This window comes from Variovorax ginsengisoli (assembly GCF_030486595.1).
Taxonomy (GTDB): Bacteria; Pseudomonadota; Gammaproteobacteria; order Burkholderiales; family Burkholderiaceae_C; genus Variovorax; species Variovorax ginsengisoli_B.
This window is the reverse complement of sequence record NZ_JAUJZH010000033.1, coordinates 1-54343: the sequence shown is the minus strand read 5'-3', so window position 1 is coordinate 54343 and position 54343 is coordinate 1. Positions and strand designations below refer to the sequence as shown.

General features: G+C 65.2%; 58 protein-coding genes (1 of these 58 cut by a window edge). 27 read left to right on the top strand and 31 right to left on the bottom strand.

The annotated features are described in order from the left end of the window. From QZH52_RS32110 to QZH52_RS32095, 4 genes are all read right to left on the bottom strand, one after another. A protein-coding gene (locus tag QZH52_RS32110; protein WP_301815140.1) for an ATP-binding protein crosses the window boundary here: on the bottom strand, positions 1-9 show its 5' portion. Its footprint begins 2091 nt before the window's first position; the window shows 9 of its 2100 coding nt (coding positions 1-9); it begins with the start codon at positions 7-9; its stop codon lies off the left edge, out of view. Between the two features lie 4 nt (positions 10-13). After that, positions 14-373, bottom strand: coding sequence for a DNA-binding transcriptional response regulator (locus QZH52_RS32105; protein WP_301815139.1), 360 nt, complete (start codon positions 371-373; stop codon positions 14-16). Positions 374-536: 163 nt separating this feature from the next. Then, positions 537-713 (bottom strand): hypothetical protein, encoded by a 177-nt coding sequence (locus QZH52_RS32100; RefSeq protein WP_301815138.1) that lies wholly within the window; start codon positions 711-713, stop codon positions 537-539. 19 nt (positions 714-732) lie between these two features. Next, positions 733-1254 (bottom strand): Dps family protein, encoded by a 522-nt coding sequence (locus QZH52_RS32095; RefSeq protein ID WP_301815137.1) that lies wholly within the window; start codon positions 1252-1254, stop codon positions 733-735. A gap of 294 nt (positions 1255-1548) precedes the next feature. On the opposite strand from QZH52_RS32095, the gene QZH52_RS32090 reads away from it, so the two are divergent. Continuing rightward, on the top strand, positions 1549-2001 hold the full coding sequence (locus QZH52_RS32090; RefSeq protein WP_301815136.1) for a hypothetical protein: 453 nt from the start codon (positions 1549-1551) through the stop codon (positions 1999-2001). Between the two features lie 118 nt (positions 2002-2119). Here the strand turns inward: QZH52_RS32090 and QZH52_RS32085 are convergent, their stop codons facing one another. Genes QZH52_RS32085 through QZH52_RS32065 form a run of 5 tightly spaced genes read right to left on the bottom strand, consistent with a single transcriptional unit; the run spans position 2120 to position 8756 of the window. Then, a complete protein-coding gene (locus tag QZH52_RS32085; RefSeq protein ID WP_301815135.1) occupies positions 2120-3583 on the bottom strand; it encodes an efflux transporter outer membrane subunit in 1464 nt (487 codons plus the stop codon). A 1-nt stretch (position 3584) separates the two neighbouring features. After that, a complete protein-coding gene (locus QZH52_RS32080; protein WP_301815134.1) occupies positions 3585-6746 on the bottom strand; it encodes an efflux RND transporter permease subunit in 3162 nt (1053 codons plus the stop codon). 14 nt (positions 6747-6760) lie between these two features. After that, the gene (locus QZH52_RS32075; protein ID WP_301815133.1) at positions 6761-7993 is read right to left on the bottom strand and encodes an efflux RND transporter periplasmic adaptor subunit; all 1233 of its coding nucleotides are present in this window, start codon (positions 7991-7993) and stop codon (positions 6761-6763) included. 24 nt (positions 7994-8017) lie between these two features. Next, positions 8018-8497: a hypothetical protein gene (locus QZH52_RS32070; RefSeq protein WP_301815132.1), complete on the bottom strand. Its 480-nt coding sequence runs from the start codon at positions 8495-8497 to the stop codon at positions 8018-8020. Between the two features lie 49 nt (positions 8498-8546). Further along, on the bottom strand, positions 8547-8756 hold the full coding sequence (locus QZH52_RS32065) for a hypothetical protein (RefSeq protein ID WP_301815131.1): 210 nt from the start codon (positions 8754-8756) through the stop codon (positions 8547-8549). Positions 8757-9020: 264 nt separating this feature from the next. On the opposite strand from QZH52_RS32065, the gene QZH52_RS32060 reads away from it, so the two are divergent. From QZH52_RS32060 to QZH52_RS32030, 7 genes are all read left to right on the top strand, one after another. Then, a complete protein-coding gene (locus QZH52_RS32060) occupies positions 9021-9788 on the top strand; it encodes an alpha/beta fold hydrolase (protein ID WP_301815166.1) in 768 nt (255 codons plus the stop codon). A 92-nt stretch (positions 9789-9880) separates the two neighbouring features. Then, entirely contained in the window at positions 9881-10636 is a 756-nt protein-coding gene (locus QZH52_RS32055; RefSeq protein WP_301815130.1) for a response regulator, read from the top strand. A gap of 816 nt (positions 10637-11452) precedes the next feature. Continuing rightward, positions 11453-11905: a MarR family winged helix-turn-helix transcriptional regulator gene (locus tag QZH52_RS32050; RefSeq protein ID WP_301815129.1), complete on the top strand. Its 453-nt coding sequence runs from the start codon at positions 11453-11455 to the stop codon at positions 11903-11905. Between the two features lie 19 nt (positions 11906-11924). Then, positions 11925-13166: an MFS transporter gene (locus QZH52_RS32045; RefSeq protein ID WP_301815165.1), complete on the top strand. Its 1242-nt coding sequence runs from the start codon at positions 11925-11927 to the stop codon at positions 13164-13166. Between the two features lie 71 nt (positions 13167-13237). Then, complete coding sequence (locus QZH52_RS32040) at positions 13238-13642, top strand: PaaI family thioesterase (RefSeq protein WP_286530674.1); 405 nt, start codon at positions 13238-13240, stop codon at positions 13640-13642. Further along, the gene (locus QZH52_RS32035; protein WP_301815128.1) at positions 13639-14046 is read left to right on the top strand and encodes a hypothetical protein; all 408 of its coding nucleotides are present in this window, start codon (positions 13639-13641) and stop codon (positions 14044-14046) included. The genes QZH52_RS32040 and QZH52_RS32035 overlap by 4 nt, the downstream gene beginning before the upstream one ends. Positions 14047-14055: 9 nt before the next feature. Beyond that, a complete protein-coding gene (locus QZH52_RS32030; RefSeq protein ID WP_301815127.1) occupies positions 14056-14517 on the top strand; it encodes a GNAT family N-acetyltransferase in 462 nt (153 codons plus the stop codon). 32 nt (positions 14518-14549) lie between these two features. Here QZH52_RS32030 and QZH52_RS32025 read toward each other — a convergent pair whose 3' ends face one another. The 6 genes from QZH52_RS32025 to QZH52_RS32000 all read right to left on the bottom strand — a co-directional run bounded on the left by QZH52_RS32025 (position 14550) and on the right by QZH52_RS32000 (position 20111). After that, positions 14550-15530 carry a flavin reductase gene (locus QZH52_RS32025; RefSeq protein WP_301815126.1) on the bottom strand — a complete coding sequence of 327 codons (981 nt, stop codon included), beginning with the start codon at positions 15528-15530 and terminating at the stop codon, positions 14550-14552. Beyond that, the gene (locus QZH52_RS32020) at positions 15527-15904 is read right to left on the bottom strand and encodes a VOC family protein (protein ID WP_286530678.1); all 378 of its coding nucleotides are present in this window, start codon (positions 15902-15904) and stop codon (positions 15527-15529) included. Before QZH52_RS32020 ends, QZH52_RS32025 begins: the two co-directional genes overlap by 4 nt. Then, on the bottom strand, positions 15901-16686 hold the full coding sequence (locus QZH52_RS32015) for an SDR family NAD(P)-dependent oxidoreductase (protein WP_301815125.1): 786 nt from the start codon (positions 16684-16686) through the stop codon (positions 15901-15903). The genes QZH52_RS32020 and QZH52_RS32015 overlap by 4 nt, the downstream gene beginning before the upstream one ends. A gap of 13 nt (positions 16687-16699) precedes the next feature. Continuing rightward, positions 16700-17767 (bottom strand): LLM class flavin-dependent oxidoreductase, encoded by a 1068-nt coding sequence (locus QZH52_RS32010; protein ID WP_301815124.1) that lies wholly within the window; start codon positions 17765-17767, stop codon positions 16700-16702. Positions 17768-17939: 172 nt separating this feature from the next. Continuing rightward, positions 17940-18926, bottom strand: coding sequence for a Bug family tripartite tricarboxylate transporter substrate binding protein (locus QZH52_RS32005; protein WP_301815123.1), 987 nt, complete (start codon positions 18924-18926; stop codon positions 17940-17942). Positions 18927-19031: 105 nt separating this feature from the next. Further along, positions 19032-20111 (bottom strand): LLM class flavin-dependent oxidoreductase, encoded by a 1080-nt coding sequence (locus tag QZH52_RS32000; RefSeq protein WP_301815122.1) that lies wholly within the window; start codon positions 20109-20111, stop codon positions 19032-19034. 115 nt (positions 20112-20226) lie between these two features. On the opposite strand from QZH52_RS32000, the gene QZH52_RS31995 reads away from it, so the two are divergent. Continuing rightward, entirely contained in the window at positions 20227-21183 is a 957-nt protein-coding gene (locus QZH52_RS31995; RefSeq protein ID WP_301815121.1) for a LysR family transcriptional regulator, read from the top strand. A 12-nt stretch (positions 21184-21195) separates the two neighbouring features. On the opposite strand, the gene QZH52_RS31990 is transcribed toward QZH52_RS31995, so the two are convergent. Beyond that, complete coding sequence (locus QZH52_RS31990; protein ID WP_301815120.1) at positions 21196-22071, bottom strand: SMP-30/gluconolactonase/LRE family protein; 876 nt, start codon at positions 22069-22071, stop codon at positions 21196-21198. 255 nt (positions 22072-22326) lie between these two features. On the opposite strand from QZH52_RS31990, the gene QZH52_RS31985 reads away from it, so the two are divergent. Genes QZH52_RS31985 through QZH52_RS31955 form a run of 7 tightly spaced genes read left to right on the top strand, consistent with a single transcriptional unit; the run spans position 22327 to position 30168 of the window. Beyond that, the gene (locus QZH52_RS31985) at positions 22327-23097 is read left to right on the top strand and encodes an enoyl-CoA hydratase/isomerase family protein (protein WP_301815119.1); all 771 of its coding nucleotides are present in this window, start codon (positions 22327-22329) and stop codon (positions 23095-23097) included. Positions 23098-23101: 4 nt separating this feature from the next. Next, positions 23102-25243, top strand: a complete 2142-nt coding sequence (locus tag QZH52_RS31980) for an acetate--CoA ligase family protein (protein WP_301815118.1) — start codon at positions 23102-23104, stop codon at positions 25241-25243. Positions 25244-25251: 8 nt separating this feature from the next. After that, positions 25252-26454 (top strand): acyl-CoA dehydrogenase family protein, encoded by a 1203-nt coding sequence (locus tag QZH52_RS31975; protein WP_301815117.1) that lies wholly within the window; start codon positions 25252-25254, stop codon positions 26452-26454. Between the two features lies 1 nt (position 26455). Then, complete coding sequence (locus QZH52_RS31970; RefSeq protein WP_301815116.1) at positions 26456-27418, top strand: acyl-CoA dehydrogenase family protein; 963 nt, start codon at positions 26456-26458, stop codon at positions 27416-27418. 8 nt (positions 27419-27426) lie between these two features. Further along, on the top strand, positions 27427-28194 hold the full coding sequence (locus QZH52_RS31965; RefSeq protein ID WP_301815115.1) for an SDR family NAD(P)-dependent oxidoreductase: 768 nt from the start codon (positions 27427-27429) through the stop codon (positions 28192-28194). A gap of 19 nt (positions 28195-28213) precedes the next feature. Continuing rightward, positions 28214-29437 carry an SDR family NAD(P)-dependent oxidoreductase gene (locus tag QZH52_RS31960; RefSeq protein ID WP_301815114.1) on the top strand — a complete coding sequence of 408 codons (1224 nt, stop codon included), beginning with the start codon at positions 28214-28216 and terminating at the stop codon, positions 29435-29437. Next, positions 29434-30168: a carboxymuconolactone decarboxylase family protein gene (locus tag QZH52_RS31955; RefSeq protein WP_301815113.1), complete on the top strand. Its 735-nt coding sequence runs from the start codon at positions 29434-29436 to the stop codon at positions 30166-30168. The genes QZH52_RS31960 and QZH52_RS31955 overlap by 4 nt, the downstream gene beginning before the upstream one ends. A 21-nt stretch (positions 30169-30189) precedes the next feature. Here the strand turns inward: QZH52_RS31955 and QZH52_RS31950 are convergent, their stop codons facing one another. Continuing rightward, complete coding sequence (locus QZH52_RS31950) at positions 30190-30570, bottom strand: nuclear transport factor 2 family protein (protein ID WP_301815112.1); 381 nt, start codon at positions 30568-30570, stop codon at positions 30190-30192. A gap of 10 nt (positions 30571-30580) precedes the next feature. Beyond that, complete coding sequence (locus QZH52_RS31945) at positions 30581-31345, bottom strand: SDR family oxidoreductase (protein WP_301815111.1); 765 nt, start codon at positions 31343-31345, stop codon at positions 30581-30583. A gap of 108 nt (positions 31346-31453) precedes the next feature. Here QZH52_RS31945 and QZH52_RS31940 point away from each other — a divergent pair, with 108 nt between their 5' ends. The 5 genes from QZH52_RS31940 (at position 31454) to QZH52_RS31920 (ending at position 35008) form a co-directional block, all read left to right on the top strand. Continuing rightward, a complete protein-coding gene (locus tag QZH52_RS31940; RefSeq protein WP_301815110.1) occupies positions 31454-32368 on the top strand; it encodes a LysR family transcriptional regulator in 915 nt (304 codons plus the stop codon). Between the two features lie 139 nt (positions 32369-32507). Next, positions 32508-32816 carry a hypothetical protein gene (locus QZH52_RS31935; RefSeq protein WP_301815109.1) on the top strand — a complete coding sequence of 103 codons (309 nt, stop codon included), beginning with the start codon at positions 32508-32510 and terminating at the stop codon, positions 32814-32816. A 397-nt stretch (positions 32817-33213) separates the two neighbouring features. Further along, on the top strand, positions 33214-34140 hold the full coding sequence (locus tag QZH52_RS31930; RefSeq protein ID WP_301815108.1) for a PGN_0703 family putative restriction endonuclease: 927 nt from the start codon (positions 33214-33216) through the stop codon (positions 34138-34140). Positions 34141-34249: 109 nt separating this feature from the next. Further along, positions 34250-34588: a nuclear transport factor 2 family protein gene (locus QZH52_RS31925; RefSeq protein WP_301815107.1), complete on the top strand. Its 339-nt coding sequence runs from the start codon at positions 34250-34252 to the stop codon at positions 34586-34588. Between the two features lie 237 nt (positions 34589-34825). Next, positions 34826-35008: a DUF3606 domain-containing protein gene (locus tag QZH52_RS31920; protein WP_301815106.1), complete on the top strand. Its 183-nt coding sequence runs from the start codon at positions 34826-34828 to the stop codon at positions 35006-35008. Here QZH52_RS31920 and QZH52_RS31915 read toward each other — a convergent pair. After that, positions 34966-35379 (bottom strand): hypothetical protein, encoded by a 414-nt coding sequence (locus QZH52_RS31915; RefSeq protein WP_301815105.1) that lies wholly within the window; start codon positions 35377-35379, stop codon positions 34966-34968. The two genes, QZH52_RS31920 and QZH52_RS31915, sit on opposite strands and share 43 nt — an antisense overlap. A 51-nt stretch (positions 35380-35430) precedes the next feature. Continuing rightward, positions 35431-36255 (bottom strand): SDR family oxidoreductase, encoded by an 825-nt coding sequence (locus tag QZH52_RS31910; protein WP_436411657.1) that lies wholly within the window; start codon positions 36253-36255, stop codon positions 35431-35433. A gap of 324 nt (positions 36256-36579) precedes the next feature. On the opposite strand from QZH52_RS31910, the gene QZH52_RS31905 reads away from it, so the two are divergent. Continuing rightward, positions 36580-36960 (top strand): winged helix-turn-helix transcriptional regulator, encoded by a 381-nt coding sequence (locus QZH52_RS31905; protein ID WP_301815104.1) that lies wholly within the window; start codon positions 36580-36582, stop codon positions 36958-36960. A 1061-nt stretch (positions 36961-38021) separates the two neighbouring features. Beyond that, complete coding sequence (locus QZH52_RS31900) at positions 38022-38492, top strand: hypothetical protein (protein WP_301815103.1); 471 nt, start codon at positions 38022-38024, stop codon at positions 38490-38492. A gap of 219 nt (positions 38493-38711) precedes the next feature. Here the strand turns inward: QZH52_RS31900 and QZH52_RS31895 are convergent, their stop codons facing one another. The 5 genes from QZH52_RS31895 to QZH52_RS31875 all read right to left on the bottom strand — a co-directional run bounded on the left by QZH52_RS31895 (position 38712) and on the right by QZH52_RS31875 (position 44897). After that, on the bottom strand, positions 38712-39722 hold the full coding sequence (locus QZH52_RS31895; protein WP_301815102.1) for a YeiH family protein: 1011 nt from the start codon (positions 39720-39722) through the stop codon (positions 38712-38714). Between the two features lie 4 nt (positions 39723-39726). Further along, the gene (locus QZH52_RS31890) at positions 39727-41355 is read right to left on the bottom strand and encodes a 3-(methylthio)propionyl-CoA ligase (RefSeq protein WP_301815101.1); all 1629 of its coding nucleotides are present in this window, start codon (positions 41353-41355) and stop codon (positions 39727-39729) included. 23 nt (positions 41356-41378) lie between these two features. Continuing rightward, positions 41379-42371, bottom strand: coding sequence for a Bug family tripartite tricarboxylate transporter substrate binding protein (locus QZH52_RS31885; protein WP_301815100.1), 993 nt, complete (start codon positions 42369-42371; stop codon positions 41379-41381). 379 nt (positions 42372-42750) lie between these two features. Further along, positions 42751-43500, bottom strand: a complete 750-nt coding sequence (locus QZH52_RS31880; protein WP_301815099.1) for an NAD(P)H-dependent oxidoreductase — start codon at positions 43498-43500, stop codon at positions 42751-42753. Between the two features lie 2 nt (positions 43501-43502). Further along, positions 43503-44897 carry an acyl-CoA dehydrogenase family protein gene (locus QZH52_RS31875; RefSeq protein WP_301815098.1) on the bottom strand — a complete coding sequence of 465 codons (1395 nt, stop codon included), beginning with the start codon at positions 44895-44897 and terminating at the stop codon, positions 43503-43505. Between QZH52_RS31875 and QZH52_RS31870 the strand changes: the two genes are divergently transcribed. Both QZH52_RS31870 and QZH52_RS31865 read left to right on the top strand, forming a co-directional pair. Then, positions 44881-45888: a GlxA family transcriptional regulator gene (locus QZH52_RS31870; RefSeq protein WP_301815097.1), complete on the top strand. Its 1008-nt coding sequence runs from the start codon at positions 44881-44883 to the stop codon at positions 45886-45888. The genes QZH52_RS31875 and QZH52_RS31870 overlap by 17 nt on opposite strands. Before the next feature lie 181 nt (positions 45889-46069). Continuing rightward, positions 46070-46321: a hypothetical protein gene (locus QZH52_RS31865; RefSeq protein WP_301815096.1), complete on the top strand. Its 252-nt coding sequence runs from the start codon at positions 46070-46072 to the stop codon at positions 46319-46321. Positions 46322-46733: 412 nt separating this feature from the next. Here the strand turns inward: QZH52_RS31865 and QZH52_RS31860 are convergent, their stop codons facing one another. The 4 genes from QZH52_RS31860 to QZH52_RS31845 all read right to left on the bottom strand — a co-directional run bounded on the left by QZH52_RS31860 (position 46734) and on the right by QZH52_RS31845 (position 50856). Continuing rightward, the gene (locus QZH52_RS31860) at positions 46734-47525 is read right to left on the bottom strand and encodes an SDR family NAD(P)-dependent oxidoreductase (protein ID WP_301815095.1); all 792 of its coding nucleotides are present in this window, start codon (positions 47523-47525) and stop codon (positions 46734-46736) included. Between the two features lie 88 nt (positions 47526-47613). After that, on the bottom strand, positions 47614-48606 hold the full coding sequence (locus QZH52_RS31855) for a Bug family tripartite tricarboxylate transporter substrate binding protein (RefSeq protein ID WP_301815094.1): 993 nt from the start codon (positions 48604-48606) through the stop codon (positions 47614-47616). Between the two features lie 89 nt (positions 48607-48695). Further along, positions 48696-49772: a TauD/TfdA family dioxygenase gene (locus tag QZH52_RS31850; protein ID WP_301815093.1), complete on the bottom strand. Its 1077-nt coding sequence runs from the start codon at positions 49770-49772 to the stop codon at positions 48696-48698. A gap of 28 nt (positions 49773-49800) precedes the next feature. Beyond that, complete coding sequence (locus QZH52_RS31845) at positions 49801-50856, bottom strand: TauD/TfdA family dioxygenase (protein WP_301815092.1); 1056 nt, start codon at positions 50854-50856, stop codon at positions 49801-49803. Positions 50857-50966: 110 nt separating this feature from the next. Between QZH52_RS31845 and QZH52_RS31840 the strand changes: the two genes are divergently transcribed. Next, the gene (locus QZH52_RS31840; protein WP_301815091.1) at positions 50967-51965 is read left to right on the top strand and encodes an AraC family transcriptional regulator; all 999 of its coding nucleotides are present in this window, start codon (positions 50967-50969) and stop codon (positions 51963-51965) included. Positions 51966-52148: 183 nt separating this feature from the next. Here the strand turns inward: QZH52_RS31840 and QZH52_RS31835 are convergent, their stop codons facing one another. Both QZH52_RS31835 and QZH52_RS31830 read right to left on the bottom strand, forming a co-directional pair. Beyond that, positions 52149-53087, bottom strand: a complete 939-nt coding sequence (locus tag QZH52_RS31835; protein ID WP_301815090.1) for an electron transfer flavoprotein subunit alpha/FixB family protein — start codon at positions 53085-53087, stop codon at positions 52149-52151. An 11-nt stretch (positions 53088-53098) separates the two neighbouring features. After that, entirely contained in the window at positions 53099-53848 is a 750-nt protein-coding gene (locus QZH52_RS31830) for an electron transfer flavoprotein subunit beta/FixA family protein (RefSeq protein WP_301815088.1), read from the bottom strand. 104 nt (positions 53849-53952) lie between these two features. Between QZH52_RS31830 and QZH52_RS31825 the strand changes: the two genes are divergently transcribed. Next, positions 53953-54343 (top strand): transposase (locus QZH52_RS31825; RefSeq protein ID WP_301815087.1); only part of this gene is annotated, 391 nt, incomplete at its 3' end.

Below are 54343 nucleotides of genomic sequence, written 5' to 3'. Positions count from 1 at the left end.
CGACTTCATCACGCTAGAGCGCTTCCGCCACTGCGCCGAGCAGTTCTTCGCGGGTGCATGGCTTGGCGAGAAGCCGCTTGACGCCGAGCGCCCGGGCGGCGCCCGAATCGACGCCCAGGCTGCGCCCGAGTTGCGTGGAGATTCCGATGACCGCAGCGCACGGATAGGCAGCACGCACGGCCTTCACGGCGCAGGCCGTCTCGTCGCCGCGCGAGCGCGGATGCGGCAGATCCAGGATGACCAGAGCCACGGTGCTGTCGGATGCACTGCCTTGCCGCGGCAGCGCACGGACATCGTGCCCCTCGCAAGCCAGCCATTCGGAAATCAACACGCGCATCGCTACATCTTCCTCGATAACCATGATCTTTGACATGAATGCAATCCCTGTGTTGTCGTCTCATCTGGGTCCAATTAGGACCTATGCAGATGCTTTCGCGATGTCAGAACGGGAGTGGGCCATTACAGATGTAACCGGCGCACCGGCCTTCGCAAACGAGACAACGCCGGATCGCGCGGAGGGCCGGGCAGCCAAATGGCTAGCGCTGCGGCTCGTGCCGCGTGGATGTGTCGTCCAGCCGGTCGATGCGCTTGACGAGTTCACCGAGCTGGCTGCGGAGCGTCGCGACGCTGGATCGCAGATCGTCGAACTGCTGCGCCTGGATACGCGATTGCCGCTCCAGCGCGGACAGAAGAAGTTCCGTCATGTCGGCCATGGCAATGATCCTTACCGCCTCAGCCAGCGCGTCCGGCTTCGAAGAGGAACCACGCGCGCCGCTCGGCCTCGTCGATCCACACTTCCAGCAGGCTGGTGGTGGCCAAATCGCCCTGTTCGTCGCACAGCGCGTGTGTCGCGCGCATGAAGTCGACCAGGCGCAGATTGTCCTCGTGCAGCTCCGCCAGCATGTCCGTCGGAGTGACGAAGGTCGCGTCGTTGTCCAGCAGTCGTTGATGCCGCGAAATGTCGCCAATGGAGCGCAGCGTGGTGCTGCCCAGCTTGCGTGCGCGCTCCGCGATCGGGTCGGTGGTCGCGAAGATCTGGTCCGACTGCTCATCGAGCATCAGGTGATAGTCGCGGAAGTGCGGGCCGGACATGTGCCAGTGGAAGTTCTTCGTCTTGAGGTAGAGCGCAAAGGCATCGGCGAGCAGTGCGGCGAGTGCAGCCCCGACATCGCGCCGCACCTCTGCGCCGAGGGCGGTAGGGGTCCGGAGCGGTGCCTGGCGACGTGCGAGAGCAGATTCGAGCGTAGTAGTCATGTGATGTTCCTCTTGGGGGTGCATTCAATGAGAAGCGGGCTTCCGGCGAATGCGCATCCGACTGCCCGCCTCCACTTTGCCGCGCGCGAATTGAGCGGTGATTGCAGCGCGATCAACGATTCATTTCAGATGAAACTGGGACGCCTGCGATATGCAATCCGGCGGCAACCTGCCCCACCGACAGTAGAGGCAACCAAGCAGACGCGAGTCGCAAGGTTGTTTCGCGAGAGTGCCGGTTGCGCGTCTGCCGGTGCTGTCTCTACCCATTCATCCAGACGCGTGAAGGAAATCATCATGAAGAAGTTCAATGCAACGATGGGCCTGCTGGCCGTCAGCCTCGCCCTCACGGCCACCGCGGCGTCGGCCCAGGTGTCCCGCGCTGAAGTCCAGGCGCAATTGAAGGCCGCGCAGGCCAGCGGCCAGCTCGCTGCCCTCACCGGCGAGGACAGCGGCTCGGCCTACCTCGCGGCGCACTTCCACTCCACCGAGTCCCGCGGCGAAGTGAAGGACGAAGTCAAGGAAGCCCGCGCCGAAGGCACGCTGAATGCGCTGGACGGCAGCGACAGCGGTTCGTTCTACCTTGCGAAGCACCAGGTCCTGACCACGCCGCGCGCTGAAGTCAAATCTGAACTCGCGCAAGCCGAGAAGAACGGCACGCTCGATCAGCTCTATGGCGAAGACAGCGGCTCCTTCGAGCTCGCCGCCCTGCATGCGGCCGGTTCGCGGCCGGCCGTCGCGATGAAGTAAAGCATCGCGCCGCAAGGCGCATGCGGTCCCGAGCACGCCCGAGGGCGTGCTTTTCATGCTTGCAGCACGGGTTCGCGTTCAAGCGCGTCGAAGCCGTGATTCGCCACCGCCTCCCCACTCAGCGAGTGAACTCTCCTGCGACGCGCTCGGCATTGCCGGTATCCCGAAGCCATCCGCCGCCCAGCGACCGGTACAAGTCGACCAGGCTCTCCAGACGGTTCATCCGCACCAGCACCAGCCCGAGCTGGGCGTTGTACAGGTCGGTCTGCGCGGAGAGCACGTTAAGATAGTCGTCCACGCCGCTCTCGTATCGCAACTGGGCAAGCCGCATCCGCCGGTCCTGCGCGTCGGTGAATCGCAGTGCGGCAACGAGCTTGTCCTGATAGTTCGAGCGGGCGGCGAGGTTGTCCGATACCTCCCGGAATGCGACCTGGATCGCCTTCTCGTACTGCGCGATGCCGATGTCCTTTCGCACTTTGGCGACGTCAAGGTTGGCCTGGTTGGCGCCGGCATCGAAGATCGGCGCCGTCAGCGCCGGAACGAACGACCAGGCACTGGCGCCGGCACCGAACAGTCCCCCCAGCGTCGAACTCGCCGTGCCGAAGGTGCCGGTCAGCGCAATGCGCGGAAAGAAGGCCGCGCGTGCCGCGCCGATGTTCGCGTTCTCCGAGCGCAGAAGGGCTTCGGCCTGCAGGATGTCAGGGCGACGCATGAGCAGGTCGGAAGGCAGCCCTGCGGGCACGTCGTCGCGAAGGGTCTGCTCGCTGAGCTGGACCGGCTTTGGCAGGTCCGGCGGCAACGGTTGCCCCACGAGCAGCACCAGGCGGTTCTCTGCCTGTGCCCGCAGGCGCAACTGGTCCGCTTCATTCATGCGGGCGTTCTCGACGAGTGTCTGCGCCTGGGCCACGTCCAGTTCCGAAGCCGTGCCGACGTCGAACCTGCGCTGCACGATCGCAAGTGAGCTCGTGGCCGCTTCGAACGTCTTGCGCGTGACGGCGAGCTGGTCGTCGTACGCCAGCACGGTGAAGTATTGGTCGGCGACCTGCGACACCAGAAGGATCTGAACCGACTGCCGCGCTTGCGCACTCGCCAGGTACTGTTCGAGAGCCGCGTCGCTGAGGCTCTTCACACGTCCGAAGAAATCGATCTCCCACGCCGCGGAAAGCCCCACCGTCGCCGATCGCGCGTCGAGTGGGTTGCCGGATTGGGTGAGGCTGCCGGGCGTGCGCGAACGCTCACCCTGGACCCCGACCCCGATTTGCGGGTACAAGGCCGCGCGCTGGACACGGTACTCGGCCTGCACCTGCGCCACATTGAGCGCCGCGGCGCGCAGGTCGCGGTTGTTATGCAGCGCGATCTCGATCAGCCGCTGCAGACGCTCATCCGGCAGGAAGTCGCGCCAACCGATATCGGCAGCGGGCGGCAGATCCGCGTCGACGCTTGCAGCCGCGCCGTAGCCTTCGCCCTGAGGATAGGCAGCAGCAACCGGTGCCGTGGGCCGCTGGTAGACCGGTTGCAGCGAACAGCTTGCCATCAGGATCGCCGCGGCCGTTGCGACCGCACCGCGCTGGAGGAAGTGCATGTCAGACTCCTTCGAGGGTTGAGTTGGCGACTGGCGGCGGATGCGTCGGCTCCGAAGCGTGCTTCGGCCGCGCCAGCCTGCCTGCGATCACGACATAGAACATCGGGATCAAGAAGATGGCGAGGAACGTCGCCGTGGCCATTCCGCCGATCACGCCAACGCCGATCGCGTTCTGGCTCGCCGAACCCGCGCCCTTGGCCAAGGCCAACGGGAGCACGCCGAGGCCGAAGGCCAGCGAGGTCATGACGATCGGCCGCAGTCGCATGTGCGCAGCCTCTATCGCGGCATCGAATGCACTGCGGCCCGTGGCCTGAAGTTCGCGTGCGAACTCCACGATCAAGATGGCATTCTTCGCCGACAGGCCAATCGTGGTCAGCAAGCCGACCTGGAAGTAGACGTCGTTGGTCAGGCCTGACAACGTGGTCGCACCGAGCGCGCCCAGCACGCCCAGGGGAATGACCAGGATCACTGACAACGGAATCGCCCAGCTCTCGTAGAGCGCCGCCAGGCAGAGAAACACCACCAGGATCGACAGCGCGTAGAAGTACGGCGCCTGCGAGCCGGACTGTTGCTGCTGCAGCGAAACACCGGTCCACTCGTACCCAATGCCTTCCGGCATCTGCTTCATCAGGCGCTCCATCGTTGCGATGGCCTGCCCGGTGCTGCGCCCCGGCGCGGCCTGGCCCTGGATCTCGATCGCAGGCACTCCGTTGTAGCGCTGCAGCTGCGGCGGGCCGAAGGTCCACGAACTTTTCGAGAACGACGAGAACGGCGCCATCCCGCCCTGCACGTTTCGAACGTAGAGCTGGTCCAGATCCTCGGGATTCATGCGAAACGGTGCATCGGCCTGCACGTACACCTTCTTGATTCGGCCGTCGGTGTCGAGAAAGTTGTTGACGTATTTCGAACCCCACGCGATCGAGAAGGCCTGGTCGGCGTCCGCAATCGCCACCCCCAGCGCGCTCGCCTTCTCGCGATCCACGTCCACCCGGAAGGTCGGGTTGTTGGCGAGTCCGTTGCGTCGCACGAGCGCAAGGTCCGGGTCGTGCGATGCGAGGGCCAGCAGCTTGTCGAATGCCTGGGTGAGCTTTTCCTGACCCACGCCGCCGCGATCTTCCAGCTCGAAGTCGAAGCCGGAGGCAGTCCCCAGCCCCTGAATGGCTGGCGGCGTGATCGGGATGATGATCGCGTCCTTGTACGAGGCGAAGTGCCGGGCCAGGCGGGCGGACAAGGCAGCCGCACCAAGGTCGCGATGCTGCCTCTGGTGCCAGTCCTTTAGCTGGACGTACACCAGTCCCTGGCTCTGTCCACGGCCCGCGAAGTTGAACCCGTTGACCACGAGGCTGCCTTCGACAGTGGCCTTTTCATCATTGGCCAGGTAGTTCCCGATGTCCGCGAGTACGCCACCCGTGCGCTCCATCGTCGCACCCGGGGGCGTCTGCACCTGGATGTACATGAAGCCCTGGTCCTCCGTCGGCAGGAAGGAAGTCGGCAGGTGCACGAACAGCCACCCCACCGCGGCGACGAGCACCGCGTAGATCGCGAGCCAGCGGCCCGAGCGCAGGATCACATGGCGGACGCCGCTCGCGTAGCGCTCCCGCGAGCGCTCGAAGCGGCGGTTGAACCAGCCGAAGAAGCCAGTCTTCTTCTCGGCACCCTCCGGGGAGCGCTTCAGGAGCATCGCGCACAGAGCCGGTGTGAGCGTGAGCGCCACAAGCACCGACAGCAGCATCGCCGCGACAATCGTGAGCGAGAACTGCCGGTAGATCGCTCCCACCGTCCCGCCGGAGAACGCGACGGGCACGAACACCGCACACAGAACCGTCACCACGCCGACGAGTGCGCCGGAGATCTGGCCCATGGCCTTGCGGGTCGCCTCGACGGCTGACAGGCCCTCTTCCTCCATCACGCGCTGCACGTTCTCGACCACGACGATCGCATCGTCCACCAGCAGGCCGATCGCCAGCACGAGTCCGAACATGGAAAGGGTGTTGACGGTGAACCCGAGCGCTGCCATCACCCCGAAAGTCCCGAGCAACACCACCGGCACCGCGATCGTCGGGATGATCGTCGCGCGGATGTTCTGCAGGAAGAGGAACATGACCAGGAAGACCAGCGCGATGCCCTCGAACAAGGTCTTCACGACTTCCTTGATCGACTCCTTGATGAAGGGCGTCGAGTCATTGGGATAGACCACCTTCAGGCCCGGCGGAAAGTATTTCGACAGCTCATCGATACGCGCTCGCACCGCATTGGCCGTCTGCAGGGCGTTCGCGCCGGTGCCCAGTTGCACCGCGAGCGCCGCAGCCGGCTTGCCGTTGTACCGGGTGTCTACAGCGAAGTTCTCGGCACCCAGTTCAATGCGCGCAACGTCGCGCAGGCGCACCTGTGAGCCATCCGGCTGCACCTTGAGCAGGATCGCGCCGAAGTCCTCCGGCGTGCGCAGCAACGTGGCGGCGGTGATCGTCGCGGTCAACTGCTGGTCTCCCACGGCCGGTGCGCCCCCCAACTGGCCACCGGACACCTGGACGTTCTGGTCCGACACCGCGCTGGTCACGTCGACCGGCGTGAGGGAGTAACCGTAGAGCTTCTGAAGGTCGAGCCAGATGCGCATCGCGTACTGAGTGCCGAACACGTTCAGGTTCCCGACGCCTTCAAGACGGCTCAGCGGGTCCTGGACATGGGACGCCACGTAGTTGGCAATGTCGTACTTGTTTATGCTGCCATCCGTCGACACGAAGGCCGCTACGAGCAGCGATGCGCTGCTGGATTTGGTGATCCGCACGCCGGTCTGTTGCACCTGTGCCGGCAGCAGCGGCGTGGCGAGCTGGAGCTTGTTCTGTACCTGCACCTCTGCGATGTCCGGATTGGTCCCGGGCGCAAACGTCAAGGTCGTGGTCGATTGACCGGTGTCGTCGCTGACCGAAGACAGGTACAGCAAGTGGTCGAGCCCGCTCATTGACTGTTCGATCACCTGCACCACCGTGTCCTGCACGGTCGTGGCTGACGCGCCGGGATAGCTGGTGGTGACTTGCACCGTGGGCGGCGCGATCTGCGGGTACTGCTCGACAGGCAACGTGAAGATCGACAACGCTCCCGCGAGCATCACGAGGATTGCAAGAACGATCGCGAAGATCGGGCGCCCGATAAAGAACCTGGCCATGTTCCGCTCCTCGCCTATTTTTCCGCCGATGCCACGACACGATCAGATCGTGCACCCGGCAATCCGGCGGAAGCGGCTGGCGGCTGCTTCTCCACTGTTCGCACCAGCGCACCGCCTTTCACTTTTTGGAGCCCGGCAACGATCACCTTCTCGCCGTCCTCGAGGCCGCCGTCTACCACCCATTGGTCTCCGGAGGTTCGCGTCGCCTGGATCGTGCGCAGCGCGACCTTGTCGTCGTCGCCGACGACGAGTACCGTGGCCTGGCCCTTTGGATCGTGCGTCACGCCCACCTGCGGCACCAGCAACGCATGCTCGTCCACGCCCTGCTCGATGCTGGCGCGCACAAACATCCCGGGCAGCAGCACATGGTCGGGATTCGGAAACACCGCACGTACCGTGACCGAGCCCGTGCCCGAGTCGACCGTGACGTCGGTGAACTCCAGCTTTCCGGCCAACGGATACTGGCTTCCGTCCTCGAGTGTCAACTGGACCTTTGCCGCGTCCGGACCGCCGACCCTGAGCGTTCCGGACACGATGTCACGGCGCCACTGCAGGCCCGCAAGGCTGGAGCGATTGAGATCGACATAGATGGGGTCGAGCTGCTGCACGGTGGACAGCAGCGTCGCCGCGGCTGCCTGCACGTACGCTCCCTGCGTGACCTGCGAAATCCCGACGCGACCGCTGATGGGCGACACCACGTCGGTGTAGCCCAGGTTGATGCGCGCGGTCTCCACCGCCGCCTTTCCGGAAGCGACCATTGCTTCGGCCTCCCCTTGCGCGGCCACGGCGTTGTCCAGGTCCTGCTTGCTCACCGCGTTCGCGGCGATGAGCTGCCTGTCGCGCTGCGCCAGTGCGGTCGCAGACACCAGACGGGCCTGCGCGTTCTGCAGCGAGGCCTGCGCGCTGTCCAGTGCTGCGCGATACGGCGCAGGATCGATCCTGTAGAGCAATTGGTTGGCCTTGACGTCCGAACCCTCCTCGAACTCGCGCTTGAGCACGATTCCATCGACGCGTGCGCGCACTTGCGCGACGAGATAGGCCACGGTGCGCCCTGGAAGCTCCGTGCGGACCGGCACAGCCTGGCGGTGAACGGTGACAACCTCGACTTCCGGTGCCTGTGCCACAGTCCCCTGGGGCTTCGAATCGCCACAGCCGGCCAATGACAGGGAGAGAAAGGCACAGATGACGGCGGCGACGCCGGCAGGTGAAGCCGCTCGGTGATACGTGCGAATGCTGTCGTTCTTCATCGTGAGTCCTTGTCGTCTGGCGCTTCAGTCGCGGCATGCAAAGCGGAACGAGCGCGCCGCGTCATGCACACGTTCGAAGTCCGTTGGCATCACCTGCAGCGGTAGGCGTTCTCCCAGCCACGCATTGGTCGTCACGAACCATTGCGCCAATTCGCTGTCATCCAGTGCGGCGGCGAGCTCCGCAATCAGGAGGGCCGCATCCGCAGTCACTGTGAGTCCTTCGCCCTCGAACTGAAAGCGCGGCAGCCAGTACTCGCCGCGCCATTCGAAGCTGATCACCTCTCGCGCAACGATGCCTCGGGCCAGCCGCGAAATGCCTGCCCCCGGCAAGCGCCCGGCCATTTCGGCGCTGACCGCGATGCCGCCGAACGCGCGGTAGCCTTCTGCCAAAGCAAGGAATTCCAGGTCTTTTGCGCTCGCTTCTACAGGGCCACCCCAGTTCGGGCGCAGATAGAACAAGGCCGGCGCTGCGGCTTCGCGAATGTCGATCGTCGTTACATGCATTTTTTGGTCCTTGTCTGAAGGCTGCGTTCGAGGGCGAGCTAGCGGGCAATCATCTCGGTCGAACCCTCGGTGTATCCACGTCGATGCCCACGAGTGCACGCGCGAAGAGGTAGTTGATGCGCGCACGTTCGCTCAAGGTGTCCATGTCGACGTGGCCTTCGGCGTCGCAAGGAAAGGCCCAGCCCCGCCGCTGGCGGAAAAGCGACTGGAAGCGCAGTTCGTAGCTCGCGACCGGCTGCGAGTAGCTTGGGTGGTTCATCGTTCGCTCCTTGACGTTTCATCTCATGCTTCGATGGTCAAGTTGTGCGGTTGCGCACGGATTGCGGAGGCGCAGCGATTCGCGACATCCGTAGCGAGTGCAATGTCAGTTGAAACAAGACCGTCACGAGGTCAGCCTCGTTGCGAATTGCAAATGAAACGATCTCCACTTCGCCTGTAGCAGAAATGAGGGACCACGCAACGGGCGCGCAACCGCAGCGCATCACAGTCAGCACCACCCAACAACACCAGGAGCCATGAAATGATGAATCGCCGCAACTTCGCAGGTTCGCTTGCCGCCTTGTCCGCAGCCGCGCTCGGGGCCAACAAGGTCTTCGCCCAGAGCACGCCCGCCGCGCGAAACGTGGTGCTGGTGCACGGCCTTTTTGCCGACGGCTCCAGTTGGGGCAAGGTCATTCCGCTGCTCCAGCAGGCCGGGCTGAACGTCATGGCTGTCCAGAATCCGCTGAGCTCGTTTGCAGACGACGTCGAGGCCACCCGGCGCGCCTTGGCGCTGCAGCAGGGGCCCACTTTGCTGGTAGCTCATTCGTATGCCGGCATGGTCATCAGCGAGGCGGGCGTGGACCCGAAGGTGACCGCCCTCGTCTACGTGGCAGCGCGCGCACCCGATGCGGGCGAGAACTACGGTGAGCTCGCAGGCCGCTTCCCCACGCCTCCGGCAAGCGCAGGCATCGTGTGGGGCACGGATGGCTACGGCCAGCTCTCTGAGGAAGCGTTTGTCCGCGACTTCGCCGGCGACCTTCCAACCGCCGAGGCGCGCGCCTACTACGCCGTACAGGGCCGCATGTCGAAGGCCACGCCGGCCGCACGCACGACCACTGCTGCCTGGCGCCTCAAGCCCACCTACTACGCGGTATCCGCGGAGGACCGCACGATCAACCCCGACTTGCAGCGCTTCATGGCCAAGCGCATGAATGCACGCACCATCGAGCTGCCTTCCAGCCACGTCTCGCTGCTGTCGCATCCGCAGGAGGTCGCGACATTGATCCTTTCGGCGGCCGGCCACCATTGACAGCGGGAGCCCGCTCGTCCATCCGCCGGCATGTCTGATGAAATGCGCCTCGGTTTCATCTGCAACAGGGCCGCTGGCGCGAGCGGGGACTCATGCACTACGCTTACGACGCCATGAATACCTCGCCTGCCCATATCCTGGTGGTCGATGACGATCCGGCCATCCGCGAACTGCTGACCGAATACCTGTCGGAGAACGAGATGCGCGTCAGCGCAGCCGCCTCCGGGGCCGAGATGGCCCGCATACTGCGGGAAGATGCCATCGACCTGGTGATGCTGGACCTGCGTCTGGCCGGGGAGGACGGCATGCAGCTCGCCCGACAATTGCGCGAGCACAGCGCGATACCTGTGATCATCCTGACCGGCAAGCGCGACGAGGCCGATCGCGTGATGGGACTGGAAATCGCGGCCGACGACTACGTCACCAAACCCTTCAGCAACCGTGAGCTACTGGCACGCATCCGCGCGGTGCTGAGGCGCTATCAATTGCAGGCCGAAGCGGCCCCGCCCACGCGAGAGGCCAGCTGCCGTGCCTACCGCTTCGCCGGCTGGGAGCTGAACCTGCTGGTGCGGCGCCTCACCACTCCCGATGGCCGCCGGGTCGAATTGAGCAATGGCGAGTTCAACCTGCTGCTCGCGCTGTGTGAGGCACCGCAACGGGTGCTTTCGCGCGACCGGCTGCTGGAGCTGTCGCGCCTGCATGGCGCGGAGGTCTACGACCGCTCAATCGACGTTCAGATCCTTCGGCTGCGCCGCAAGATCGAGGTGAATCCGTCCGAGCCCCGGTTCATCCGTACAGAGCGCGGTGCGGGCTATGTGTTCGATACCTCGGTTGAAATTCTGCGCTGAAGACGTCCGATCCCACCACTAACCGCCCAGCCGCCCGCATGGTCCGGCTGGCTTGGCCTCTGCACTGGTCGGTCTGCTGGCGGGCCTTGGCGGGACGCTCATCCTCCGCTTCGTTCAACAAAAATGCCTACGGCTTGATACGTACGGTCGCCAACTCGGCTTCTAGGGCGATTCGTGACGTGGCTCTTCCATTAGTCATATAGATTCTTACGTAGCCACAGCAAAGGCTCCCGCCAGGTCATCTGAAGGCGGTGACTACGCGAGCGGCCATGGCCGCGACCGTGCCACGACCCGCAGAGAATCCATGGTGAAGGAAGGTCATCGATGGCACAACGCCTCGTCGTGAAATTCTTCTTATGAATCAATGACTTGGAAACACCGCCGTCAAAGTTAGGTCCTAATTTTGATGGAGTTCCGGCCTAACTTTGAAGGAACTCATCATCAACATCGACATCGCCAGTGTGCTGAGCGACCTCGACTCACCGCTCTAAGACAAAGAAGTTCCGTGTGGGCTGAGCCCGCGTCGTGGGTCGGTTGTACTGCAGGGCGACTTCGCACCCATGGGAAAAAGGAACGCCGACAAGCGAGACCCCCGCAGCCATCGCGCGCGAGGCACCGACCCGTTGTCTCATGCCCATAGGCGATGAATTCAGCGGGCGGCGGCGCAAGAAAGGGGGCGGACTTTATTCGATCGCGAGGCTGACTTTATTCAATCGGGCAAACTTTATTGTCGTTTTAGATTCCTCCATGTCCAGGTCGCCCCCGGGGTCAAAATAAGAAGCTAAACTTCGTAGTTATCCTGTCCAACCGAGTGCAATGCCCGCCCAATTCGCCGACCCCGAAACCGACACGCCCCACGCGCTGGCGGTGGAGCTGCGCATGCTGGCCTCGCAACTGCGCCGTCGGCTGCGCCAGGAGGCCTCCGCCGCCGACTGGACCGAATCCCAGCGCGCCGTGCTGTTGAGGCTGGAGCGGCAGGAGGCCGCCACCGTGACCGAACTGGCGCTGGCCGAAGGCGTCCGTTCCCAGTCTATGGGCGCCACCGTGGCCTCGCTGATCGAGGCCGGCTATGTCAGGGGCGCGCCGGACCCGGCGGACGGGCGCCGCACGCTGCTGTCGCTTACCCCGCAGGCGCGCAAGGTGTTCCGCCAGGTCCGGGCCGCGCGCGAAGACTGGCTGCAGCGCACGATCTCGGCGCGCTACTCGCCGGCCGAGCAGCGGCAGCTGGCCGGCGCGGTGCGGCTGCTCCAGCGCCTGCTGGAGGCCTGATGGCCCTACCTTCCGTTCACTGCGCAACCGCAACTACCGGTTGTGGGCGGCCGGCGCGCTGGTGTCCAACGTCGGCACCTGGATGCAGCGCACCGCCCAGGACTGGCTGGTGCTGACGCACCTGACGAACCACAACGCCACCGCCGTCGGCACCGTGATGGCGCTGCAGTTCGGCCCGCAGCTGGTGCTGCTGCCTTTCACCGGCCTGGCGGCCGATCGCTTGAACCGGCGCAAGCTGCTGATGGCGACCCAGGCCGCCATGGGCCTGCTGGCGCTCGGGTTGGGCCTGCTCACGGTGAGCGGCATGGCGCAGCTGTGGCATGTCTACGTGTTCGCGCTGCTGCTGGGCTGCGTGGCGGCCTTCGATGCGCCGGCCCGGCAGACCTTCGTGGCCGAGCTGGTGTCGGAGACCGAGCTGTCCAACGCGGTGGCCCTCAACTCCACCTCCTTCAATGCCGCGCGCATGGTGGGGCCGGCGGTGGCCGGGCTGGTGATCGCGGCCACCGGGCCGGGCGAGGCCTTCCTGCTCAATGCGCTGTCCTTCGTGGCGGTGCTGACCTCGCTGGCCTGCCTGCGCCAGGGCGAGCTCTATCCGCGTCACGGCACGGCGGGGCGCAACAAGGGCAGCCTGATGGAGGGCTTCCGCTATGTCTGGCGCCGCCCCGACCTGCGCGCCCTGCTGGCCATGCTGTTCCTGGTGGCCACCTTCGGCCTGAACTTCCCCATCTTCATTTCCACCATGTCGGTCGGCGCCTTCCACGGCGGCCCCGGCCAGTACGGCCTGCTCTCTTCGACGATGGCCATCGGCTCGGTCACCGGCGCGCTGCTGGCGGCGCGCCGCGCCCAGCCGCGTTTCGGCCTGCTGCTGGTGGGATCGGCGGTGTTCGGCTTCGGCTGCCTGGCGGCGGCGCTGATGCCCAACGTGGTCGGCTTCGGCATCGCCCTGGTCGTGACCGGCGCGGCGGCGCAGACGCTCACCACCTCGACCAACGGCATGGTGCAGATGTCCACCGACCCGGCCCTGCGCGGCCGCGTCATCGCCATCCTGCTGGCGATCCTCCTGGGCAGCACGCCCATCGGGGCGCCGATGGTGGGCTGGGTGGCCGATACCTTCGGCCCGCGCTGGGCCATGGGCGTGGCGGCCGCCGCGGGCTTCGGCTCCCTGGCGATCGGCCTGCGCTACCTGTTCAGGCACCACGGCCTGCGATTGCGACTCGAAGGGCGCCGGCTGCGCTACAGCTTCGTGCCGCCCCCGCCCTGAGGTCCGAGTCCGCCGGCGCTGCGTCTGGACGGACAATATGCGCTGTCGAGACAACCGCCACACGCGCCACCATGGACCTCAGCAAATTCCCCAAGGACCTGATGCACGCCATCGGATTCACCGAAGTGCTTCGCGTCGACCACGAAGCCGGCATCGCCCGCGTTCGCTACACCGCGCGTCCCGAGTTCGCCCACACGAAGGGCACCGTGGTGCAGGGCGGCCTCATCACGGCCTGGCTCGACAGCGCGATGGCCTTCGCCGTCATAGCGCGGGATCCCGATGCCAGCCTGGCGAGCCTGGAGCTCAAGGTGTCGTTCCTCGAGCGGGTCGGGGTCGCCGCCTACGAGGTCGAGGCGCGGGTGCTGCGCTGGGGCCGCAGCGTCGTCTTCCTCGAGGCCGATCTCTTCTCCGAAAGCGGTGTCCTGCTGGTGCGCGCCTCGTCGACCGGGAAGCTGCTGAGAACGGCCCGCGCATGAGCCTGCTGCAAAGCGTCGAATTCGGCAACGCCGGCGACCTGGACACCCACGGCACCGGCTGGTTCGTCGGCTTCGGCGAATGGACCCACGGCCCGGCGACGGCCCTGCGCCATGTGGCCGACGGCACGACGTCGAGCGGACCGTGCATCAAGTACTTCCGGCATCCGGCGGGCCATCCGAACGGCGACCCCAAGCCGCTCAGCGAAGGCCGGACCCTGTCGATGCTGGTCGATGCGCAAGGCGAGTTCCGCATCGAGTTCTCGACCCGCGCCGACTTCGCGCCCGCGGACAGCCTCGCGCACACCCTGCGCCGCCACGGCGACTTCGTGATCTGGGGCCCCGGCATCCATCACCGCGCCTTCGGCATCCAGGCCGCGTGCATCCTGACGGTGCGTTGGGCATAGCCCCTCGATATGGACACTTCGTTTCGCATCCGCCCCGTCTCGGAGCCCGACTTCGCGGCCTGGAAGCCTCTCTGGGACGGCTACAACGCCTTCTATGGCCGCAGCGGTCCGACCGCGCTGCCGGCCGAGATCACGGCCACCACGTGGTCGCGCTTTCTCGACCCCGCGGAACCGGTGCACGCGCTGGTCGCGGAGGGTGCCCACGGCCTGCTCGGCCTGGCGCATTTGCTCTACCACCGCAGCACCACCCAGATCCGCATGAGCTGCTACCTGCAGGACCTGTTCACGGTCGAGGCGGCCAGGGGCCGGGGCGTCGCGCGCGCCCTGATCGAAGCGGTATGCGAGCGTGCAGCGGCGGCCGACTCGCCACGGGTGTACTGGCAGACCCACGAGACCAACACCACGGCGATGAAGCTCTACGACAAGGTGGCCGAGAAATCCGGCTTCGTGGTCTATCGCAAGCTGCTCTGAGGCGCGCCTGTCCCGCCGCCGCGCCGCGGCGGTCAGTGCTCGACCGGAGCCGCCACGGCGGCTTCCTCTGCGTGCGCAGCGCCGTCCCTGCGCAGCATCGTGATCAGTTCGTCCAGCGCGGCCACGGCACCCTCGGCGTCCCGCGTCCGCAGGCACTGGACAACCTTGCGCCGCAGCGGAAACACGTCGGGCCTGGGCCGCACCGGGATCACGTGCGTCATGCGCTCGCGCAGCACGGTGGTCATCGTCTGGGCCATGAGCCGCAGCGCTTCGTTGTGTCCGGCCAGGCTGATCGACGAGAAGAAGCGTGCCGTCGCCTCGATGCGCCGCGGCAGCGCGTCCGCGCCCTGGTGCTGCTCGATCTCTTCCACGGCGGCCTCGATCGCGTCCACCTCCTCGGGAGTGGCCCGCTCGCAGGCCAGCCGCAGCAGCTTGCCGTAGAGCGCGCGGTAGGCCTCGTCGATGTCGACCGTACCCAGCTGCCCTTCGAGCACCCGCTGGCGCAGCGACTCGGCCAGCATCATGTAGGCGCCCTTGTAGAACACCAGCGCATGGTCGGCGCAGCCGCTGCGCATGTGCTTGACCTCGCCGATGAAGATCTCGTGGTCGCCGGCCTCGTGGCGGGCATGGACCCGGCACTCGAAGCTCGCCAGGCAGTCGTCGACCAGCGGCGTCCCCAGCGGGCCGGGGCGCCAGGCCACGCCCTCGAACTTGTCGGCGATCCTGCTCGATGCGAAACGCCCGGACAACTGGTCCTGGCTCTGCGACAGGATGTTGATGGCGAAGCTGTCGGCCTCGACGAAGGTGCCCAGCAGGCTGCTCGCCTTGCGCAGGCTGAACAGCACCAGCGGCGGCTCCAGCGAGACCGAACTGAAGGAGTTGCAGGTCAGCCCCACGGGCGTGCCGTCCGGCGTGCGAGTCGTGATGACGGCCACCCCGGTGGGGAAGCAGCCCAGCAGCTGGCGAAACAGCTTGGGATCGATGGGCTCGGCGTGCGGCGTCGGCTGGTTCATTGCTTGCTCCCCTGGCGCTTGAAGAGTTGGACGATGTTGCCCTCGGGGTCGCGCAGCGACAGCACCGCGCCGTGCGCGCCCATGTCGCGCACGCCGAGCACCTCGCCGCCCGAGGCGGCGACCCGTTGCGAGGTGGCGGCGAAGTCGTCGACCTCGAACACCATGACGACGCCGGAAGTCGCCGGCACGGCTTCTTCACGGCAAGCCAGCGCAACGCTGGTGTTGCCCACCCCGTACTGGATCCAGCGGTCCTGGTCGCGGAACTTGAGCTGGAGCCCGAGCGCCGATTCGTAGAAAGCATGGAGCTCGGCGGGCCGTTCGGCCACCACGAAAACGTTCTGCAGCCGCTTGGGCGATTCGATGGCGGGGTTCATTGCGAGCTTCCGTAGAGATTGTTCAGCGATGCCTTCAGGAAGCCGCCGTCGACCACGATGTCCTGCCCGTTGACGTACGCGGACGCATCGCTGGCGAGGAAGCACACGGCATCCGCGATATCCGCCGGCAGGCCGAGCCGGCGGGCGGGAATCCTGGCGGTGCGGGCCGCCAGCGCGCCTTCGTCGCGGTAGTGCGGCTCCGACAGGGGCGTGCGGATCATGCCGGGACTGACCGCGTTGGCACGGATGCCGCGCGGTCCCCATTCCACGGCCATCTGGCGGGTCAGCGCCTGCAGCGCCGCCTTGGTCGGCCCATAGGCGCCGACCCGCGTGGGCACCTGCGCGGCGATCGACGCCACGTTGACGATGCTGCCCGCCTCGCGCTCGAACATCATCGGCACCAGGGCCTGCGCGCACAGCAGGGCACCGCGCAGGTTGACCCGGAAGATGCGGTCCCAGAGGTCGATCGGGAGGTCCTCGAGGCCCACCGGCGCCCCGCTGATGGCCGCGTTGTTGACCAGCACGTCGCAGCGGCCGAAGCGCGAACGCGTCAGCGCCGCCATCGCGGCGACGGAGGCCGGCTCGGCGATGTCGCAGTGCACCGACAGCAGGCCATCGGCCTCGGTCGGCGTGGCCGCATGGCTGATGTCGGCCTGCACCACCTGCGCGCCGATCGCGCGCAGCTGCTGGCAGATGGCCAGGCCCAGGCCGCCGGAGGCGCCGGTGACCACGGCCACCCGGCCCTGCAGGGCGGCGTTGTCGAAAGCGAGGGGAGCGCGCATCGGTGACGGCGCCTCAGGCAGCGACGGCATGCATCGATGCGACTTCCTTGCGGATCGCCGGAATGATCTTCTCGCCCCACAGCTCGATCTGGCGCAGCATGGTCTTCTGGTCGCAGTCGCCCAGCTGGGTCTGCAGCGCGATGTGCTTGGGCCGCAGGATGGCGATTTCTTCCAGCATCTTGTCGATCACCTGGTTCACCGAACCCACCGGCAGGTTCTTGCGGAGCTGCTCGAAGCTCGGGTCGGTGGGCGACGGCACTTCCTTGACCATGTAGCCGTCGTCCGATTGGGCGCGGCGGAACTTGAGGCTCTCCGAGATGCGGCGCTGGAAGCGCGCGTTGTCCAGGTAGGCGTCGATCTCGGAGGCCTTGTCGGAGGCAAAGGCGCAGCGCAGGAAGCCGAACTTCACGTCCTCGTCGAGGTCGGCGCCGTTGTCCGCCGCGACCTTGTCGAGCCGCTGGCGCAGCGCCACGATCGCGTCGGTGCCGTTGAGCAGCGCGGTCACGAACAGGTTGTGGCCTTCGCGCACGCCGCGGCCCAGCGTGACGGGGTTGCCCGAGGTGATCCACAGCGGCGGCATCGGGTCTTGCACCGGACGCACGGCGATCGAGCTCGGCGGCAGCTTCAGGTACTGGCCGTCGTATTCGACGACCTTCTGGGTCAGGCCCTTGGGCAGGATGTCCAGGAACTCGTTGTAGATCGCGCCCGACTCCTCGATCTTCACGCCGAAGCGCTCGAACTCGAACTCCTGGTAGCCCGAGCCGATGCCGAGCTCCAGGCGGCCGTTGGACACCGTGTCCACGAAGCCCACCTCGGCCAGGAAGCGCGCGGGGTGGTACAGCGGGAGAATGCACACGGCCGATCCCAGGCGGATGCGCCGGGTCTTGGCCGCCATGTGCGCGATCATCATCAGCGGCGAGGGCGACAGCGAGTAGTTGTTGAAGTGGTGCTCCGCATACCAGGCGGTGTCGAAGCCGGCCTGCTCTGCGACCACGCTCTGCTCGATCGAGTTCTGGATCACCTGCTGCGAAGTCTGGTGATAGCCGCGCTGCTGCGCCAGGATGAATACGCCGAATTCCATGTCTTGCCCCGCTTCCAATGAGTGATGTGCGATGCAGGAATTCTCCGGTCGCACCCATCGATCGGGAATACGGTCAGCGCGCGATTCAGTCCTGCAAAAAAGCGCAGGATCGACCGCCGGAGGCAAAAAAAAAGGGGCCCAGAGGCCCCGTTTATCGTCGCTTGCGCGCTTCTTATTTTTCGCTCAGGTCGGTCACCTTCGCGAGGCCCTGCCAGATGGCTGCGTCCTTCTTGACCGAGGCGGCGAACTGCTTGGCCGAGCGGGTCGGCGGCACGATCATGTTCTGGCCTTCGATCTTCTGGCGCACCTCGTCGGTCTTCTGCAGGCGGTTGATCTCCTCATTGAGCTGGTCGATGATGGCCGTCGGGGTTCCGGCCGGGGCGAACACGCCGTACCAGCCGTCGGCCTCGAACTTGTAGCCCTGTTCGGCCAGCGTCGGCACGTCTCGCGTGGCCGGCCAGCGCTGCGAGCCCGTCTGGCCCAGGGCCACCAGCCGGCCATTGCGCATGTGCGGAATGGGCGATGCGATGTCCGTGAAGGCCACGCTGATGTTGTTGGCGATCAGGTCGGTGACTTCGGTGACGATCGTCTTGTACGGCACGTGGGGCATGTCCAGGCCGTAGTGCGCCTTGATGCCTTCCATGGCCAGGTGGCCGGACGAGCCCGTGCCCCACGAGCCGTAGGCGAGTTTGCCGGGATGCGACTTGGCGTAGGCGACCATGTCGGCCAGGTTCTTGAAGCCGGTGCTCGGATTCGTCATCAGCAGGATGCCCGCGGCGCCGACCTGCGCGACCGGCACCAGGTCCGTTTCCGCGTTGTAGGGCATCTTCGGGTGGATCACCGGATTGATGAGGATGGACGACGACGGTGCGAACAGCAGCGTGTAGCCGTCGCCCGGCGCCTTGGCCACTGTGTCGCACGCGATCAGGCCGTTGGCGCCCGGCTTGGCGTCGACCACCACCGGCTGCTTCAGCGTCTTGCCCAAGGGGTCGGCGATCAGGCGGGCGAAGATGTCGCCACCCGCGCCGGCCGAGCCGGCCACCACCAGGCGGATCGGGCGCGAAGGCCACGGCTCCGGGGCGGCCATGGCCTTGACGCCGGCGCCGAGCAGCATGCCGCCGAGCAAGACCGTGCGGCGCTGGATAAATGTGTTGTTCATGGTTGTCTCCTGATTCGACTGCGCGAAGCGTTGGGGGATGGGGGTCCGCCCGTCCGGACCCGGTGCAGGCCCGCTGGGCCAGGGGGCCTGCCGATTGAATTCGGGTCAGGCAGCCAGTGCGTCGATCGCCGGCTGCTGGCGTCCCAACTCCTTCTGGATGGCGGGGATGATTTTTTCACCCCACAGGTCGATCTGCCTGAGCATGGTCTTCTGGTCGAAATCGCCCAACTGGGTCTGCAGTGCGATGTGCTTGGGACGCAGGATGCTGATCTCCTCCAGCATCTTGTCGATGACCTGGTTGACCGAGCCCACCGGCAGGTTCTTGCGCAGCTGCTCCATCGTGGGGTCGGTCTCGGACGGCACTTCCTTGATCATGTAGCCGTCGTCGGACTGCGAGCGGCGGAACTTCAGGCTCTCGGAAATGCGGCGCTGGAAGCGCGCGCAATCCAGGTAGGCGTCGATCTCGGCCTGGTTGTCGGAGGCATAAGCGCAGCGCAGGAAGCCGAACTTGACGTCGCGGTCCAGGTCCTTGCCATTGTCGTCGGCCACCTTGTCGAGGCGTTGGCGCAGTCCCTGGATGGCCTCGTTGCCATTGAGCAGCGCAGTCACGAACAGGTTGTGGTTCTCGCGCACGCCGCGGCCCAGCGCGACCGGATTGCCCGAAGTGATCCAAACCGGCGGCATCGGGTCCTGGACGCAGCGCACCGCGATCGAGCTGGGAGGCACCTTCAGGAAGCGGCCTTCGTACTCGAAGATCTTCTGGGTCAGGCCCTTCGGCAGGATGTCCAGGAACTCGTTGTAGATCGCGCTGGCGTCGGCGATCCGGACGCCGAAACGCTCGAACTCGAACTCCTGGTAGCCCGAGCCCACGCCCAGGTCCAGGCGGCCGTTGGACACCGTGTCCACGAAACCGACCTCCGCCAGGAAACGGGCCGGCTGGTAGAGTGGAAGAATGCAGACCGCCGTACCCAGGCGGATGCGCGTCGTCTTGGCGGCCATGTGGGCGACCATCATCAACGGCGACGGCGAGAGCGAATAATTATTGAAGTGATGCTCCGCATACCAGGCATTGCAAAAGCCGGCCTGCTCCGCAGCGACAGTCTGCTCGATGGAGTTGTTGATGACCTGCTGCGAAGTCTGGTGATAGCCCCGTTGCTGGGCGAGAATGAATATTCCGAAATCCATGTGTGCTGTCTCCGCGAAAAATCGGGCCCGCGAGGGGTCAGCAAATTCTCGGGCAGGCCAGCTGAATTGATAATGGATGAAATTGCAGATCTGAACTGCGGAGACTGGAGGACTGATGGATAGATTGCGCGCCATGGAGCTGTTCCTGTCCATCTCCCAGACCCGTAACTTTTCCGAGACCGCGCGCCGCTTCGGGATCTCCGCCACCGGCGTGTCGCGCATGATCACCGACATCGAGGACGAGCTGAAGGTCAAGCTCCTGCTGCGCTCCACGCGCCAGGTCGCGCTGACCGAGTCGGGCCAGGAATACGCGCGCCAGCTGGAGGGCATCCTGTGGCGCATCAACGAGCTGCAGGCCAACATCACCGCCATCAGCAGCGCGCCGCAGGGCCTGCTGCGCGTGCATTCGCGCATGATGTTCGGCCTGGGCGTGCTGCCGCCCCTGATCGCATCGTTCCGCAAGCTCTACCCGGAGATCCACATCGAGCTCACGCTGGGCGAGACCGCGGCCGACCTGCGGCGCAGCCAGATCGACATCGACTTCCGGATCTCGCCGCCGGTGGAGGCCGGCGTCAAGCGCCGCATGCTGTTCCAGAGCGATCGCTACCTCGTGGCCGCGCCCGCCTACCTGGCCGGCAGGCCCGCCCTGCAGGCGCCCGAGGACATCCTGGCGCACGAGTGCCTGGCCTACCAGCTGCCCGGCGACGAATACACCTGGCTGTTCAAGCAGCCGGCGCAAACCAGCGCCATCGCGTTCAAGCCGCGGCATGTCAGCAACAACGGCATCGCCCTGCTGGAACTCGCGCGCCTGGGCGAAGGCCTGGCGCTGCTCGACGACTACACGGTGCACAACGACCTGCGCCAGGGCCGGCTTGTCCGGGTGCTGGGCGACCATCGCATCAGCAACAAGGGCTTCGACGAGGGCATGTACGCCACCATCCTCGACACCCCCATCATCCCGGCCAAGATCCGCCTGTTCCTGGATTTCGTGGCCGAGCACGTGGCGGGGCCGGAGCTGCGTTTTTCTGCCCACAGCAAGCCCGCCGGGCTCGACGCCCCGCCCGCGGCCTGACCGCCGCACGGCCTACAGCAGCATCCGGCACTCGGGGCGGGCCGCGCCGCTGAAGCCCAGGCCGGTCAGCTTGAGCACCGCGCCGTCCAGGGGCCCGGAGGCGCTCAGGCGGCCGCTGTCGCTGATGGTCGTGACGAACAGATCGTCCATCGCCGGCCCGCCGAAGCACAGCGCGCTCGGGTGGGCCACCGGCAGCGCGACCTGGTGGGTGAGCCGGCCCTGCAGATCGAAGCGAGCCAGCGCCCCCACGCGCACCAGCGCCGTCCACAGGCCCCCTTCGCTGTCGAAGCAGCAGCCGTCCGGTCCGGAGTCCTGGGCGTCGGTGCGCACGAACACCTGCTTGTCGGCCAAGGTGCCATCGGCTGCGATCGCATACGAATAGACCACCCGTGCGGCGCTGTCGGCCACGTGCAGGCGGCCGTTGACCGGGTTCACGCAGGGGCCGTTGGTGATGCCCAGGCCGTCGTCGAGCTTGTGCAATTGCAGCCGGGTATCGAGCCGGTACAGGCCGCCCAGCGGCGGCTCGTCGGCCTCGCGGAACACATGCATGGTGCCGACCACGAAGCTGCCGTCGGCCAGCGCGATGCCGTCGTTCAGCCGCAGGTGGGGGTGGCTGTGCTCGATGCGCGCCAGCGGGCGCAACTGCCCGCTGCGCAGGTCCAGCGCTGCGATCTCCTCCTTCAGGGCCAGCACGATACGGTCGTGGCCGTTGAAGGCGAACGCGCCCAGGGGCGCGGGCGCCTGGTGGCGCGCCGTCACCGCCCCGGTGTCGGGGTCCAGCGCCAGCACCAGGCCGGCGCGGCAATCGAGCAGCCAGAGCTGCTGCCCATGCCACACCGGGCATTCGCCCAATGCGGTCTTCAAATCGCCGAGGCGTTGAATATTCATTTTTTGCACTCGCGCTTTAATTCTCTCGATTGAATTGAATCGATCAGATAAATCAATTCAACACATGGGAATACATGTCCATCAGCTGGATGGAGGCCATGTTAGCGACCCTCTGCCGTCCCACCCACCTGCGAATCCTTCATTTTTTGCAGAACACTCTCCCGGAAAAACGAGAAATCAAATTCAATGCAATTTCTATAATCGATCAAGCGTATTAAAACCGGGACAAACGTCTTTTTATCGAAGAGGTGACGTATGAGTGATGAATGGGTTCGTCTGGAAGTCGAAGGCGGCGTGGGACTGGTCACCATGGACCGCAAGCCGGTCAACGCGCTGAGCCGCGAGATGCGCCACGCGCTGGTGGCCACCTTCGACGCCATCTCCGAGCGCACGGACATCCGCTGCGCCGTCCTGACCGGCGCGGGCAGCGTGTTCTGTGCCGGCGCCGACCTGAAGGACCGCCCCGACGCCGAGGTCGCCGGCGACTTCCTCGCACACAACCGCATCACCCGCGAAACCGGCAACGCGATCCGCGAGTGCGCCAAGCCCGTGATCGCCGCCATCAATGGCGCGGCGCTGGGCGCCGGCTTCGGCCTGGCGGCCGCCTGCGACATCCTGTATGCCTCCGAGAACGCGACCGTGGGCATGCCCGAGATCAACGTCGGCCTGGCCGGCGGCGCCTCCATGCTCAAGACCCTGTTCGGCCGCTCGACTCTGCGCCGCATGTTCTTCACCGGCCAGCGCCTGAGCGCGCACGACCTGCTGAAGCGCAACGTGGTCGACGACGTGCTGTCCGAGAAGGACCTGCTGCCCTTCGCGATGGCACTGGCACGCGAGATCGCATCCAAGGCCCCGCTGGCCATCGCCTACGCCAAGCGCGCGGCCAACATGGTGGATGTCATGCCCCAGCGCGACGCCTATCGCTTCGAGCAGGAGTTCACGATGGCCCTGTCGAAGACCGAGGACGCCCGCGAAGCGCGCATGGCCTTCCTCGAGAAGCGCGCGCCCGTTTTCAAGGGACGCTGACACCATGCTGACCCAGGTTCAAGCCGCTCCGGGCACCGGGCTCGACGCCTTCTTCAAGGCCGACGGCGTCGCCGTCATCGGCGCCTCCGACGACATCACCAAGATCGGCGGCCGACCGGTGCAGCTGCTGCGCAAGTACGGCTACGCCGGGCCGATCTATCCGATCAACCCGAAGGGCGGCACCCTCCAGGGCCTGCAGGCCTACGCCTCGATTCTGGACACGCCCACGGCGCCGGAACTGGCGATCCTGGCGGTGCCGGTGGAAGCCACGCTGCAGGCGGTGCGCGAATGCGGCAGCCGCGGCGTGCGCGGCGTGATCGTGCTCACCGCGGGCTTCGCCGAAGCCGGCCCCGAAGGCGCGGCCCTGCAGGCCGAGCTGGTGCGGGTCGCGCGCAACCACGGCATGCGGCTCCTGGGCCCGAACTGCCTGGGCACCGTCAACGTGGTCGACCGGCTGGTGGGCTCGTTCTCGATCGCGCTGGAGCAGAGCCTGCCGCCGGCCGGGCAAGTGGGCATCGTCTCGCAGTCGGGCAACATCGGCAGCTTCACCATGCGCAACATGGCCGATCGCGGCCTGGGCGTGAGCCGCTTCATCGCGACCGGCAACGAAGCCGACGTCGACGTGGCCGACGGCATCGCGGCGCTGGCGCAGGACGACGACACCCGCATCATCCTGTGCGCCATGGAAACCTGCCGCGATGCCGGCCGGCTGTTCGAGGCGCTCGACTTGGCGCGCCGGCAGCACAAGCCGGTGATCGTCCTCAAGATCGGCGCCACCGAGCAGGGCCAGGCGGCCGCCGCCTCTCACACCGGCGCGCTGATGGGCTCCGACGCCGTGTTCGACGCCGTCTTCCGTCGTCACGGCGTGCTGCGCGTGCGCTCGTTCGAGGAACTGCTCGATGTCGGCCATGCCGCCGCCCTGCTGGGCCGGCAGCGCCTGCCCGCCACCGACGCCGTGACGCTGGTGGCGGCCTCCGGCGGCTTCGGCATCATGATGGCCGACGCGATGGTGCAGGCCGGCATGACCTTGCCGCAGCTCGCCGAGAGCACCCGGGCCCGGATCCGCGAGGCCGTGCCCACCGCCGGCACCAACAACCCGGTGGACGCGTCGGCGCAGATGTCGGCCCGGCCCGACATCCTGCTGAAGATGCTGAGCGCGCTGCAGGACGACGCCAATGGCAGCACGCTGGTGCTGCTGCTGGCCCTGTCGCTGTACAACCCGCGGCTGCGCGGCGTGTACCTGGAGGCGCTGTCCAAGGTCCGGGCCAGCCATCCCGAGCGCCTGCTGGTCATCATCAGCCAGGGCCCTCCCGATGCGGTGGCCGAGATCAATGCGCTGGGCATCCCCGTGTTCCCGAGCATCCCGGCGGCCGCCGCCGGACTGGCGGGCCTGGTCCGGGTCGGCCAGCTCGGCACCCTGCCCGCGGCCGCCGCTTACGACGGTCCGGTCGACAGCGTGGATGCGGCCGTGTTCCGCAACGAGTTCCATGCCAAGAAGGCGCTGGCGGCGGCGGGCATCAGCGTGCCGCGCGAGGAGATCGTGGCCTCGGCCGACGAGGCCGTGCGCAGCGCCCGTGCCACCGGCTACCCGGTGGTCCTCAAGATCGCATCGGAAGACATCGCCCACAAGACCGAGATCGGCGGCGTGGCACTGGGCCTGCAGGACGACGACGCCGTGCGCCAGTCCTATGACCGCCTCCTGGCCAACGCCCGGCAGCACGCGCCCGAGGCACGGCTGGACGGCGTGCTGGTGGCGCCGATGGTCCGCGGCGGCGTGGAGCTCATCGCCGGCGTTTCGCGCGACCCCGTCTTCGGCCCGGTGGTCATGGTCGGGCTGGGCGGCATCTATGCCGAGATCCTGAAGGATGTCGCGGTGCAGGTAGCGCCGGTCTCCGAGGAAGAAGCCCTGCGGATGATCCGCAGCCTGAAGATGTTCCCGCTGCTGGACGGCGCCCGCGGCCAGCCCAAGGCCGACGTGGCCGCCGCCGCGCGCACCGTGGCCCGGCTGTCGGCGTTCGCCTGCCGCCATGCCGCCGACGTGGCCGAGATCGACATGAACCCGATCCTGGTCAAGGCGCAAGGCGAAGGCGTCCTGGTCCTGGACGCCCTGATGGTTCCCACCTCCCGCAACCGCCCTGCCCCCTGAGGCCTCTCATGCACATGGAAAAGAACCCGGCCATCCCGGACGCTGCAGCGGGTCCGGCCGTCTACCGGCAGTACGCCCGCCAGTGGCTGGGCGCCCACCTGCCCGCGCACATGCGCGCCGACAGCGTCGACTACCGCACCCCCACGCTGGACGAGTGCCGGGCCTGGGAGGCGTCGATGTACGACGCCGGCCTCGCGGGCATGACCTGGCCCAAGGCCTATGGCGGCCTCGGCCTGAGCTTGCGGGAGCACCTGGTCGTCAACAAGGAGGTCGGCGCGCTGGCCATGCCGGAGAGCGTGAGCTCGATCGGCAAGGAGCTGGCGGGCCCGATCATCCAGACCGTCGGCACCGAAGAACAAAAGCAGCTGTTCCTGCCGCGCATCCTCGCCATGCGCGACTACTGGTGCCAGGGCTTCTCCGAGCCCGACGCGGGCTCGGACCTGGCCCGCCTGCGGACCAAGGCCGTGCAGGAGGGCGACAGTTGGCGCATCAACGGCCAGAAGATCTGGACCAGCGGCGCCGCCAAGGCGCGCTACTGCCTGCTGCTGACCCGCACCGGCACGGTGGCCGACAAGCACCGCGGCCTGCTGATGTTCGCCGTGCCCATGGACACGCCCGGGATCCGGGTGGTGCCGATCAAGTCGATCGATGGCAAGGTGTCCTTTGCCGAGGTCTTCTTCGACAACGTCGTGGTGCCGGACAGTGCGCGCCTGGGCGCACCGGACGAGGGCTGGAACGCGGCCATCCGCGTGCTGTCCATCGAGCGCGCGACCAACCGCATGTACCGTGCATGGCGCTTCGACTGCGAGCTGCGCCAGCTGGTCGCCGCCTGCAAGTCCGATCCGCAGTTGTCGAGGCTGCTGGACGACGGCAGCTACCAGCGCCGCATCGGCGACGTGGTGGGCGAGATCGATGCGCTGAAGGGCCTGGTCGAGCAGACCGTGAACCGGATGATGGCCGGCGACAAGATCGGTGCCCGGGGTTCGCTCACCAAGCTGTATTGGTCCGAGTGCCACCAGGCCTTCGCAGGGCTGGCGCTCGCGCTCGTGTCGCACGTGAACCCGCGCTCCAGTGCGCTGGCGCAGCGCGCGCGCAAGCACTTCACCACGGCCTACTTCTATTCGCGTGCCGAGACCATCTACGCCGGCACCACCGAAGTGCAGCTGGACATCATCGCCCAGCGCATCATGAATCTTCCGAAGGACCTCTGAGATGACCACGTCGGACAACGATCTCAAGCCCGAAGACTTCGCCCAGGCCGCGGCCGAGGCGATCAAGGATGCGCAGACCCGCGGCTTCCGTGACGCCGCCCGGGTGCTGGCCGCGGCGGGCCTGTGCGGCATCTGCGCGCAGGAGGACGCCGGCGGACTGGCGCTGGGCATCGCGTTCGCGCTGCCCATCGCGACCGCGGCGGGCAAGCTGCGGCTGCACTGGCCGCTGCTCGAAAACCTCCTGGTCGCCAAGGCGCTGGGCGACTCGCCCCTGGCGGCCCAGCTGGCCAGCGGCGAACGCGTGGCCACCTGGGCGCTGCAGGGCAGCCTGCAGGACGGGCTGGCCGGCCAGGCGCGTGGCGCCAGGGACTGCGACTGGGTGCTGGTCGCGGATGGCCGGGGCGGCGGCGCCCTGCTGGACTTGCGAAGCATCGAGATCCAGGAGGACGAGGCGCTGGACCCGGAGCATCCCCAATCGTGGCTGGCGCTGGACGGTGCCGAAGTGCTGGCGCAGCTGGATGCCGCGGCCTTCGCCGCCCTGCAGCGCGACAGCCACATCCTGATCGCCGGCTTCGTCAACGGGGCGGCCGAGTCGGCCCTCGCCACCACGGCCGGCTACATGTCGACCCGTGTGCAGTTCGGACGCCCGCTGTCGGCGAAGCAGGCCGTGCGCCACCTGCTGGCGCGCATGCGGCTGCAGCAGGAGGCCTCCAGCGCCGGCATCCAGCGCGTGCTCGACACCGACGAATACGGCCGCGTGCGCGCGACGCGGCCGGTGCTGGCCAATGCCCTGGCGAGTGCGGCCTTCGTGCTGGAGAAATCCATCCACCTGCACGGCGGCATGGGCTTCACCTGGGAGGTGCCGCTGCACTACGCCCTGCGCGAAGTGCGCAAGTTCGATGCCGCCTTCGGCTCGGGCGCGCTGGCCAGCCAGGTCGGCCGCGACTTCATCCAGTCAGTGTGAACCAAGGAATGCGAATGAACCAGGATCTGCTCGGCCGCGTGGCCCTCATCACCGGCGCCGGCGCCGGCATCGGCCGCGAAACCGCGCTGCAGACGGCCGCCCGCGGCGCCATCGTCTGCGTCAACGACCTCAAGGAAGAACTGGTCATGCCGGTGGTGGACGAGATCCGCTCGCGCGGCGGCCAGGCCCATGCCGTGGTGCAGAACATCGCCAGCCGCGAAGGCATCCGCGAGGCCATCCAGCGCGCGCATGCGCAAGGCGGCGGACGCTTCGACATCCTGGTCAACAACGCCGCCTGGGTGCGCTACCAGGCCATCCCCGAGATCATGTCCGAGACGGTGGAGCGCATGCTGGACGTGGGCTTCAAGTCCGTCATCTGGAGCCTGCAGGAGGCGGTGGCCCTGATGGACCCCGAACGCGGCGGCGCGATCGTGAACGTGGCGTCGGTCGCGGCCCTGCGCTCGGCCGCCAACTCGGTGGTCTATTCCGGCATCAAGGCGGGCATCCTGGGCATCACCCGCGCCGCGGCCGCCGAGCTGGGCGCGCGCAACATCCGCGTCAACGCCGTCTGCCCGTCGGCCGTTCCGACCGAAGGCACGCAGCGCAACCGCAATGCCGAGCGCGACGCCAACCGCATCGCCCGCACGCCGATGGGCCGCCTGGGCACGGTGGAGGACATCGCCCGCAGCATCTGCTTCCTGGCCAGCGACGATGCGGCCTTCATCACGGCCCAGGCGCTGGTGGTGGATGGCGGCATCACGCTGACCAACATCTGAGACGCGGGCGGTGTCGCGGATGCAGACCGTCCTGATCACCGGTGCGGCTTCCGGCATCGGACGAGACACCGCACGGCTGTTCGCCGGCGCGGGCTGGCAATGCGTGCTGGTCGACCACAACGCACCGGCCTTGCAGCAGCTGGGTCGCAGCCTGCCGGCGCCGGCCTCCGCCCCGCATCAACTGCGCGCCGTCGACCTGACCGACCCGGTGCAGATCGCATCCCTCGGCGATGACACGCCCCGGCTGGATGCGATCCTCAACAACGCCGGCATGTCGGACGCCTCCAACACGCCCCTGGCCGAGCAGGACGCGGCGCAGATGGCACGCTTGCTGGCGCTCAACCTGGCAGCGCCGGCGGCGGTGGTCGATGCCTGCGGACCGCTGCTGAAGCCGGGCGCGCGCATCGTGAACGTCGCATCGGGCGCCGGCCTGCATGCCATTCCCTGGCGCGGCGCCTACAGCCCGAGCAAGGCGGGACTCATCGCCCAGAGCCTGGCGCTGGCGCAAGCGCGGCCCGACCTGTGCGTGACGGTGCTGGCGCCGGGATTCGTCCGCACCGAACTGGTGGACGGACTGATCCAGGCCGGCCGCCTCAAGCCCGAGGGCGCCCTGGGCAAGATCCCGCTCGGCCGCATGGCCGCGCCCGAAGAGATGGCGCAGGCGCTGTACTTCCTGGCCAGTTCCGGTGCTGCGCCGCTGCGCGGCCAGATCCTTGCCGTCAATGGCGGCTCGTCGGTCCATGGCGGCAGCCAGCCCTTGCCGCCCGCGACACTGCCGCCGCTGCCGCTGGACACGCCCTTGCAACTGGAGGTCTGCGGCGGTGAGGGCGAAGCCTGGCAAGGGGTGGCGCCGACGGCGGCCGAACAGCCGCACTATGCGGCCTCCCTCGATCTGTCGCCGCTGCACTGCGCATCGGCCGGCGTGCTGCAGGCCGTGCATGCAGCCGCTGCACGTTTCGCCGCGCGCTACACGCAGCAGGCCAGCCTCACCCTGCTGCTGCCCTCGGCACAGCCGCGCCGCTGGCAGGATGCAGGCGACGGGGCCGCGGCTCGAATGATGGTCTCGACCCTCGCCTGCGAGTGGGGCAGCCGCGCCCTGCGCATCAATGCGCTGGAAGTGCCGAGCGGCGTCGATCCGCAGACGCTGCATCCGCTGCTGCGCTTCTTCTGCGGATCGGCCGCGCAGTACCTGACCGGTCAAACGCTGGTCTGCAGCGCGGCCGCGCCGGGGACGCCGCGATGAGCGATCCCGAACGCGCGCGGATCAAGGCGTACTTCATGGCCGAGCGCGGCTATTGGCGCCCCTGGACCGAGACCATGCTCGACGCCTGCCCCGGCTTCGTGCAGCACTACGCGCGCTACGCCGGCCATCCCGCGCGCTCGGGGCCGCTGAGCGAACGCATGGTGGAGTTGATCTACGTGGCGCTCGACACGTCGTCGTCGCATTTGTTCGAGGCCGGCCTGCAGACCCACATGAAGCGGGCGCTCGAGGTCGGCGCGAGCCGGGCCGACATCTTCGACGTGCTGCACCTGGTGGCCGTGCAGGGCATCGCCCGCGTGGGCCAGGCCGTCGACATCCTGGGCGAGTTCATCGACCTCGGCGGGGTGCCGGCCATCGATGAAAAGCTCCAGGTCCGGATCGACAGGCTCGGTGCCCCGCACGCCCTCGCCCTGCGCGGCGTGGCACGGCTCGACCCCGGCTATGCCGAGGTGCTGCTCGACTTCGTCGAGCAGGGCGGCCCCGGCACCGGGCTGAGCCTGGCGGAGCGCAGCCTGGTGCAGCTGGCGTTGCATGCGTGCTTCACGGCCTTCGACCCGGATGCGATCCGGCGGATCGTGCCCACGGCCCTGTCGCAAGGCCTGGCAGCCGCCGAATTGCTGCAAGCCATCCAGTTGGGCGCGCATCTGGCGGTGCATGGCACCGCACTGGGCGCCAACGTCTACCGGCAAGTGTCGGGAACGGCTGCAGAGTGAAGAAGGCCGTGCCCCGCGCGTTCAGTCCTTGCTGAATGCCCGCGCTGCCTCCGCCGTGTCCAGTGCTTCGCGAAGCAGTTTGATTTTTCCTCCCTCGGCAATCAGCAGGCCGGCATAGGTTTGGCTATAGAGCTTGCCGGTGTCGATCACGTGTGCCTCGACGGCGTATTCGCCGAACACCCTGTCGGGCGTATCGATCCACAACTTGAAGTCCTTGAATCGGAAGTCCGGTATTTTCGCCAGCAGCCCGGAGATCAGCTTCTCGATGGCCGCATGCCCCTGGGCGTGCGCCTTGACCGTTGGAAGTTCGAGTACGCCGTCCTCCGCAAAGAGGGCTGCGGCTGCGGCCGGGGTGCGGATGCTGGCTTGATAGGCTTCAAGCAATTCGAGCGCGGTCTTCATGATGGCTGCCTCAGACCTGGGCCATGCCGCCATCGGCGAAGAGCTCGATGCCGTTGATGAAGGACGAGTCGTCCGAGGCGAGGAAGACCGCTGCCTTGGCCACATCGTCGGGTTGCCCGATGCGCCCGACGGGAATTTGCGAGGTCAGGTAGTCGAGCAGCCCTTGCTGCTGCTTGGCGTCCGGCCCGGCAAGGTCGACCAGGCCCGGCGTGTGGATCGGCCCTGGCGACAGCGTGTTGACGCGGATCGCACGGCCTTTGAGGTCCAGCACCCAGCTGCGGGCGAGGTTCCGGACCGCTGCCTTGGTGGCGCTGTAGATGCTGAAATTCGCGGTGCCCGAGATGCCTGTCGTCGAGCCGGCCAGGATGACGGACGCACCGTTGGCCGCCTTGTCGAGCAGCGGCAACGCCTTCTGCACCGTGAACACCACACCTTTGACATTGCGATCGAAGGTCTGGTCGAAGTGCGCCTCGGTGATCGCCCCCAGCGGCAGCATCTCGCCGCCGCCTGCGTTGGCGTACAGCACGTCGATGCGGCCATGCTGCGACCCGACCATCTCGTACAGGCGATCCAGGTCGTCGAGCCGGGTCGAGTCGGCCTGCACGCCGATCGCCCTGGCGCCGATGGCGGCCACGGCAGCGTCGAGCTCGGCCTGGCGGCGGCCCGTGATGTAGACGAATGCGCCTTCCGACGCGAAGGCCTTGGCGGCGGCCAGGCCGATGCCGGTGGTGCCGCCTGTGATGACTGCGACCTTTTCAGAGAGTTTGTTGCCCATGTCTGGCTCCGATGTGTTGAGGTGAGCCAAGCTTATTAAGTTCACACAAATGAATAAATACGACAATCTTGACTTCTTAATTCACATATCTGAATAATCAGCCGCACCATGGACCAACTGCTTGCCTTGCGCGTCTTCGTGCGGATCGCCGAGTCGGGCACGTTCTCGAAGGCTGCGGATTCGATGAACATTCCGCGCCCGACGGTGACCAAGCTCGTGCAGGACCTCGAGCGCCACCTCGCCACGAAGCTGCTGCATCGGACGACGCGGCGGGTCAGCGTGACGCCGGAGGGCGCGGCCTACTACGAGCGCGCCACGCGCCTCATCGGCGACCTCGACGAGATGGACGAAAGCGCCGGCCGCGCACGGGCTCAGCCGCGTGGCCGCATCCGCGTCGACGTCGGCTCGGTGCTGGCCAACATGATCCTGATCCCGGCGCTGCCGGGCTTTCGTGCGCGCCATCCGGAGCTGCACATCGACCTGGGTGTCAGCGATCGGCCGATCGACCTGATCGGCGAAGGGGTCGACTGCGTGATTCGCGGCGGCGAACTGGCCGACACGTCTCTGGTCGCGCGACGCATCGCCGACCTCGATTGGGTCACCTGCGCGAGCCCTCTCTACCTCGGCGCGCGTGGCGTCCCGAAGCATCCTTCGGAGCTGCTGCCCCGCGAGCGGGGACACGCCATCGCCGGCTACTTCTCGTCACTTACCGGCAGGGCCTTCCCGCTCGAGTTCCACAAGGGCGACGAGCAGATCCTGGTGCAAGGGCAGGTCGTCGTCGCGGTCAACGAGAGCACGGCCCACCTGAGCGCGTTGCTCGCGGGCGTCGGCCTGGGGCAGGCTTTCAAATTCATGGTATCGCCTCACCTCCAGAGCGGAAGGCTTCGCACCGTGCTCGACGACTGGCGCCGCCCACGGCAACCGCTTCACGTGCTCTATCCGAGCAACCGGCATCTGAGCGCAAAGACCCGGCTGTTCGTCGACTGGGTGGCGGAAGTATTTGCGCCGTTCGACGACCGATGAGACAGGATGAGCTTTCGCCGGAGCCCAGCCGAATGGCTATCCGCCATCGTGTTGGCGGCGCGCGACAAGATGCCAAGGCTTGTGCATTGCGTGTGAAATTGCTCGCGCGCCACTGCCGAGCGCACCGCACAATTTCGACATGTCCAGCCATCGCCTGCCGCCGCTGTATCGCCACGCCTGGTGGCTGCCGGGCGCGTGCTCTGCCCTCGCGGTGACCTTGGCGGCTGCTGCGCTTCATCCGAGCGAGCAGAGCCTCCTCCTGGCTGTCGCGATCCTGTGCGCCCTCCCCTGGTCGCTGGCCCTTCTGCTCCTAGACCTCAGCCATGGATTCGCAGATCGTGCGGCACTGGTCGTCTCGCTGGGCCTGTTCGCGAACGCGATTCTGATCTGGGTGTTCACGGCACTCCTGCGTGCGCGCTTGCTCCGCCGTCTTCTGAACGAGTCCTGAGTCGTCGCGGCGCCATTCATGCGCTGGGCCTGTCGAACTGGGCAGCCATGGGACGCCCGTGTCGCCTGGATTCATCGACTGCCTCCGATGGGGGTCGATACGTGCGCATGCTCGCTCGGCGACGGCCGAAGACTCGATTTGGCCAAGACCACAACTTGATAGGGAGTTGGCATCCCTGACGTTCTAGACGCCCCGTTGCAGCCGTCGCCGTTGAATTGCGGAGCCAGATTGGGCACAAGCCGGAATTGCGGAGCTTCCACACAACGGTTGGTTTGAAAAACGTCGAGTGAAACGCTGAAGCGTGTGCACACCAACGGGCCTGCATGAACAATCGACTGCTGTCTTCAGGCCGATCAGCAATCCGATAGTTCAAACCTTTAGCAAGAACCAAACTAGCATGCCTCTTCTGAGACCCCTCGTCGGCACACTCCCCGTCGATCGTTCCAAGTTCACCGCTCGCATGCGCTTCCACCAAGGATGGTGGCGGGCGTTTGTCCTCAATCTTCCCGAAGGCCCAAGGCCGAACGAAGCCAACCAGACGGTCTGCAACGCCCTTGCCGATGGGCAAGCCGGTCGCGGGAATTTCCTCACCCATCGTGTGGCAGCAGCGGTGGATGCGGCGCTCAAGGGCCGAGACGGTGCATCGGCGGGTATCGTCGACGAGCGGCGTCTGCGCTGCAACCTCCTTTCCAGCCAGCCATTGGCCTTCAACTTCTTTGGTCACCTGGCAGACGACCTGGAACTCGCCTCGCGTGCATTGCTGCCACTGTTCGGGCTTGGTGGCGCAAAGGTTGTTGGGATTCACTTTGAGTACGCACCCGGCAAGCCGGCAGGTGACAACTCCGCATTCGATGTGGCAGTCGAGTACACGCGCAACGGCAAGCGCGGTTTGGTGGGCGTGGAATGCAAGTACACGGACACGTTTTCTCCCACCGAGTACCGGCGTGATACCTACGTTGATCTGCACCGAAACGGCTCGCCAACGTTCAAGGAGAGCTATGAGACGCTGACTTCCAGTCGCTACAACCAGCTTTTTCGCAACCAGCTCGTGGGCGAGGGACTGCGCCAGCGCGGCATGTTCGATGAGGTTCATGTGCGCCTGTTCTGCGCGCCCGATGACAAGGAGGCACGCGAGACAGGCCAGCGCTTTGGAGAAATGATCAGCGCTTCGGAGGTCGCGAGCTTTGCCGTGATCACCTACGAGGAGTTCATCGCCAAGGTGCAGCAGCAGGACCTATCGTGGTCGGATCGGGAGTGGACAATGCTGCTGTGGGCAAGGTACTGCGGAATGTACCTGAGTGATCCGGCTTTCGAAGAGGCTTAAGGCTCGCGAGAGACATCAAGTGGCAAGCAAGGTCGCGTGAGCCCATCGCCGTCGGCTGCGCCGCGTACTTCGCGGGAGCGGACCGACGCCTGCTCAGGAGGGATAGTCAATGTTGCCAGTCCACGTTGTTCAGCGCCAGTTCGAGGCTTACAACGCACACGACCTCAGTGCGTTCCTGGAGACCTACGCCGAGAATGCGGAACTGTATCGCGCGCCATCGACGGAGCCGGTTGCGTCCGGCAAGGCCGCCATCTCGGAGCTCTATGCGACCAAAGTCTTCGCCGTAAAGAGCCATCGAGCCGAGCTTCTCAGTCGAATGGTATGCGGGACCAAGGTCGTCGACCACGAGCGTGTGTTCGGCTTGCGAGAACGGCCGTTCGAAGTTGTGGCGGTCTACCACATGGCAAACGGGCTCATCGAACGCGTTTGGATATTTCCTGAGGAATGAGTGCAAGCTGCCGCAAGCGCCGTCCACGGCGGTCTATCCCCAGAAGTCCTGACACGCGCTGCGCGCTGATGCCAGTCAGCTGCGACTTGAGTGGATTTTGTTCGACGAGCAAGGCTGCTTGCGTTCGTGGCGCCTGACAGCCGACGCTCAGGCGGGTGGATTTCGCGCTGTCCGCCGCCTTGCAGATCGGTTCGCTTAAGCCTATAAAGGTCCGGCCACGCTGCCTGAGGAGGCTGTATGCCTGATGACCTGAAGAATTTTCAGCCACTGGATCCAGGTCGGATCCTTGAGGAAGATTCCCTAGAGTTGCAGTACTGGTGCAAGGAGCTTCGATGCACTGAGGCGAAACTGCGGGATACCATTTCCAAGGTAGGCAATCACGTCGCCGCCGTGCGCGAACATCTCGCGTCGCGGGAGTGATCCGCCGGCGGAACGAGCAGGATTGGCACGGCAAAAGGCGGCGCCACTTCCACTTGCGGCCGCGAGCACCGGTTCCCGGCTGTGCTTGGCGGCAGTGCTTCGACGCGATCGGCCAATTGGCGACGGACTGCCAAGACGAGTTTGGCGAACAGGAGTTGCTCCTCGTCCTGGAGGAGCGTGAGCCTGCGATTCGGCAGCCCATCGCTGAAGCCCTCCTCGATACGCACAACGATGTTTGGAATGAGACTGGTAGTCCCATCACCAGCGCAGAATTCGTCGAGCGTATCGGTGAGCCGACAGGGTTGACCGTGTGGAATCCGCAACAGCCGACGTTCGGCCCAACCTTCCGATTCGATGGTCGAACTCCACATTCGGCTTTCCAGCCTTACGCCGCTCAGGCCCGCGCAGCGCCGAAGCTTGCCTCACGCAACGGGAACTGTGCCCCCGTCGATAACGTATTCGACCCCGGTGATGGAGGCTGCGCGCTGTGACACCAGAAATTCGACCAGTTCTGCGACTTCCTGCGGCCTGGCAGGACGCCCAAGCGGTATGCCCCCGAGGGAGTTCATGAGGGAGCGGCGTGCACCGTCATAGTCAGTTCCGTTCTCCTTGGCGATTCTCTCGACGAGGTCCACAGCGGCTTCGGTTTCCACCCAGCCAGGCGCGACGCGCACCACACGCACACCCTTTGGACTGACCTCCTTGGACACGCTCTTGCTGTACGTCGACAGGGCGGCCTTGGCGGCAGCGTAGGCAGTTGTTGCCTCCGGCAACGGCATCTGCCGTTGGATGGAGGTGATATGCACGATGACGCCCACACCGCGGGCAAGCATGCCCGGCAGGATGGCTCGGTCGATCCGAACGGCAGCGTAAAGGTTCATGGCAATCGCCTTTTGCCATTCGTCGTCATCGAGCACCGCGAAGCCGCCGGCCGGCGCCGAAGAGCCCCCGGCCACATGGACCACGATGTCAACGCCATCGAGCTGTTCCTCGACGGCGCGTGCAACCTCGTCGCAGCCGGCTGCAGTGGACAGGTCTGCGGCCACGAAGGCCGCCTTCCCGCGGTCCGCAGGCGCGGAGCGGGCTGTCGTCAACACCGTGGCTCCAGCCCGGGTAAGTTGCGCGACCACGGCAGCTCCAATCCCCTTGGTGCCGCCCGTGACGAGCGCCCTTCGACCTTCGAGCTCGACAGGTGGCCGAATTTCGAGAGTTTCGATGAGTCCGTCCCTGAGGCCAAAGACGTGCATCAAATCGACGCGGTTTCCTGGGAAATTGCCTTCAAGGTGCGCCAACAGCTTGAACGTGCCGCCTTCCCGCGACAGGCCGAGCGGCATCAGTCGATACTGGTACTTGGCTTCAGCTGCCGCCTTCCAGGCGATGATGGCGTTCAAGCCATGAAACGTCTGGCCCTCGTCTCGAACAACGGCATCCGCGTGGAAGTACTCGCTGAGCGAGGCTTCATTGTTGGGCCCACGCGAATCAAGAAATCGCGCAATGGCGTCAGGGGTCTGGACGTTCATGGAAGTCAACGGGTAGTTGCAATGCACGGATGCTCGGCCTACGCTCACCTCATGACAAGTACGCACCAAAACGTTAGTGCTCCACCCCCCGCGGAGCGCAAGGCCTACACGCCGCTCACCGCGGCCATCGACGTCGAGGCGTGCTTCAGCCTTCTGGAGGGCCGCTGGAAGCTTGTTATCTTGTTCCACCTCTTCGGTGGGAAGGTGCTACGGTTCTCGGACCTGGAGAAATGCATCACCGGAATATCCCAGAAGATGCTTGCCCAGCAACTGCGACGACTTGAGGCTGACGGCATCGTCGAACGCACCGTGCACTCCCAAGTGCCACCGAGAGTCGACTATCGGATGACGCCTTGGGGACAGCAGCTCTGCCCGGCATTGGACAGCTTGCTGAAATGGGCTGAGCTACGGGAACAGTACAGCATTCAGTAGGACGTCGAACGGACGCAGGAGCGGGAGCAGTATTGAGGCAGTGGCTTGCGGCTCCAGTTTCAGCGTCCCGCCAAGACCGGACTTCCGCGATGAAGTAGACGCCGCGAGAAAGCACGGCTATTTCTTCTTCATCGTGTTAAGGCCCGTTTCGTACGGGCCTTCTTTTGCTAAGTCGCCAAACGCTTTGACACAAGCGCGCCGCCATGACGGCTGACGTTCATGAGCACGCTACCGGTGGTCGGGGCTACGGCCGGCGCGCTTGATGACTCTCAGGGAGACGGTCGAGACAACCATGAACACCACTCCGCCAACGGCAAATCGAAACGCGGGACTGAAAAACATGCCTGCCGCGTACAGGATGCCTCGCAGTAGATCCCATTTCAGCGCAATCGCCAGAGCCGTGGCTACGATGCCCCCGGGCGACACCATCCAAAGGCACAGGGCGCCGGCCAGCCCCAACGCAAGGATGGCAACGAGTCGGTCCCGTGGAATACGGGAGAAATCGCGATGCGGCAAAGACTCCAGGGCGAGGCTAAGAGAGAAAGGGTGATATCGACCACCGCACCGAGTCGCTCACGAATTCGAGCGTGTGCGACGTTCGTCGGGGAAGGTGCCAAGGGGGTTGCGCTTGTCATGGCTCATGCTAGCAGCGGTCTTAGTCTCAACCAAGAAGAAGCGGCCCACCGTCGCGGGCCGCAAGGAATGATGTGAGCTACTGAACGACGCATTCTTACGCCGCGCCTGCGCGGCATTTCGCGCCCGAACTGGGCGGCTGCCCATGTGGCAGGATTGCGGCCAACAGCGGAGTGTCGTGTTCGGTCTCCGCGCATGCGCACTGACAGCTGTCAAGCAACAATCGCCTCCGTTCTGAATCTGTGAAAAACATCTTGAGTGCAATCTGCGCGGTCTTGCTCGCCTGCGGCTGCGCAACCCAACCGTCGACTGTGCCTGGTCAAGGTTCAGGCGCGGCCTACGCTCCGATGGTCGATATGGAGGGTGTACAGGACGATGTATTTGCCAGGGATGTTGAAGCATGCCGGACCGTAGCGTCGAATCTGCGAGTGCAGAGCACCAAGAGGTACGGCAGCGACACTTCGGACGTCATCGTGATTGGCGCGGCCATCGTCTTTCCTGTAGCGGTGGTGGGCGCGGCCCTGGTCGGGGGTATCGCAACTGCGGTGTACGACGAGGCATATCCGAGCGGCGGGCGCGCGGAGCCGAGGATGCAGCAATCGGCCTTGGTCGATTGCATGGCCCGTAAAGGCTATAAGAACATGGACCCGAACGTGAAGGTCACGCATGTCGCCGCCACGCAGATTGCACCTCCATCGCCAGCCCTCAAGACGGGCCGGGATACGTACGTCGCCGAGCAGCTTGCAAAGGGCATGAACTGCAGCGCCGTGCCGCGGGCCGTTCTTGAAGAGAAAGGGCCTGGCTTCGAGCGATACAGCGTTGAATGCTCCGACGGCCAGACACTTGCCCTTCGCTGCGAGTTCGGCAACTGCTCGAAGGAAGCCGCCGGTGGAAATTGACCAAGAAGGACCGGAAGCTGAGGACGCGCAACATTGAACACCTGGAACATTTCGGGCCGTCCGTGCCGGAGGGGATGTGACAGGATGCGGCCACAAGCAGAAGTACGCGAAGGTCACCTTTCGGGCTTGCCAGTTGCGCCAACACCAAGGCAACGTGGCTGTGAAGACCATTCGCCCGGCCACTGCCTTGTTTGAGACCTGAACGTGAGCGTGTCGGCTTCAGGCTAGCCAATGCATGAACGCAAGCGCCAGCAGGACCAGAAAGACCGTCTCGCCAATCATCAGCATCACCGGCTTGAGACCAACGCTGACCAGATCCTTCAATTGAGTCTTCATGCCAATGCCCGCAATGGCCGCCACCAGGCACCAGCGCGACAAGTCGCTACCGCCCTTGGCGACGAAGCTGGGCAACCACCCGGTGCTGTTGATTGCCACCAGGAGTGCGAAGGCGATAACGAAGCCTGGGAGCAGCGGGGGGCGCGGGCCACCGACCTCACCGGCGTGGCGGCGCGAGAGCATGACCGCGAACACGATGACCGGCAACAGCATCGCCACGCGCATCAACTTGACCAGCGTGGCCACGTCGCCCGTCTGCTGCGACATGCTGTAGCCGGCCCCAACGACCTGTGCCACGTCGTGGATCGTGGCGCCGAGGAACACCCCGGCGGCACGCGGGTCCAGTCCCATGGCCTGCGCGATCATCGGGTAGACGATCATCGCCAGCGTCGACAACGCAGACACGCCAACGACGGTGAACAGTGTCGCGCGCTCCTTCAGCGGGTGGTTCGGCAGCGCTGCGGCCAGCGCCATCGCCGCCGAAGCGCCGCAGATCGCGGTGGCCCCGCCGCTGAGAAGACCGAACAGGGTCTGGAACCCCATCAGGCGCGCCGCCAGCATCGACAACAGGATCGTCGCCGCGACGCAAACCACGACGATCGCCACCGGCTGCCAGCCGAGCTCGACGACCTGGCCGATGGTGATCCGCAGCCCGAGCAGCGCGACGCCGATGCGCAGCAGCGTCCGACCCGCGAATTCGATGCCCGGCCTGCAGGCGCCCTCGCCGGAGAGGAAGTTCATCGCAATGCCCAGCAGCAGCGCGAACAGCATCACCGGCGCACCATAGTGCTCCGAGAGGAAAGTTGAGGCCGCAGCGACCACGCCACAGGCCAGCACGCCGGGAAACAGCAAGCGCACGTGCCCGGGAACCGCGCCGATCGTGAGTGTGGTCATGGCATCAGACCGTCGGCAGCTTGTGGTCCTTGAACTGCTCGCGCAGGCGGTGCTTGAGCATCTTGCCGGTCGCGCCGAGCGGGATCGTGTCGCTGAAGACCACGTCGTCGGGCGTCCACCACTTGGCGATCTTGCCGTCGTAGAAGGCCAGCAGTTCCTCGCGCGTGACCTCGACACCGCGCTTCTTCACCACCACCAGCAGCGGGCGCTCGTCCCACTTCGGATGGAATGCGGCAATGCAGGCGGCCATGCCCACTGCAGGGTGCGCCATCGCGATGTTCTCCAGGTCGATCGAGCCGATCCACTCGCCGCCGGACTTGATGACGTCCTTGGCGCGGTCGGTGATCTGCATAAAGCCATCGGCGTCGATGACAGCAACGTCGCCGGTCGGGAACCAGCCGTCCACCAGCGGGTTGCCACCGGCGCCCTTGAAGTAGCTCGCGACGATCCAGGGGCCGCGCACCATCAGCTCGCCCGAGGTCTTGCCGTCCCAGGGCAGTTCGTTGCCGTCGGCATCGACGATCTTGAGATCCACGCCGAACACGGCACGCCCCTGCTTGGACTGGACCGCGAGTCGTTCTTCGCTGCCCAGCGCCAGTTGCGCCGGCTTTAGCGTGCAGACGGTACCCAGCGGGCTCACCTCGGTCATGCCCCAGGCGTGCAGCACCTGCACGTCGTAGCGTTCCTGGAAGGCGCGCATCATGGCCGGCGGGCAAGCCGAGCCGCCAATCACGGTGCGGCGCATGGTGCTGAACGCGAGGTCGTTCGACTCGACGTGCGACAGCAGGCCCTGCCAGACGGTGGGCACGCCGGCCGACATCGTCACGCCCTCGGCCTCGAACAGTTCGTACAGGCTCTTGCCGTCCAGGAACGGGCCCGGATAGACGATCTTCGCTCCAACCGCGCAGCCGACATATGGCAGTCCCCACGCGTTGACGTGGAACATCGGCACCACGGGCAGGATGGAGTCGCGCGCCGAGCAGTTCAGCGCATCGGGCAGCGCCGCGGCGTAGGTATGCAGCAATGTCGAGCGATGGCTGTACAGCACGCCCTTCGGGTTGCCGGTGGTGCCCGAGGTGTAGCACAGCGATGAGGCACTGTTTTCGTCGAAACTCGGCCACTCGAAACCATCGCTCGCGTCGGCCAGCAGTTCCTCGTAGCACAGCAGGTTGGGCACCCTAGTGGAGGCCGGCATGTGCGCGCGGTCGGTCAAGACAACGAAGGCCTTGATCGTCTTTACGCGCGAGGCGATCGCCTCAACGATTGGCAGGAAGCTCAAGTCGAAGAACAGAACCTGGTCTTCGGCATGATCGGCGATCCATACCACCTGATCAGGGTGCAGGCGCGGATTGAGCGTGTGCAGCACCGCACCGGAGCCTGAGACGCCGTAGTAGAGCTCCATGTGGCGGTAGCCGTTCCACGCCAGTGTGGCGACGCGGTCTCCGAAGTTGACGCCGCGTTGCGCCAGTGCGTTGGCCACGCGGCGCGCGCGCCCCGCCAGTTCACGGTAAGTGGTGCGATGGACGTCGCCTTCGACACGGCGCGAGACGATTTCCTGTTCGCCGTGGTGGCGTTCGGCATGCGTCAGAAGGGTGGAGATCAGCAGCGGTTGCTGCATCATTTGTCCGTTCATGATGTGTGTTCCTTGATTCGTGTTCATTCAGGCTGGAAGCCGATGTCCTTGAGATTGGCCGCGTGCTTGTCGGAGGCCAAGCGCAGCGACTTCGACAACTCGTCCGTGCTGAGCGGCTGGCCCATCTCCTGGCCGAGTTCGTTGAAGCGCTCGATCACCTTCGGCTGCTGCAGCACCTTCAGCGCGGCCTCGCGGACCTTGACTTGCACTTCGGCCGGGACGTCCGGCGTAGTCCACAGGCCCATCCAGGCGATGTCGCCGATCTTCGGGTAGCCGAGTTCCGCGAAGGTAGGCACGTCAGGCAGAGCAGCCAAGCGCTTCGGTGCGCCGACCGCGAAGGCCTTCAGCTTGCCCGCCTTGATCAACGGGATCGAGGTCGCAGGACCGTCGAACATCAGCGCCACATGGCCGCCCATCACATCCTGGAGTGCAGGCGGCGAGCCCTTGTAGCCGACATGCGTCATATCTAGACCGGCCAGCTTGTTCAACTCCTGCCCCATGGTGTGCGACATCGAGCCGGAACTGTACGAGGCATAGCTCACTTTGCCCGGATGGGCCTTCACGTAGGCGATGAGTTCCTTTAGGTTCGATGCCGTGAGCGCCGGGCTGCCGACAAGCACCAGGCCCGTCCGCGATAGCTGGGCCAAGGGTTTGACCTCCTTGAACATGTCGACCCGGGATTTCGCGACATGCGGGATCTCGCTGACGAGGCCGTTGACGCCGACCATGAAGGTGTAGCCGTCGTGCGGTGATTGCAGCAGATCCTGCGTGCCGATGGCGCCCATGCCGCCCGCCTTGTTATCGACGATCACGGGCTGCCCGAGAAGCGGCGTCAGACCTTCGGCCAAGGTGCGCGCGACCATGTCGGCAGTGCCGCCCGCCGGCGCGCCGACGACCAGTCGGACCGGCTTGCTGGGCCAGGCTTGGGCAAGCGCGGCAGGCACTACGGCCAGCAGGGATGCGCCTGCGAGAGCGCCGAGCAGCGCACGACGCAGGGGGTTAGTAGGTTGCTTCATCGAGTGTCTCCGGAAGTTGATGTGGGGGTGAGTCGCTCAGATGTGCAAGGCGGAGAAGCCACGTCCACGCCTGCACCTGATCGAGGCCTCATTGTTCCGAGTTGGGGATTCGTCGATTGACCGAAGATGACACGCATTTAACCGATGAGGACAACTGGGTGCTAACCATGAAAGCTGCCTGTTGCGGGAACACTGTCAGAAGGAGCGCCATTCCTGCAGTCGCCCAACCCCCGATCGCTTTGGTGGCAATGAGTGGACGTTGCCCATCCGAAAGGTATGGACACGCGTCGTCGCAATGGCGAAGAAGCTTTTTGGTCAGGCGAGGCACTACAGCCAACACCCCGCGACCCCGCAGTCCCTCTGCGCGGACCGCGAACTGCTAGGCTGCCCGACCGAATTCGTCGTGCCGGTCGGTGATCTGAGTGGCAGCCCGCGGATGCAAAAGTGCGTCGTACTCAGACAGCCTTGGAAACGTGAGCAGCGCCTTCTCGCCGCTCAGGGACTGCAGACGGGTGCGCCAAGACTCGAGTACCAACCTTCGTTGTTCATCGGAGACGTAGGGGATATGCCAGCCTACAAAGGGCTCCAGCACACCCAGGCCGGTATATGCGAGAGTCCCTTGAAGGAGATGCCTGAGCATCCCCTTGAACGGCCCGTGAATCCCGCGCTCGCCAAACATGTGTTCCTGGCCCCCAAGGGTGACGCTGACGAGCGCACGTTTGCCGCTCAGCCCGCCGTGGTCATAGAAGCGCTTTCCGCCGTAGACGGTCCCGGAGACCAGTACCCGATCGATCCATCCCTTCAGAATGGCGGGCGTCGAGAACCAGAACAGAGGAAAGTTCAGGATCAGGAGGTCACACCATAGGAGCTTTTCGAGCTCGGCCTGGATGTCGGGCGCAATCGTGCCTGTTTGCATTCCGTGCCTTTGCTCTAGCGCGTAGGTGCAGTAGTCAGGATCGGCTCGCAACCCGAAGTCTTCGGCAGACGCCACCGGATTGAACTTCATCGCGTACAGATCCGAGATCTGCACTTCGTGACCCTGGCGAAAAAATTCTTCGATTGCCACCGACTTCAGAGCTGTGCTGAAGGACTGAGGCTCGGGATGGGCATGAACGATGAGAACCTTCATGTCTACCCCGTGATGTCCTTGCCGAAGATGGCGCGCGCGATGACCAGCTTCTGGATCTCATTGGTGCCTTCGTAGATCTCCGCGATCTTGCAGTCACGGTAGATCTCCTCGACGCGGTAGTGCGAGCCATCGGCCGCCAGCTCCGACATGAAGCCGTAGCCGCCGAAGATCTGAACCCCGTCGCGTGCGAACTCCGCAGCGAGGTTGGTCCCGTACCACTTTGCCATCGCGGCCTCGGGCTCCGGGAAGGCTTCGCCCGCATCCATGCGCAGCGCCGCCTTCATGTACAGGTTGCGCGCATTCTCGATCTCGGTAGCGCGCTCCGAGAGCTTGAACTGCCAGTGCTGGAACTGCGCGATCGCCTTGCCGAATGCCTGCCGCGTCTTCAGCCGCTCGACGCTGTGATCGAAGGTCGCCTGTGCCATGCCGACGCCGCTGGCCGCGATGCCGATGCGGCCGTAGGTCAATGTCTGCAGTGCGATCTTCAAGCCGCCACCCACCGCGCCAACGACGTTCTCGGCGGGAACCTGCACGTTGTCGAAATAGATGTCCGCCGTGAGCTGGCCGTGGTTGCCCATCTTCCGGTCCGGTGCGCCGACGCGCACGCCCGGCGCATCAAGATCGATGACGATCTCCGTCATGCGCCCTTCCTCCGCGCACAGCACAACGACGAAATCGGCTACCGGCGCGTTCGTGATGAAGCGCTTGCGGCCATTGACCACATAGCCCGCGCCTTCGCGGTTCGCAAAGGTCTGCATCGTCTTGATGCTCAGGTCCGTGCTCGCATCGGGTTCGGTCGTCGCGAAGCTGCCGATCTTCTCGCCCGCCAGCAGCGGTGCGAGGTAGCGCTGCTGCAACTCCGGCGACGCATGCTCCAGCGCGTGGCCGGCCAGGATGCAATGCACATCCACGACGGCAGCGACGGAGTTCGAGTGATAGGCCAGTTCCTCGATGAGCGCCGCGGTCGCGCACGCGGGGTACTTCAATCCACGGCCCCCCACTTCGGCCGCAAAGGGAATGCGGAACAGGCCCGCATCGGCCATCTTGCGGAAGAGCTCGCGAGGGAAGTTTTCGATCGACTCTTCGCGATGCCCGATCTCCCACGCCACCGGTGCAACGTGCTCGTCGGCAAAGCGGCGGACCTCTTCGCGAACGGCCTTCGTTTCCTCTGGCGTGAGCAGGTCGTGATGGAGCCTCGGTTGGTGGCGCTCCGGCGCCTGCTGCTGGTGCGTCGCGATGGTGTTGTCTGTGGCGTTCATGTCTCTGGTTCCTTTGGCGGGTGGGCCTGACGGCCCCGTTGATGTGAGATCAAGTCTAGGTTTGGGCGCGTTCGGGGTACATTGGCGAAACTGACGCTTTCTGTGCGAAATACGACAAGCCATGCCGCGCGCCGCCATCCTCGCCTTCGACGGCTGCTACGCCTCCAGCCTTGGCGGGTTCGCCGATGTCCTGCAAGTGGCGAACGCGCATCTGCGCAGGCAGCAGGGTGCGTCCGCCGCGCTCTTCGAATGGCGCTTCGTGTCGCTCTCCGGCGAAGCGATCGCGGCCAGCAACGGCCTGCAGATGCCGACTCACAAGATCGGTGCGCGCGAACACTACGACCTCGTGTTCGTCCCGAGCCTGCACTACGCGGGTCATCGCAAATTCGATCAGCTGCTCAAGGGCCAGCCGTCCACCTGCGCGTGGCTCGCGTCGCAGTGGCGTCGCGGCGCCTGGCTGGCAGCCAATTGCACTGGAACCTTCATCCTCGCCCAGACCGGTCTCTTGGACGATCGGATCGCCACCACGACGTGGTGGCTGGAGCGGCAGTTCCGCACACGCTTTCCACGTGTCGACCTACAGATGCGACCCGTGCTCACGGAAGTCGATCGCCTGCTTTGCGCCGGAGCCTCCGCGTCCTACCTCCTGCAGGCCATTCGTGTGGTCGAACGAATCGCCGGGCCGGCGATCGCGTCGCAGTGTGCCAAGAGCATGCTCATCGATGTGAGCCAGACTTCCCAGACCCCGTACCTGCCGCTGCTCGCGGACATCGCCCACACGGACGCGCTGGTTCATCGGGCCCAGCACTGGCTGCAAAGGAACATGTCCCGGCCGATCCGCATTGCCGAGCTCGCCGGCGAACTGGCTGTGAGCGAACGAACGCTGATCCGGCGGTTCAACGCGGTGCTCGATCAATCTCCGTTGACCTACCTGCAGCACCTGCGCATCGACTCCGCGCGTGCCCTCTTGGAAGCCAGCGATCTCGGGGTCGACCAGATCGCCGTCCAAGTGGGCTACAACGACCCAAGTTCCTTTTCACGCCTGTTTCGGGAGCGTATGGGTCTCAGTCCCGGCGCGTATCGGAATCGATTCCGATCGTTGGATCCTGACCGCCTCGGGAGCGCGTAGTCAGACCTGGTTGCCGTCGCTCGGATTTCTGGGGCGAACGGCGGCACCCTGCTGAGTCCACAAGAGACATCTGACATCTGCAAAGCGCGTTGGCTCGCCACGAGGCGATGCTCAGGCATCGGATCGTTCTGCACCGACGTTCATGCGGTGTCGCAGTCCGGCAACCTCGCCGAACTGCTGCTTGTACCACTGCGAGAAAGCACTCAACGCAAAACCCGAGCAGCTCGGCAATCCGCGACAGTGGCCGCGTGCCGTCGTCGATGTAGTGCACGGCAAGTTCCCGGCGGATGCTGTTCACAATCTCTCGGAACGCCGTGCCCTCGCGGACGAAACGCCGATGCACGGTCCGCCGATCGACGCCAAATTGCTGCGCCACCTGCTCGATCGAGCATTTGCCAGAAGGCAGCAGCACCAAGGTTGGCAGCATTCCTGACCTGGCTCGATGCGAACCAGCATTTCCCGCCGGTTGATGCACTCATGCGATCAGTTGGGGAGGCCGGACGTCCTGGCGCCGCCCACCGGAGCAGGATATTGCGCGCCCTGTCGACCGTGCTCATGCGCGCCGAACCGGCGGAGGCTTCGAGAACCTGTGGCGCATAGCGCGCCATCACCGGGTCGGCCATCGGGTTCGGTGCATCCAGGTCGCTCGTCGTGCAGACGAGCCCGTTGAAATCCTGTCTGAAGTAGACGCCGTAGCCAAAGAGCAGGAGTGCAGGCTCGGATCGCGCGGCGGTGCGTACGCGAAGCAAACCCGCAACGTACGCCTCGCTGGCAGACTACTTGGCGTCCGACGTGCTCCATCTGGCCGGGCGACAACTCCCCCGCAGCGCAGCACTCGGCCAACGCTAGCTCACGCCGAAGCGTTGAGCATCGTCGACGACGAGCGTCGAGCCGGTAATGAATGCGCTCGCCGTGGAGGCGAGCAGCAACAGGACCCCGTCAAGCGCGTCAGGCGTGCCCAGGCGTTGGCGCGGCAAGCCTTCGACCACCTTCCTGCCGGCTGGAGTCTGGAACATCGCACGGTTGATGTCGGTCTCGATGTATCCCGGGTTGATTGCGTTCACGTTGATGCGATGTGAAGACCATTCGCGGGCCATCGATCGCGTCAAATGCTCGAGCGCGGCCTTGCTAGCTCCATAGATTGCCAAGTTCAACGGATGCGTCTGCGCGGCGAGCGAGCAGATGTTGATGATGCGGCCGGGCAGCTCTCTCGCGATGAGGCGCTCCGCAAAGGCCGTCGCCACGAAGAGCGCGGCCTTGGTGTTGACGCCAAGAATCTGGTCGACCTGTGCCTCGCTGACTTCAAGCAACGCAGCGCGCCCGCCCACTCCGGCATTGTTGACCAGCGCCCACAGCGGTGCCATGCTCCCCTGTACCTCGTCCAACGTCTCGCTCACGGCTTGTCGGTGTGTGACGTCGACACAGAATCTGCGTGCGCGGCCGCCCCTCTCGGTGATGAGGTCCGCTGTCTCTCTCAGCGCTTGCTCTCGCCGGCCCAGCAACGCCACCTCGGCACCCGTCGCCGCCAAGGTGAGCGCGGCCTGGCGGCCGATGCCCGAGCCCGCGCCAGTGACGACCACCGTCAGACCGCTCAGCCCGAAACACTCTGCAAGAAACTTCGTATCGGTGCCAGCCATATCTCTACTCCCCCAATGCGACAATCGCGAAAGCTCGCTGGGCACAATTGCTGCGTCGTTGGATCGCCCTGTTGCCGCGTACGCCCGGCTATTCGAGCGTGACGTGAGCCGTAGTGGCAATTTCCTTCCACTGCTCGAGGTCTTCGCGTACCGTCTGCGCGAATTCGGCGGGTGTCTTGATCGGAAATCTGCTCAGGTTCCAGGCCTCGAGAACCGGTCGCATGTCCGGTGCCGCCAGAATCTGATTGATTTCCAAGTTGAGACGCTGAATTACCGGCTGTGGCGTTCCGAAGGGCGCGAACAGGCCATACCAGCCATCGGCACCGAGCCGATAGCCTTGTTCCTGCATGGTCGGCACGCCGGCAAGCGCGGGGAGGCGGTGGGAGCCTGTGACCCCTAGCGGCACCAGCTTTCCGGCCTTGATCAGAGCCAACGGCGAGGACGCATCGACGAAGGCGATCTGCAGCGTGCCGCCTTGCAGATCAGTCAGGACCTGCCCCATGGTCTTGTAAGGGACATGGGAAATATTCAAGCCTTCCTTCGCCTTCAACGCTTCCATCGACAGATGTCCCGTGGAGCCCATGCCCCATGTCCCGTAGCCGAGTTTTCCGGGGTTCGATTTCAGATACCTGACAAGTCCCTTCATGTCGCTGACCCCGACGTCCGGTGTCGTGACGAGCAGCACGCCGCCTGCGCCAATCTGAGCGATCGGAACCAGATCCTTGAGCGTTTGGTATGGCAGCTTCGGCTGAATGGCCGGATTCACGGCCACCGCCGATGCATTGCTGAACAAGATCGTGTAGCCGTCCGCCACCGATTTGGCGACGCTGTCATTGCCGATGATGCCGTTGGCACCGGGCTTGTTGTCGTAGACGATGGTCTGCTTGAGCGCCTGTCCCAGACGTGTTCCGATCAGGCGGGCAAAGATGTCGGTGCCGGCGCCGGCACCTGCGGGTATCACCATGCGAATCGGGCGGGCGGCTGGCCAGCTCTCCTCGGTCGCGGTGGCGTGGTTGACCTGGAAAAGCGCGGCGGCTGCGAGCAGCCAGCACCCAATGCCTGGTCTAGAGTTTCTGATCATTTCGTTTCCTTCGCACCCGCAAGGCGGGGCCGTGGTCAATGCTTTCAATGAACGATCTGGCGGCACCGGAACACCTGCAGGTTGCCGGCTCAGTCCGGAAACAGATTGGCCTTGAGTTCCACCCCGGGCAGGTGGATGCCATCCGGGCGACCGCTGGCGGTGCGACCTTGGAACTCCGTCGTCATGTAGTCGGGCAACGCTGGGCCATCCGGGCAGGCCAGCCATAGGCGCAACAGGTGGCGGCGCTTGTCGGGTTCGGGAAAGTCTTCGTACGCAGTCCGTGCATGGAGGATCCCATGGTTGAGCAGGAATTGCATGTCGCCCGGCCGGAACTCCATGTCCAGACGGATCTCGTCGTCGCCGGCCAACTCATTGACAAGCGCGATGGCTTCGCGCTGCTGCCGCGTCAGCGGAGCGACCCCGGGTAGCGCCTGCGCTTTCTCGATGGCACCCGCGATGAAGACCGCAACCATTCGCTCGCGATGTTGGCGAAACGGCGGGATCTGAAAGAATGGCCTCTGCCCCGGGCGCTCCTCGCCCCACCGGGTGAAGCAATAGGTCTTGGTCAGCTCTGCCGCCAAGTCGGGACGGTGCCGGACCGCCTCATTCCAAACGGTGGTGGAACTCGCAATGCGTGACAGTCCGCCCGAGCGGGCCCGCTGGATGCACATCAAGCCCACGATGTCTGCTGCATCGGTATGGAAACGCAGCTCCGCCGGTGTCTGGTACCCGCGAGTGGTGGGGTCGGAATAGTCAAGTCCGAGATTGGCCACATGGCCGAGCACATGACCCTTGGCATTCTGCGAGACAGCCTCCCCGAAGTGCGCGCCGATCCCGCGAAACGCACAGGCTTGCTCCTGCAACGTCAACCCCAGGGTATTCAGCCCACGGATGAGCGCAAAGCCTCGTCCGTGCTTGATCTCACGCCCGATTTCCACCAGTCTCACGCCGAACGAGCCCAGGGCGAAATCCGCGGTGGTCATTGACACAAGATCGACATTGCGCTCGATCGCATTCGCCACCGCGTCCCGGACCTCCAGCTGTTCCCGCCCCGAGAGCTCGTAAACCCACTCCGGGCTTTGCTGCAGATCCCTTCCGTACCAGCATTGCTCGTTCTGGAAGACGGGCAGGCCAGTCTCTTGGTCACATGCGAATTCTGTGCTCATGGTCGGTCCTTTTGATGGCGGCATTCATTCAGTGAGCCAGTTCGGCATGCACGGCCGAGAGCTCGAAAATGGGGGGGCGGGGATGGCGCTGCCACTCCCGCATATCCGAGTAGCGCTCCTCGTACGAAGGCGGAAGCTTCGCGAGCACGCCGCTATCCAGCCATAGACGAAGCAGGTATCGCCGGGAAGCGGCGTCGGTTCCGTCCTCATATTCCGTTCTGGAATGAAGCGTTGTGTAGTTGCAGATGAACTGCAAATCCCCGCGCTTCAGTTCCATCGACAGATGCAGTTCGGGGTCATTGCAAAGGGAGTCGATCAGATCCATGAGTTCGATCTGCGCGGCAGTCAGGCGAGGCACTTCGGAAAAACGCTGAGCCGATTCGATGTACTCGCGGTTGTATCGACCAAACAATCGCCCGTCGATGCGACTGAACAAGGGCCCGCTGTAGTAGCCCCGCTTGCCCTCAGGAGCCTCGCCCCGACGATCAATGTGGAAATCGGCCCAGGCCACTGACATCAAGTCGGGGCGAATGCGCAGCACTTCGTTATGTATCGTGACCGAGCTGACAATGCGGGACAAACCGCCCCTCCGGGCCGGATGGACGCACATCAGTCCCACGACGTCCATTGCGTCGTTGTGAAACGGAAGGTTCAGTCGAGTTTGGTACCCGCGAGCCCTCGCGTCGGCCCGATAGTCAACGCCAAGATTGGTAACGTGCCCAAGGAGATCGCCTTGCGCGTTTTGCGCCGCGCCGCAACCCAGATGCATGCCAATGCCCCAGTACGCGAGGGCGGCATCCTCCAGCGAATAGCGATCGATGTCGAAGCCCTCGACCAAGACAAATCCGCGCCCGATCATCACTTCCGACTGGATGCGCTCCAGTTTTTCGCCAAGCGAACCGAGCGCGAGATCCGACGCCCGCATGCGAGGAATTCCAAGCCCCTGCAGGCGTGCACGCACAACCGCCCGATGCAGGATCTCGTTCTCCTCGTCATCCAGCTTGACGATCCATTCAGTCGAGCCGCTGATGGCCCCGCCTTTCCAGGCGCTGGGGTGCTGATAAGGAAGATAGTTTTCGATCATTGCTTGCGTGCTCCATTGGCCAACGTGTGGAGAGAGCATAGATTTGCCGCGTCTTCCGAGTTGACTATTTCGGACATTCGCTTAGCATTAACGGACACCGAGGGTAAACAATGACTCCTCTTGTTCGCAGCGCTTGTCTGACCAACTATGCAACGGTCGCGCGCGAAGCCGGCCTTGATCCCATTGGCATGCTGGAAAGCGTCGGTCTGGAACCGTCCTGTCTGGAGAATCCGGATCTCAAGATTTCCTTGATTGCCACGGGAGAGCTGCTCGAGGAATCTGCGAAGCGCTCAGGATGGGAGGATTTCGGCTTGCGACTGGCTGCGACACGCCAGTTCTCTATTTTGGGACCGCTCGCATTAGTCGTGCGCGAGCAGGCTACCCTGCGCCCGGCGGTGGACATGCTGATGCGCTATATGCGCGTGCACAACGAGGCCCTGCATCTCTGGCTCGAAGAGGATGACGAGACGGCCTCCATTCAGTTCGAATTCCTCGGGCGCGGCTCTTCGGTGCGTCAGCCGATGGAGCTGTCGGTGGGCATGGTCTATCGTTTTTTTCGGCATGCCTTGCCGGAGACCTGGCGTGCCCAGAACGTTTGCTTCGTGCACGCGGCACCCAAAGATGCGCGCACGTCAACCCGCTTCTTTGCTCGCAGGGTTGAATATGGCGCCTCCTTCAATGGCATCACGTGTTTGGCTGGTGACTTGGAGATGCCGCTTTCCACATACTCACGGCTGGATCGGTACGCGCAGCAGTACGTGGAGTCGGTTGCTGCTGGACAGAATCAATCAGCAGCAGAGAGGGTGCGCCAGTTGGCACTGACGCTGCTGCCCTCCGGAAAATGTACGCTTGGGCATATTGCGCGGTATCTATGCGTGGACGAACGCACCGTACGACGTCACCTCTTGCGCGAAGGCTTGTCGTACAACGAACTGCTGAACGAGGTGCGACGCGAGCTTGTCCAGCGATATTTGAGCGGACCCCCGCGCAAGCATGTGGAAATTGCCCTGCTGCTTGGATTCAATGGCCCTAGCGCGTTTTCTCGTTGGTTCCGACAGCAGTTTGGCTGCAGCGCCTCGGCGTGGCCATCCGTACCCCCAGCAACTTGAAGGAGCTGGACGCTCAAGTCAGTGGAGTCGAAGGAACGGTCAAGGCCCTCCGCGTCGTCACCTGTGCAACGAAACTAGGGAGCCTGGCTATCTGGTCGAGGGCCGCGAGTTCGGTCATGCGGAACAGCATGTCCTAGAGGGGGATTGATAGCTCATGGGGATTTCCTCGAGTTCGACCGCAGATCAGTGCAGCGCTTTCACAAATTCCGGCACGGCCGTGAACAGGTCGACCACCAGGCCGTAGTCGGCCACCGAGAAGATCGGCGCCTCTTCGTCCTTGTTGATCGCCACGATCACCTTGGAGTCCTTCATGCCCGCCAGATGCTGGATCGCGCCCGAGATGCCGGCGGCGATGTACAGCTGCGGGGCGACGATCTTGCCGGTCTGGCCGACCTGCCAGTCGTTCGGGGCGTAGCCCGCGTCCACCGCCGCGCGGCTGGCGCCCAGGCCCGCGTTGAGCTTGTCGGCCAGCGGCGCCATCACTTCCTGGAACTTCTCGGCGCTGCCCAGCGCCCGGCCGCCCGAGACGATGATCTTGGCGGCCGTCAGTTCGGGGCGTTCGCTCTTGGTGACTTCGCGGCCGACGAAGCTGGACTTGCCGCTGTCGGCGACGCCGTCGACGGTTTCGATCGCTGCGCTGCCACCGGTGGCAGCGGCCGCATCGAAGCCCGTGGTGCGCACCGTGACGACCTTGATCGCATCGCTGCTCTGCACGATCGCAATCGCATTGCCCGCGTAGATCGGCCGCTCGAAGGTGTCGGGGCTGTCGACCTTGGTGATGTCGCTGATCTGGGCGACATCCAGCAGGGCGGCCACGCGCGGGGCGACGTTCTTGCCGTTGGCGGTCGAGGGGAACAGGATGTGGCTGTAGTTCTTGGCGATGGCCAGGACCTGGGCTGCAACGTTCTCGGCCAGGTTCTCGGCCAGGGACGGGCTGTCGGCGACGATCACCTTGGCCACGCCTGCGACTTGGCTCGCGGCCTTGCCGGCTTCGGCGGCGTTGGCGCCGGCCACCAGCACGTGGACGTCTCCGCTGGCGCAGGCGATGCCTGCAGTCACGGTGTTGAGGGTCGCCGGCTTCAGCGTGGCGTGGTCGTGTTCGGCAATAACAAGTACGGTCATGTCGTTGTTCCTCAGATCACCTTGGCTTCGTTCTTCAGCTTGTCCACCAGCGTGGCGACATCCGGCACCTTGATGCCGGCGCCGCGCTTCGGCGGCTCGCTGACCTTCAGGGTCTTCAGGCGCGGCTTGACATCTACGCCCAGGTCTTCCGGCTTCACGATGTCCAGCTGCTTCTTCTTGGCCTTCATGATGTTGGGCAAGGTCACGTAGCGCGGCTCGTTCAGGCGCAGGTCGGTGGTGATGACCGCGGGCACGGAAAGAGAAATGGTCTCCAGGCCGCCATCGACTTCACGCGTCACGTTGACCTTGTCCCCAGCCACTTCGACCTTCGAGGCGAAGGTCGCCTGCGGCAGGTCCGCCAGCGCCGCCAGCATCTGGCCGGTCTGGTTGGCGTCGTCGTCGATCGCCTGCTTGCCCAGGATGATCAGGCCGGGCTGCTCCTTGTCGACCAGCGCCTTCAGCAGCTTGGCCACGGCCAGCGGCTGCAGCTCTTCGGTGGTCTCGACCAGGATGCCGCGGTCGGCGCCGATGGCCATCGCGGTGCGCAGGGTCTCCTGGCACTTCGCATCGCCGCACGAGACCGCGATGATCTCGGTGGCGGCGCCCTTCTCCTTCAGGCGCACGGCTTCTTCGACGGCGATCTCGTCGAAGGGGTTCATGCTCATCTTCACGTTGGCAATGTCGACACCGGTGCCGTCGCTCTTGACGCGCACCTTCACGTTGAAATCGACAACGCGTTTCACTGCGACCAGAATCTTCATGATTGAATGTCCCTTTTTTTGAACTAGGGAAACGCTGATCAATAGGTCGCTGCGGGCACGGCCCGTGCATGCGTGAAGGCATCGCAAGTCACAGCACCTCCGAGATGAACCAACGCAGTTTTGCCAGCGCCGAGTACGCGATGAAGAAGAAGCGCACGCGGCGCGAGAAGTTCTTGGCCGACATGGAGCGCGTCGTGCCGTGGTCTCGTCTGATTGCCGTGATCGAGCCGCTGTACCCCACGCGCGGGCGCGTCGGCCGACAGCCGATCGGCGTGTCCCGGATGCTGCGCATGTACTGCCTCCAGCAGTGGTACGGCCTGGCCGACGAGGCGCTGGAGGACGCGCTGTACGACAGCCAGGCGCTGCGCGACTTCGTGGGCATCGACCTGTCGCACGAGGCGGTTCCCGACGCCACCACGCTGCTGAAGTTCAGGCGCCTGCTGCTGGACAACGACCTCACCAAGGCGCTGTTCGAGGAGATCAACGCCCATCTTG

What these genes read in the sequence shown, in the direction of transcription:
- QZH52_RS31850 (WP_301815093.1), bottom strand. Translation starts at nt 49,772, where the DNA reads ATGAGCACAGAATTCGCATGTGACCAAGAGACTGGCCTGCCCGTCTTC.
- QZH52_RS31835 (WP_301815090.1), bottom strand. Translation starts at nt 53,087, where the DNA reads ATGACCGTACTTGTTATTGCCGAACACGACCACGCCACGCTGAAGCCG.
- QZH52_RS31970 (WP_301815116.1), top strand. Translation starts at nt 26,456, where the DNA reads ATGACCACGTCGGACAACGATCTCAAGCCCGAAGACTTCGCCCAGGCC.
- QZH52_RS32095 (WP_301815137.1), bottom strand. Translation starts at nt 1,254, where the DNA reads ATGACTACTACGCTCGAATCTGCTCTCGCACGTCGCCAGGCACCGCTC.
- QZH52_RS31840 (WP_301815091.1), top strand. Translation starts at nt 50,967, where the DNA reads ATGACTCCTCTTGTTCGCAGCGCTTGTCTGACCAACTATGCAACGGTC.
- QZH52_RS31875 (WP_301815098.1), bottom strand. Translation starts at nt 44,897, where the DNA reads ATGGCGGCGCGCGGCATGGCTTGTCGTATTTCGCACAGAAAGCGTCAG.
- QZH52_RS31975 (WP_301815117.1), top strand. Translation starts at nt 25,252, where the DNA reads ATGCACATGGAAAAGAACCCGGCCATCCCGGACGCTGCAGCGGGTCCG.
- QZH52_RS31845 (WP_301815092.1), bottom strand. Translation starts at nt 50,856, where the DNA reads ATGATCGAAAACTATCTTCCTTATCAGCACCCCAGCGCCTGGAAAGGC.
- QZH52_RS31965 (WP_301815115.1), top strand. Translation starts at nt 27,427, where the DNA reads ATGCGAATGAACCAGGATCTGCTCGGCCGCGTGGCCCTCATCACCGGC.
- QZH52_RS31960 (WP_301815114.1), top strand. Translation starts at nt 28,214, where the DNA reads ATGCAGACCGTCCTGATCACCGGTGCGGCTTCCGGCATCGGACGAGAC.
- QZH52_RS32025 (WP_301815126.1), bottom strand. Translation starts at nt 15,530, where the DNA reads ATGAACCAGCCGACGCCGCACGCCGAGCCCATCGATCCCAAGCTGTTT.
- QZH52_RS31955 (WP_301815113.1), top strand. Translation starts at nt 29,434, where the DNA reads ATGAGCGATCCCGAACGCGCGCGGATCAAGGCGTACTTCATGGCCGAG.
- QZH52_RS32075 (WP_301815133.1), bottom strand. Translation starts at nt 7,993, where the DNA reads ATGAAGAACGACAGCATTCGCACGTATCACCGAGCGGCTTCACCTGCC.
- QZH52_RS31980 (WP_301815118.1), top strand. Translation starts at nt 23,102, where the DNA reads ATGCTGACCCAGGTTCAAGCCGCTCCGGGCACCGGGCTCGACGCCTTC.
- QZH52_RS31895 (WP_301815102.1), bottom strand. Translation starts at nt 39,722, where the DNA reads ATGACCACACTCACGATCGGCGCGGTTCCCGGGCACGTGCGCTTGCTG.
- QZH52_RS32055 (WP_301815130.1), top strand. Translation starts at nt 9,881, where the DNA reads ATGCACTACGCTTACGACGCCATGAATACCTCGCCTGCCCATATCCTG.
- QZH52_RS31925 (WP_301815107.1), top strand. Translation starts at nt 34,250, where the DNA reads ATGTTGCCAGTCCACGTTGTTCAGCGCCAGTTCGAGGCTTACAACGCA.
- QZH52_RS32100 (WP_301815138.1), bottom strand. Translation starts at nt 713, where the DNA reads ATGGCCGACATGACGGAACTTCTTCTGTCCGCGCTGGAGCGGCAATCG.
- QZH52_RS32010 (WP_301815124.1), bottom strand. Translation starts at nt 17,767, where the DNA reads ATGGAATTCGGCGTATTCATCCTGGCGCAGCAGCGCGGCTATCACCAG.
- QZH52_RS32035 (WP_301815128.1), top strand. Translation starts at nt 13,639, where the DNA reads ATGAGCCTGCTGCAAAGCGTCGAATTCGGCAACGCCGGCGACCTGGAC.
- QZH52_RS31950 (WP_301815112.1), bottom strand. Translation starts at nt 30,570, where the DNA reads ATGAAGACCGCGCTCGAATTGCTTGAAGCCTATCAAGCCAGCATCCGC.
- QZH52_RS32040 (WP_286530674.1), top strand. Translation starts at nt 13,238, where the DNA reads ATGGACCTCAGCAAATTCCCCAAGGACCTGATGCACGCCATCGGATTC.
- QZH52_RS32085 (WP_301815135.1), bottom strand. Translation starts at nt 3,583, where the DNA reads ATGCACTTCCTCCAGCGCGGTGCGGTCGCAACGGCCGCGGCGATCCTG.
- QZH52_RS32000 (WP_301815122.1), bottom strand. Translation starts at nt 20,111, where the DNA reads ATGGATTTCGGAATATTCATTCTCGCCCAGCAACGGGGCTATCACCAG.
- QZH52_RS31870 (WP_301815097.1), top strand. Translation starts at nt 44,881, where the DNA reads ATGCCGCGCGCCGCCATCCTCGCCTTCGACGGCTGCTACGCCTCCAGC.
- QZH52_RS31905 (WP_301815104.1), top strand. Translation starts at nt 36,580, where the DNA reads ATGACAAGTACGCACCAAAACGTTAGTGCTCCACCCCCCGCGGAGCGC.
- QZH52_RS31920 (WP_301815106.1), top strand. Translation starts at nt 34,826, where the DNA reads ATGCCTGATGACCTGAAGAATTTTCAGCCACTGGATCCAGGTCGGATC.
- QZH52_RS32065 (WP_301815131.1), bottom strand. Translation starts at nt 8,756, where the DNA reads ATGAACCACCCAAGCTACTCGCAGCCGGTCGCGAGCTACGAACTGCGC.
- QZH52_RS32050 (WP_301815129.1), top strand. Translation starts at nt 11,453, where the DNA reads ATGCCCGCCCAATTCGCCGACCCCGAAACCGACACGCCCCACGCGCTG.
- QZH52_RS31940 (WP_301815110.1), top strand. Translation starts at nt 31,454, where the DNA reads ATGGACCAACTGCTTGCCTTGCGCGTCTTCGTGCGGATCGCCGAGTCG.
- QZH52_RS32070 (WP_301815132.1), bottom strand. Translation starts at nt 8,497, where the DNA reads ATGCATGTAACGACGATCGACATTCGCGAAGCCGCAGCGCCGGCCTTG.
- QZH52_RS31985 (WP_301815119.1), top strand. Translation starts at nt 22,327, where the DNA reads ATGAGTGATGAATGGGTTCGTCTGGAAGTCGAAGGCGGCGTGGGACTG.
- QZH52_RS31860 (WP_301815095.1), bottom strand. Translation starts at nt 47,525, where the DNA reads ATGGCTGGCACCGATACGAAGTTTCTTGCAGAGTGTTTCGGGCTGAGC.
- QZH52_RS31890 (WP_301815101.1), bottom strand. Translation starts at nt 41,355, where the DNA reads ATGAACGGACAAATGATGCAGCAACCGCTGCTGATCTCCACCCTTCTG.
- QZH52_RS31930 (WP_301815108.1), top strand. Translation starts at nt 33,214, where the DNA reads ATGCCTCTTCTGAGACCCCTCGTCGGCACACTCCCCGTCGATCGTTCC.
- QZH52_RS31935 (WP_301815109.1), top strand. Translation starts at nt 32,508, where the DNA reads ATGTCCAGCCATCGCCTGCCGCCGCTGTATCGCCACGCCTGGTGGCTG.
- QZH52_RS31915 (WP_301815105.1), bottom strand. Translation starts at nt 35,379, where the DNA reads ATGTGGAGTTCGACCATCGAATCGGAAGGTTGGGCCGAACGTCGGCTG.
- QZH52_RS32090 (WP_301815136.1), top strand. Translation starts at nt 1,549, where the DNA reads ATGAAGAAGTTCAATGCAACGATGGGCCTGCTGGCCGTCAGCCTCGCC.
- QZH52_RS32030 (WP_301815127.1), top strand. Translation starts at nt 14,056, where the DNA reads ATGGACACTTCGTTTCGCATCCGCCCCGTCTCGGAGCCCGACTTCGCG.
- QZH52_RS32020 (WP_286530678.1), bottom strand. Translation starts at nt 15,904, where the DNA reads ATGAACCCCGCCATCGAATCGCCCAAGCGGCTGCAGAACGTTTTCGTG.
- QZH52_RS32060 (WP_301815166.1), top strand. Translation starts at nt 9,021, where the DNA reads ATGAATCGCCGCAACTTCGCAGGTTCGCTTGCCGCCTTGTCCGCAGCC.
- QZH52_RS31910 (WP_436411657.1), bottom strand. Translation starts at nt 36,255, where the DNA reads ATGCACGTCTTTGGCCTCAGGGACGGACTCATCGAAACTCTCGAAATT.
- QZH52_RS32105 (WP_301815139.1), bottom strand. Translation starts at nt 373, where the DNA reads ATGTCAAAGATCATGGTTATCGAGGAAGATGTAGCGATGCGCGTGTTG.
- QZH52_RS32005 (WP_301815123.1), bottom strand. Translation starts at nt 18,926, where the DNA reads ATGAACAACACATTTATCCAGCGCCGCACGGTCTTGCTCGGCGGCATG.
- QZH52_RS31945 (WP_301815111.1), bottom strand. Translation starts at nt 31,345, where the DNA reads ATGGGCAACAAACTCTCTGAAAAGGTCGCAGTCATCACAGGCGGCACC.
- QZH52_RS31995 (WP_301815121.1), top strand. Translation starts at nt 20,227, where the DNA reads ATGGATAGATTGCGCGCCATGGAGCTGTTCCTGTCCATCTCCCAGACC.
- QZH52_RS31885 (WP_301815100.1), bottom strand. Translation starts at nt 42,371, where the DNA reads ATGAAGCAACCTACTAACCCCCTGCGTCGTGCGCTGCTCGGCGCTCTC.
- QZH52_RS32015 (WP_301815125.1), bottom strand. Translation starts at nt 16,686, where the DNA reads ATGCGCGCTCCCCTCGCTTTCGACAACGCCGCCCTGCAGGGCCGGGTG.
- QZH52_RS31830 (WP_301815088.1), bottom strand. Translation starts at nt 53,848, where the DNA reads ATGAAGATTCTGGTCGCAGTGAAACGCGTTGTCGATTTCAACGTGAAG.
- QZH52_RS32080 (WP_301815134.1), bottom strand. Translation starts at nt 6,746, where the DNA reads ATGGCCAGGTTCTTTATCGGGCGCCCGATCTTCGCGATCGTTCTTGCA.
- QZH52_RS31880 (WP_301815099.1), bottom strand. Translation starts at nt 43,500, where the DNA reads ATGAAGGTTCTCATCGTTCATGCCCATCCCGAGCCTCAGTCCTTCAGC.
- QZH52_RS31855 (WP_301815094.1), bottom strand. Translation starts at nt 48,606, where the DNA reads ATGATCAGAAACTCTAGACCAGGCATTGGGTGCTGGCTGCTCGCAGCC.
- QZH52_RS31990 (WP_301815120.1), bottom strand. Translation starts at nt 22,071, where the DNA reads ATGAATATTCAACGCCTCGGCGATTTGAAGACCGCATTGGGCGAATGC.